The 56,437-nt window shown below is 41.1% G+C and carries 63 protein-coding genes and 12 pseudogenes; 64 read left to right on the plus strand and 11 right to left on the minus strand.

Going from position 1 to position 56,437, the window contains the following annotated elements; genetic code table 11:
* Positions 1-296: 296 nt before the first annotated feature.
* The 26 genes and pseudogenes from JCM19055_RS02275 (at position 297) to JCM19055_RS02365 (ending at position 24,945) form a co-directional block, all read left to right on the plus strand.
* Entirely contained in the window at positions 297-2,489 is a 2,193-nt protein-coding gene (locus tag JCM19055_RS02275) for a DUF2252 family protein (protein ID WP_042358356.1), read from the plus strand.
* A complete protein-coding gene (locus tag JCM19055_RS02280) occupies positions 2,450-3,079 on the plus strand; it encodes an S-layer homology domain-containing protein (RefSeq protein WP_265181744.1) in 630 nt (209 codons plus the stop codon). The genes JCM19055_RS02275 and JCM19055_RS02280 overlap by 40 nt, the downstream gene beginning before the upstream one ends.
* A gap of 17 nt (positions 3,080-3,096) precedes the next feature.
* On the plus strand, positions 3,097-4,602 hold the full coding sequence (locus JCM19055_RS22375) for a hypothetical protein (RefSeq protein WP_052365800.1): 1,506 nt from the start codon (positions 3,097-3,099) through the stop codon (positions 4,600-4,602).
* Positions 4,589-4,795 (plus strand): hypothetical protein, encoded by a 207-nt coding sequence (locus tag JCM19055_RS31070; protein ID WP_370542952.1) that lies wholly within the window; start codon positions 4,589-4,591, stop codon positions 4,793-4,795. The genes JCM19055_RS22375 and JCM19055_RS31070 overlap by 14 nt, the downstream gene beginning before the upstream one ends.
* A complete protein-coding gene (locus JCM19055_RS28065) occupies positions 4,728-4,952 on the plus strand; it encodes a hypothetical protein (RefSeq protein ID WP_265181681.1) in 225 nt (74 codons plus the stop codon). The genes JCM19055_RS31070 and JCM19055_RS28065 overlap by 68 nt, the downstream gene beginning before the upstream one ends.
* Positions 4,942-6,498, plus strand: coding sequence for a polyphosphate kinase 1 (ppk1, locus tag JCM19055_RS02290; protein ID WP_152549705.1), 1,557 nt, complete (start codon positions 4,942-4,944; stop codon positions 6,496-6,498). The genes JCM19055_RS28065 and ppk1 overlap by 11 nt, the downstream gene beginning before the upstream one ends.
* 1 nt (position 6,499) lies before the next feature.
* Positions 6,500-6,703, plus strand: a complete 204-nt coding sequence (locus JCM19055_RS26105; protein ID WP_265181682.1) for a hypothetical protein — start codon at positions 6,500-6,502, stop codon at positions 6,701-6,703.
* A gap of 188 nt (positions 6,704-6,891) precedes the next feature.
* Positions 6,892-7,951 (plus strand): annotated as a pseudogene (locus JCM19055_RS02295) (tartrate dehydrogenase).
* Positions 7,952-7,962: 11 nt separating this feature from the next.
* Positions 7,963-8,610 (plus strand): SDR family NAD(P)-dependent oxidoreductase, encoded by a 648-nt coding sequence (locus JCM19055_RS02300; protein WP_370542953.1) that lies wholly within the window; start codon positions 7,963-7,965, stop codon positions 8,608-8,610.
* Positions 8,564-8,704: an SDR family oxidoreductase gene (locus tag JCM19055_RS31075; RefSeq protein ID WP_370542954.1), complete on the plus strand. Its 141-nt coding sequence runs from the start codon at positions 8,564-8,566 to the stop codon at positions 8,702-8,704. The genes JCM19055_RS02300 and JCM19055_RS31075 overlap by 47 nt, the downstream gene beginning before the upstream one ends.
* A gap of 1 nt (position 8,705) precedes the next feature.
* Positions 8,706-10,130 carry an aldehyde dehydrogenase family protein gene (locus tag JCM19055_RS02305; protein ID WP_042358358.1) on the plus strand — a complete coding sequence of 475 codons (1,425 nt, stop codon included), beginning with the start codon at positions 8,706-8,708 and terminating at the stop codon, positions 10,128-10,130.
* Positions 10,131-10,146: 16 nt separating this feature from the next.
* A pseudogene (locus tag JCM19055_RS02310) lies at positions 10,147-11,087 on the plus strand (bile acid:sodium symporter family protein).
* A gap of 126 nt (positions 11,088-11,213) precedes the next feature.
* Positions 11,214-12,536, plus strand: a complete 1,323-nt coding sequence (locus JCM19055_RS02315; protein ID WP_042358359.1) for a short-chain fatty acid transporter — start codon at positions 11,214-11,216, stop codon at positions 12,534-12,536.
* A 474-nt stretch (positions 12,537-13,010) separates the two neighbouring features.
* Entirely contained in the window at positions 13,011-14,405 is a 1,395-nt protein-coding gene (locus tag JCM19055_RS02320; protein WP_042358360.1) for an MFS transporter, read from the plus strand.
* Positions 14,406-14,415: 10 nt separating this feature from the next.
* A complete protein-coding gene (locus JCM19055_RS02325; protein WP_052365801.1) occupies positions 14,416-16,074 on the plus strand; it encodes an IucA/IucC family siderophore biosynthesis protein in 1,659 nt (552 codons plus the stop codon).
* The gene (locus JCM19055_RS02330) at positions 16,043-17,512 is read left to right on the plus strand and encodes an IucA/IucC family siderophore biosynthesis protein (protein ID WP_052365802.1); all 1,470 of its coding nucleotides are present in this window, start codon (positions 16,043-16,045) and stop codon (positions 17,510-17,512) included. The genes JCM19055_RS02325 and JCM19055_RS02330 overlap by 32 nt, the downstream gene beginning before the upstream one ends.
* Positions 17,513-17,523: 11 nt before the next feature.
* A pseudogene (locus JCM19055_RS22380) lies at positions 17,524-17,838 on the plus strand (ferric iron reductase); the annotation flags it as partial.
* Positions 17,820-18,605 carry an HpcH/HpaI aldolase/citrate lyase family protein gene (locus JCM19055_RS02335; RefSeq protein WP_081833384.1) on the plus strand — a complete coding sequence of 262 codons (786 nt, stop codon included), beginning with the start codon at positions 17,820-17,822 and terminating at the stop codon, positions 18,603-18,605. The pseudogene JCM19055_RS22380 and the gene JCM19055_RS02335, both read left to right, overlap by 19 nt.
* Entirely contained in the window at positions 18,598-19,401 is an 804-nt protein-coding gene (locus tag JCM19055_RS02340) for an alanine racemase (RefSeq protein WP_265181683.1), read from the plus strand. The genes JCM19055_RS02335 and JCM19055_RS02340 overlap by 8 nt, the downstream gene beginning before the upstream one ends.
* 46 nt (positions 19,402-19,447) lie before the next feature.
* Positions 19,448-19,825, plus strand: a complete 378-nt coding sequence (locus JCM19055_RS28070; protein ID WP_265181684.1) for a hypothetical protein — start codon at positions 19,448-19,450, stop codon at positions 19,823-19,825.
* The gene (locus JCM19055_RS02345) at positions 19,826-21,046 is read left to right on the plus strand and encodes an IucA/IucC family protein (RefSeq protein WP_052365804.1); all 1,221 of its coding nucleotides are present in this window, start codon (positions 19,826-19,828) and stop codon (positions 21,044-21,046) included.
* Positions 21,030-21,593: an IucA/IucC family C-terminal-domain containing protein gene (locus tag JCM19055_RS22385; protein WP_052365805.1), complete on the plus strand. Its 564-nt coding sequence runs from the start codon at positions 21,030-21,032 to the stop codon at positions 21,591-21,593. Before JCM19055_RS02345 ends, JCM19055_RS22385 begins: the two co-directional genes overlap by 17 nt.
* A gap of 12 nt (positions 21,594-21,605) precedes the next feature.
* Entirely contained in the window at positions 21,606-22,208 is a 603-nt protein-coding gene (locus JCM19055_RS02350) for an RraA family protein (protein ID WP_042358361.1), read from the plus strand.
* Between the two features lie 254 nt (positions 22,209-22,462).
* A pseudogene (locus JCM19055_RS02355) lies at positions 22,463-23,229 on the plus strand (ABC transporter ATP-binding protein).
* Between the two features lie 11 nt (positions 23,230-23,240).
* Positions 23,241-24,125: an ABC transporter substrate-binding protein gene (locus JCM19055_RS02360; RefSeq protein WP_265181685.1), complete on the plus strand. Its 885-nt coding sequence runs from the start codon at positions 23,241-23,243 to the stop codon at positions 24,123-24,125.
* 68 nt (positions 24,126-24,193) lie between these two features.
* Positions 24,194-24,945, plus strand: a pseudogene (locus tag JCM19055_RS02365) (ABC transporter permease).
* Positions 24,946-24,993: 48 nt separating this feature from the next.
* On the opposite strand, the gene JCM19055_RS02370 reads toward JCM19055_RS02365, so the two are convergent.
* On the minus strand, positions 24,994-25,383 hold the full coding sequence (locus JCM19055_RS02370) for a helix-turn-helix domain-containing protein (protein ID WP_042358362.1): 390 nt from the start codon (positions 25,381-25,383) through the stop codon (positions 24,994-24,996).
* A gap of 109 nt (positions 25,384-25,492) precedes the next feature.
* Here JCM19055_RS02370 and JCM19055_RS02375 point away from each other — a divergent pair, with 109 nt between their 5' ends.
* From JCM19055_RS02375 to JCM19055_RS02460, 22 genes and pseudogenes are all read left to right on the plus strand, one after another.
* On the plus strand, positions 25,493-26,008 hold the full coding sequence (locus JCM19055_RS02375; RefSeq protein ID WP_042358363.1) for a DUF4242 domain-containing protein: 516 nt from the start codon (positions 25,493-25,495) through the stop codon (positions 26,006-26,008).
* 18 nt (positions 26,009-26,026) lie between these two features.
* Entirely contained in the window at positions 26,027-26,284 is a 258-nt protein-coding gene (locus tag JCM19055_RS28075) for a hypothetical protein (protein WP_052365806.1), read from the plus strand.
* A gap of 28 nt (positions 26,285-26,312) precedes the next feature.
* Positions 26,313-26,552: an acyl-CoA/acyl-ACP dehydrogenase gene (locus tag JCM19055_RS28080; protein ID WP_052365807.1), complete on the plus strand. Its 240-nt coding sequence runs from the start codon at positions 26,313-26,315 to the stop codon at positions 26,550-26,552.
* A 65-nt stretch (positions 26,553-26,617) separates the two neighbouring features.
* Positions 26,618-27,085, plus strand: coding sequence for a hypothetical protein (locus JCM19055_RS28085; RefSeq protein WP_265181686.1), 468 nt, complete (start codon positions 26,618-26,620; stop codon positions 27,083-27,085).
* Positions 27,086-27,312: 227 nt separating this feature from the next.
* Positions 27,313-29,118 (plus strand): transcription antiterminator, encoded by a 1,806-nt coding sequence (locus JCM19055_RS22405; RefSeq protein ID WP_052365809.1) that lies wholly within the window; start codon positions 27,313-27,315, stop codon positions 29,116-29,118.
* Positions 29,069-29,395, plus strand: coding sequence for a PTS sugar transporter subunit IIA (locus JCM19055_RS02385; RefSeq protein ID WP_052365810.1), 327 nt, complete (start codon positions 29,069-29,071; stop codon positions 29,393-29,395). Before JCM19055_RS22405 ends, JCM19055_RS02385 begins: the two co-directional genes overlap by 50 nt.
* A 1-nt stretch (position 29,396) precedes the next feature.
* Complete coding sequence (locus tag JCM19055_RS02390; protein ID WP_042358364.1) at positions 29,397-29,663, plus strand: PTS sugar transporter subunit IIB; 267 nt, start codon at positions 29,397-29,399, stop codon at positions 29,661-29,663.
* A gap of 19 nt (positions 29,664-29,682) precedes the next feature.
* A pseudogene (locus tag JCM19055_RS02395) lies at positions 29,683-31,033 on the plus strand (PTS ascorbate transporter subunit IIC).
* A 110-nt stretch (positions 31,034-31,143) separates the two neighbouring features.
* Positions 31,144-31,515, plus strand: coding sequence for a metalloregulator ArsR/SmtB family transcription factor (locus tag JCM19055_RS02400; RefSeq protein ID WP_042358365.1), 372 nt, complete (start codon positions 31,144-31,146; stop codon positions 31,513-31,515).
* Positions 31,516-31,698: 183 nt separating this feature from the next.
* Complete coding sequence (locus tag JCM19055_RS26920) at positions 31,699-31,866, plus strand: hypothetical protein (RefSeq protein ID WP_193745268.1); 168 nt, start codon at positions 31,699-31,701, stop codon at positions 31,864-31,866.
* Complete coding sequence (locus JCM19055_RS02405) at positions 31,850-32,296, plus strand: SCO family protein (protein WP_052365811.1); 447 nt, start codon at positions 31,850-31,852, stop codon at positions 32,294-32,296. Before JCM19055_RS26920 ends, JCM19055_RS02405 begins: the two co-directional genes overlap by 17 nt.
* 30 nt (positions 32,297-32,326) lie before the next feature.
* Positions 32,327-32,971 carry a thioredoxin domain-containing protein gene (locus JCM19055_RS02410; protein WP_042358366.1) on the plus strand — a complete coding sequence of 215 codons (645 nt, stop codon included), beginning with the start codon at positions 32,327-32,329 and terminating at the stop codon, positions 32,969-32,971.
* A gap of 161 nt (positions 32,972-33,132) precedes the next feature.
* Entirely contained in the window at positions 33,133-33,555 is a 423-nt protein-coding gene (locus JCM19055_RS02415) for a disulfide oxidoreductase (protein WP_152549707.1), read from the plus strand.
* A gap of 220 nt (positions 33,556-33,775) precedes the next feature.
* Positions 33,776-35,902 (plus strand): annotated as a pseudogene (locus JCM19055_RS02425) (heavy metal translocating P-type ATPase).
* Positions 35,903-36,072: 170 nt separating this feature from the next.
* Positions 36,073-36,636, plus strand: a complete 564-nt coding sequence (resA, locus tag JCM19055_RS02430; RefSeq protein WP_265181687.1) for a thiol-disulfide oxidoreductase ResA — start codon at positions 36,073-36,075, stop codon at positions 36,634-36,636.
* A gap of 56 nt (positions 36,637-36,692) precedes the next feature.
* Positions 36,693-37,079, plus strand: a complete 387-nt coding sequence (locus tag JCM19055_RS28090; RefSeq protein WP_042358543.1) for a response regulator transcription factor — start codon at positions 36,693-36,695, stop codon at positions 37,077-37,079.
* A 17-nt stretch (positions 37,080-37,096) separates the two neighbouring features.
* Complete coding sequence (locus tag JCM19055_RS28095; RefSeq protein ID WP_042358368.1) at positions 37,097-37,387, plus strand: winged helix-turn-helix domain-containing protein; 291 nt, start codon at positions 37,097-37,099, stop codon at positions 37,385-37,387.
* Positions 37,384-37,902 carry a hypothetical protein gene (locus JCM19055_RS22415; protein WP_052365812.1) on the plus strand — a complete coding sequence of 173 codons (519 nt, stop codon included), beginning with the start codon at positions 37,384-37,386 and terminating at the stop codon, positions 37,900-37,902. Before JCM19055_RS28095 ends, JCM19055_RS22415 begins: the two co-directional genes overlap by 4 nt.
* A complete protein-coding gene (locus tag JCM19055_RS02445) occupies positions 37,835-38,746 on the plus strand; it encodes a cell wall metabolism sensor histidine kinase WalK (RefSeq protein WP_081833386.1) in 912 nt (303 codons plus the stop codon). Before JCM19055_RS22415 ends, JCM19055_RS02445 begins: the two co-directional genes overlap by 68 nt.
* A complete protein-coding gene (locus JCM19055_RS02450) occupies positions 38,743-38,976 on the plus strand; it encodes a hypothetical protein (RefSeq protein ID WP_042358369.1) in 234 nt (77 codons plus the stop codon). Before JCM19055_RS02445 ends, JCM19055_RS02450 begins: the two co-directional genes overlap by 4 nt.
* A 124-nt stretch (positions 38,977-39,100) precedes the next feature.
* Positions 39,101-39,568, plus strand: a complete 468-nt coding sequence (locus JCM19055_RS31080; protein WP_370542955.1) for a cytochrome c biogenesis CcdA family protein — start codon at positions 39,101-39,103, stop codon at positions 39,566-39,568.
* A gap of 236 nt (positions 39,569-39,804) precedes the next feature.
* Positions 39,805-40,188, plus strand: a complete 384-nt coding sequence (locus JCM19055_RS02460) for a FixH family protein (protein ID WP_152549708.1) — start codon at positions 39,805-39,807, stop codon at positions 40,186-40,188.
* 34 nt (positions 40,189-40,222) lie between these two features.
* Here JCM19055_RS02460 and JCM19055_RS02465 read toward each other — a convergent pair whose 3' ends face one another.
* Both JCM19055_RS02465 and JCM19055_RS02470 read right to left on the minus strand, forming a co-directional pair.
* Positions 40,223-40,534, minus strand: coding sequence for a multidrug efflux SMR transporter (locus JCM19055_RS02465; protein ID WP_042358371.1), 312 nt, complete (start codon positions 40,532-40,534; stop codon positions 40,223-40,225).
* Positions 40,516-40,867, minus strand: a pseudogene (locus JCM19055_RS02470) (multidrug efflux SMR transporter). Before JCM19055_RS02470 ends, JCM19055_RS02465 begins: the two are co-directional and overlap by 19 nt.
* 162 nt (positions 40,868-41,029) lie before the next feature.
* Here JCM19055_RS02470 and JCM19055_RS22420 point away from each other — a divergent pair.
* The 5 genes and pseudogenes from JCM19055_RS22420 to JCM19055_RS28110 all read left to right on the plus strand — a co-directional run.
* Positions 41,030-41,569, plus strand: a complete 540-nt coding sequence (locus tag JCM19055_RS22420) for a TetR/AcrR family transcriptional regulator (protein ID WP_052365814.1) — start codon at positions 41,030-41,032, stop codon at positions 41,567-41,569.
* 524 nt (positions 41,570-42,093) lie between these two features.
* Positions 42,094-42,303, plus strand: a complete 210-nt coding sequence (locus tag JCM19055_RS28100; RefSeq protein ID WP_265181688.1) for a hypothetical protein — start codon at positions 42,094-42,096, stop codon at positions 42,301-42,303.
* 197 nt (positions 42,304-42,500) lie between these two features.
* Positions 42,501-42,746: a helix-turn-helix transcriptional regulator gene (locus tag JCM19055_RS02485; protein WP_370542956.1), complete on the plus strand. Its 246-nt coding sequence runs from the start codon at positions 42,501-42,503 to the stop codon at positions 42,744-42,746.
* Between the two features lie 553 nt (positions 42,747-43,299).
* The gene (locus JCM19055_RS28105; RefSeq protein WP_265181689.1) at positions 43,300-43,470 is read left to right on the plus strand and encodes a hypothetical protein; all 171 of its coding nucleotides are present in this window, start codon (positions 43,300-43,302) and stop codon (positions 43,468-43,470) included.
* Between the two features lie 44 nt (positions 43,471-43,514).
* Positions 43,515-43,646 (plus strand): annotated as a pseudogene (locus tag JCM19055_RS28110) (hypothetical protein); the annotation flags it as partial.
* A gap of 95 nt (positions 43,647-43,741) precedes the next feature.
* On the opposite strand, the pseudogene JCM19055_RS25075 reads toward JCM19055_RS28110, so the two are convergent.
* A pseudogene (locus JCM19055_RS25075) lies at positions 43,742-43,973 on the minus strand (hypothetical protein).
* 351 nt (positions 43,974-44,324) lie between these two features.
* On the opposite strand from JCM19055_RS25075, the gene JCM19055_RS28115 reads away from it, so the two are divergent.
* The 6 genes and pseudogenes from JCM19055_RS28115 to JCM19055_RS02515 all read left to right on the plus strand — a co-directional run bounded on the left by JCM19055_RS28115 (position 44,325) and on the right by JCM19055_RS02515 (position 47,196).
* Entirely contained in the window at positions 44,325-44,459 is a 135-nt protein-coding gene (locus JCM19055_RS28115) for a hypothetical protein (protein WP_265181690.1), read from the plus strand.
* A 91-nt stretch (positions 44,460-44,550) separates the two neighbouring features.
* Positions 44,551-44,985, plus strand: coding sequence for a hypothetical protein (locus tag JCM19055_RS02505; protein WP_265181691.1), 435 nt, complete (start codon positions 44,551-44,553; stop codon positions 44,983-44,985).
* A 464-nt stretch (positions 44,986-45,449) separates the two neighbouring features.
* Positions 45,450-45,755 carry an MFS transporter gene (locus JCM19055_RS28120; RefSeq protein WP_265181692.1) on the plus strand — a complete coding sequence of 102 codons (306 nt, stop codon included), beginning with the start codon at positions 45,450-45,452 and terminating at the stop codon, positions 45,753-45,755.
* The gene (locus JCM19055_RS28125; protein WP_265181693.1) at positions 45,691-46,281 is read left to right on the plus strand and encodes an MFS transporter; all 591 of its coding nucleotides are present in this window, start codon (positions 45,691-45,693) and stop codon (positions 46,279-46,281) included. Before JCM19055_RS28120 ends, JCM19055_RS28125 begins: the two co-directional genes overlap by 65 nt.
* Positions 46,257-46,661 (plus strand): hypothetical protein, encoded by a 405-nt coding sequence (locus JCM19055_RS28130; RefSeq protein ID WP_265181694.1) that lies wholly within the window; start codon positions 46,257-46,259, stop codon positions 46,659-46,661. Before JCM19055_RS28125 ends, JCM19055_RS28130 begins: the two co-directional genes overlap by 25 nt.
* A 60-nt stretch (positions 46,662-46,721) precedes the next feature.
* A pseudogene (locus tag JCM19055_RS02515) lies at positions 46,722-47,196 on the plus strand (GNAT family N-acetyltransferase).
* A gap of 1,081 nt (positions 47,197-48,277) precedes the next feature.
* Here JCM19055_RS02515 and JCM19055_RS02525 read toward each other — a convergent pair.
* From JCM19055_RS02525 to JCM19055_RS02535, 3 genes and pseudogenes are all read right to left on the minus strand, one after another.
* Positions 48,278-48,973: a sensor histidine kinase KdpD gene (locus JCM19055_RS02525; protein WP_042358376.1), complete on the minus strand. Its 696-nt coding sequence runs from the start codon at positions 48,971-48,973 to the stop codon at positions 48,278-48,280.
* Positions 48,930-49,985, minus strand: coding sequence for a hypothetical protein (locus JCM19055_RS02530; protein ID WP_042358377.1), 1,056 nt, complete (start codon positions 49,983-49,985; stop codon positions 48,930-48,932). The genes JCM19055_RS02525 and JCM19055_RS02530 overlap by 44 nt, the downstream gene beginning before the upstream one ends.
* Positions 49,982-50,687, minus strand: a pseudogene (locus tag JCM19055_RS02535) (response regulator transcription factor). Before JCM19055_RS02535 ends, JCM19055_RS02530 begins: the two are co-directional and overlap by 4 nt.
* 167 nt (positions 50,688-50,854) lie before the next feature.
* Between JCM19055_RS02535 and sppA the strand changes: the two are divergent.
* The 5 genes from sppA (at position 50,855) to JCM19055_RS02560 (ending at position 54,128) form a co-directional block, all read left to right on the plus strand.
* The gene (gene sppA, locus JCM19055_RS02540) at positions 50,855-51,826 is read left to right on the plus strand and encodes a signal peptide peptidase SppA (RefSeq protein ID WP_042358378.1); all 972 of its coding nucleotides are present in this window, start codon (positions 50,855-50,857) and stop codon (positions 51,824-51,826) included.
* A gap of 11 nt (positions 51,827-51,837) precedes the next feature.
* On the plus strand, positions 51,838-52,260 hold the full coding sequence (locus JCM19055_RS02545; RefSeq protein ID WP_042358380.1) for an RDD family protein: 423 nt from the start codon (positions 51,838-51,840) through the stop codon (positions 52,258-52,260).
* Positions 52,261-52,435: 175 nt separating this feature from the next.
* Positions 52,436-53,074: a hypothetical protein gene (locus JCM19055_RS02550; RefSeq protein ID WP_042358381.1), complete on the plus strand. Its 639-nt coding sequence runs from the start codon at positions 52,436-52,438 to the stop codon at positions 53,072-53,074.
* A 1-nt stretch (position 53,075) separates the two neighbouring features.
* Entirely contained in the window at positions 53,076-53,675 is a 600-nt protein-coding gene (locus tag JCM19055_RS02555) for a hypothetical protein (protein WP_265181695.1), read from the plus strand.
* Between the two features lie 147 nt (positions 53,676-53,822).
* Positions 53,823-54,128 (plus strand): hypothetical protein, encoded by a 306-nt coding sequence (locus JCM19055_RS02560; RefSeq protein WP_265181696.1) that lies wholly within the window; start codon positions 53,823-53,825, stop codon positions 54,126-54,128.
* Between the two features lie 60 nt (positions 54,129-54,188).
* Here the strand turns inward: JCM19055_RS02560 and JCM19055_RS02565 are convergent, their stop codons facing one another.
* The 4 genes from JCM19055_RS02565 to JCM19055_RS02585 form a co-directional block, all read right to left on the minus strand.
* Positions 54,189-54,581 carry a hypothetical protein gene (locus JCM19055_RS02565; protein ID WP_042358384.1) on the minus strand — a complete coding sequence of 131 codons (393 nt, stop codon included), beginning with the start codon at positions 54,579-54,581 and terminating at the stop codon, positions 54,189-54,191.
* 359 nt (positions 54,582-54,940) lie between these two features.
* The gene (locus JCM19055_RS02575; protein WP_042358387.1) at positions 54,941-55,243 is read right to left on the minus strand and encodes a hypothetical protein; all 303 of its coding nucleotides are present in this window, start codon (positions 55,241-55,243) and stop codon (positions 54,941-54,943) included.
* Positions 55,244-55,377: 134 nt separating this feature from the next.
* Positions 55,378-55,869, minus strand: coding sequence for a hypothetical protein (locus JCM19055_RS02580; protein ID WP_042358388.1), 492 nt, complete (start codon positions 55,867-55,869; stop codon positions 55,378-55,380).
* A gap of 111 nt (positions 55,870-55,980) precedes the next feature.
* Entirely contained in the window at positions 55,981-56,292 is a 312-nt protein-coding gene (locus JCM19055_RS02585) for a hypothetical protein (RefSeq protein WP_042358389.1), read from the minus strand.
* Between the last annotated feature and the right edge of the window lie 145 nt (positions 56,293-56,437).

Raw genomic sequence — 56,437 nt, forward strand, 5'->3', positions numbered from 1 at the left:
CTCCTCCGCGGCATAGAAAACACGGTGATTGCGAAGCAGGAGCCGATGTTGCCCTTGTGCCAGGGGTGCAAGCATCCGCCTGCAGTGGAAATCATAGCTCTAGTATAGTTTATTAAAAAGAACGTACGCTCGAATTTCGAGCGTACGTTCTTTAATTAGAGACTTTTTCAGTGGTCTCTCCCAAACAAGACGCTTTTTTAAGATTGTATAGAGAGTTTGTTAATTTTTCCGAATACGGCAATTCAATCGCTACAATGAAGAGGAGGAGGGGAAGAGAATGAAAAAAATACATAGGAATGGCAAGCGTGTTTCTGTTGGTCGGATTGTCGACGACAGACCTTGCTGATGCAGAGGAATTAAACTTGAAAGAAGCAATACCTGATGAGGCGTTGCGGGATGCGATTAAAGCTTCATTAGAGACAGAAGAGAGTATCATCGATGAAGCAACGCTAGAACAGCTTGTCGAATTGGATGGTGCCCGAGGCCAAGGAATTGCTGATTTAACTGGGCTGGAGTACTTTACGAACCTAGAAGACATTGAGCTACGCTCCAACGAGATTACGGACCTTGGTCCACTGCAACAGTTAGACAACCTTGAAAGCATTGACCTTAGGCAGAATCATATTCGTGATCTTGCTGCACTTGAAGGGCTTACAGGCTTGTTGAACCTAGATCTTCGAGGGAACGCGGTCTCTGATTTATCAGCACTAAAATCACTCGTTCATCTAGAAACACTCGATCTTAGACAGAATCAAATCACGTCGATTGAACCGTTAGCGGGTCTATATCACTTAGAAGAGCTAAATCTTCGTGAAAATAGTGTTCATAATCTACAACCACTCCAGCAATTGGTTGAATTAAAAGAGTTGAATTTACATACGAACCGGGTAAATGACTTAAACCCAATCTCAAATTTAGAAAAATTAGAAGTGTTAACGCTCCGACGTAACCAAGTAACCGATCTCTCTCCACTTCAGTCATTGCTAAACTTAAATGACATGAATTTACGTGACAACGACATTGATAGTCTAGAGCCGTTAGCGTCCCTACCTAGACTCACCGAGCGTTTGCACGTAAGGGGGAATGATCGATTAACCGACTATTCACCTGTGGAATCGTATTATGCCAACATTAAAGACGTTGATTTTATCTTGCGACCGCTCATGCCATTTCCATTAGAGCGCTTCGACACGCAAACGAGTGCTGAACGACAACGATCCATTTACGAATCACTCGTTCGTAACAACAGCCATTTTAAAGATGAGTCGATTTTTGAACAGAAGTTTCAAACGATGAATACAGGCATGTTTTCTTTTTTCCGAGGCTCTTCTCACTTGTATGCCGATGATGCGTTACGAGGGAATATGGGAGTTCCTGATGCGTGGCTTAAAGATGATGTGAACACGTGGATTACGGGTGACTTCCATGTAGAGAACATTGGTTTTTATGGAAATGGGAGTGGTGAACCTGTTTTTGATTTTAACGATTTCGATGAAGTGGTTTATGCACCGTTTTACTATGATCTCATTCGTTATGGTTCAAGCTTAATAAAGTTAAATGATATCGCACCCGGCTTACAGTTGAGCGATGATGAGATCAGTGAAGTCATTACTGAATTTGTAACAACCTATACGAATCACCTTCAAAAAGTGGCAGACGGTGAGATTGAACCGAAACAATTTTCATTCACGCCAGAGCATACAGAAGGATTTGTGAAGGAAACGGCTGAAGAGTTACAGTCCATTTCGCAATTGGACGAGCTGAATACGTGGACGACAATGATCGGTGAACAAAGACGCTTTGAGGAAGACAACCCCCGTTTAGCCGCAGCTTCTGAAGCAGAGAAAACAATGATCAACACGTATTGGCAAAACTATGTGGATGCACAAACAAACGTATATGATTTAGATGAGAAGCACTTTGAGATAAAAGACATCGTTCGTAGAACGAATGCAGGCCTTGGTAGTCTTGGATACGATCGTTACTACGTGTTAATTGAAGATGCGAGTGACAGTGAAGATGACGATATTATTTTGGATGTGAAGGCTCAAACAAAAGCACCTTTTGAAGAAGAAGCGTCAATGCAAACCCCTCATGCAGAGCGTACGATCACGGGTGCAAAAGCTTTGTTACCAGACAACCATAGTCCATATTGGGGAATGTTGGACACTGAAGAGCAATCGTATTCAGTACGTGAGCGCTCTCGTTATAAAGAAGAATTTGGTGAGGCATCGTTCGAGTCAAAAGAGCAGTTAGAAAGTGTCGTGCGACATAGTGCACAAGCAGCTGCGATTGCCCACAGTCGCGCCAATCCGACATTTGCTGAAAACGCATCCCGCGCGATTCAAAGTTGGGAAGACTTTGAAGGTACCTTAACAGAGATTTCTGTTCAGTATTATGGTCAAGTGATTCATGATTATAACGTGTTCAGCGCGCAATATACGAATGGATTTTTTTTGCTGGAAATCCGTATGTTCCAACGTTATTAGACTATGAACTTCGTGCAAATTATCAAGACGTTTCTGAAACACATTATGCAATCGACGAAATCAATGCGATGTACGCACTTGAGATCATGACAGGAAACAGCTCAGGACAATTTATGCCTGCACGTCATACGACGAGAACACATTATACCGTGATGCTCGTTCGAGCATTTGGATTAAACGGTGATGAGGCATCGTTTGACCAAGCACTTTCCTTTGCCGATGTTGATGAAGATACGTGGTATGTGAATGAACTGTCTGCAGCGTTAAAACACGGACTGATTCAAGGATACAGCGATGGGACATTCCGAGGGGAGCAATCGATCAGTCGCATCCATAGCATTCGAATTCTAGGAAGAATGCTTGAGCATACGTTTAATATGGATCCTGAACAATTCGATGAGGCACCTTTTACAGATCTTGACAATATCGATGAAGAGACGCAATCTTATGTAAATGCTCTTTATCACATGAATGTTTACCAAGGAAGAGACGGTGTACTCTCACCTAGTGAGCGCTCTTCTCGTGCACAAACTGCGGTTGTATTCTATCGTCTATTAAATGAGATGCAATCGCTACAAACTACACGCTAGTTAGGGGCGAACGGCAATTGGATGCAGCGATCATTACGATCAGTTCTCAAATCATGACGTTAAAAATCTATGAAAGTAAGACAAGAATGGTTGAGGAGACGTTGCAATTCCGTGTCTCGATTGGACATGATATTTATCATGCTGGATTAATTGAATTAACGACATTAAAAGAGATGTGCCGAGGGCTAGAAGGCTTTCGGCTCAAGCTCGAAGAATTTGCGATTAAAGAGGCGCTCGTTTTTGCTACAGCGTCAATTCGTGAAGCGGAGAACGCGTTGTATGTAAAAGATTATGTGTACAACAGAACCGGATTTTCTTGGTATTGGTTAGACAATGCGGAGGAGAGACAATACCATCAGTTAGCAGTAGCTGACCATGTCCCTGATTATCAAAAACGGCTTAGAGAAGGCGCATTGCTCGTTGATATTGGAAGCGGCAGTATCCAATTGACGATGTATCAACAAGAAAAGCTCCTATTCTCCCAACATGTGAAGCTTGGTCCTCTTCGAATTCAAGAAGTCGTGACCCGTATGGAGAATCAAATTGATCGCCATCAAGATTTGATTGAAGATTACATTTTGAGCAAAATTGAAAGTTTGCAACCGATCATTGAGTCTACTAAAGAATTAAAGCATTTAATCGTATTTGGCACAGATTTGAAGGCATTTAACCAATTGTTCCAGGCGTACGATCAATTAACCGTTGATCATTTTCATGAAGTCTATATACAGTTACATGAGAAAGAACCGCGAGCGTTTGCGACGGAGTTCCAAGTATCAAGAGTCGAGTATTTGCAACTTCTGCCGTCCGTAATTATTTTGAAGCTCATGTTGCAGTGGACAAATGCTTCACAGTTGCATCGTTCGGAGTCAGATTTGTGTGACGGATTAATTGCTGCACAAAATGAGCGAGCACTACTGGCATTTGAGCAAGACTTAATGACGGCGGTCTGGCGTATTGCCGAACGTTTTCAATGCTCGAAGTTGAACAATGATGCTGTGCTAATGTATGCAACGCGTGTGTTTGATCAGACAGAGGATATCCACAATCTCTCAAACCGCGAACGTTTATTGCTACAGATAGCCTGCATTCTACGAAACATCGGGAACTTAGTTTCTATGAATCACCATTATCTTCACTCGTACTATCTGATTAACGAAATGGAAGTCATCGGACTGTCAAACAGAGAGAAACAAATCATTGCCCATTGTGTTCGTTATCATAGCAGTTTGACCCCATTAAATGACACGTTACATTTTCAAACGTTACCTGAACAACAAGCGGTCATCATCGGTAAGCTAACGGCAATTCTGCGAATTGCCGATGCGTTAGATGATAGTCGACAACAGAAGATTTCCCGTGTGAACGTCACCATTGAAAAGCAGAACGTTCATCTCGATCTCTATTCGAATGATGAAATCACGCTAGAAAGTTGGGTTTTATCGAATAAAGCCTCGTATTTTGAATGTGTATTCGGTATGAATTTTACGTTTAAGGAGATTCGAAGCAATGTTCTTGCATAATAAGTACATCAATCGGGAGTTTAGTTGGTTGGCCTTTAATGAACGGGTGTTAGATGAGGCGAGAGATCGATCCAATCCATTGATGGAGCGTTTGAAGTTTTTATCGATTACTGGGAGTAATCTTGATGAGTTTTTTTATGGTGCGCGTTGCAACGTTGCACCATCAAATGCAAATGTCAATTTCAGATGTTGATATTGCAGGTATGACCGCGACTCAGCAAATCGAAGGCATTTATGATTGGACACAACAAATGGTCCGCAAGCAGTACAATACGTATTCCTACATGTTACTGCCTGCTTTAAAAAAGCTAGGCGTAACTTTTTTTATCCATCTCGGCGATGTCTCCTGAACAGCAGAAGAAGCTTCATCTCTATTTCAAAAAGGAGATCTTCCCAGTGTTGACGCCACTCGCTGTTGATTCATCACGGCCGTTTCCTTTCGTGTCTAATCAATCCATTCATATCGCGGTTCGACTTCAAAAGAAGGACGATCCAACGAGTCCAGTAAAGTTTGCGACAATCGAAGTTCCTTCTGTACTGAGTCGAATCGTCCAAATACCTTACAATGAGGCGCGGGAATGGGTGTTGCTTGAAGATGTGATTCAATTTTTCATGTCTGATCTGTTCCAAGGATACCGCATCATTGAAAGTTGTTGCTATCGTGTTATTCGCGATATGGACATCGAGGTCGAAGAAGGCGATGCAATTAATTTATTGAATGAAATGAAAAAGCAACTTCGCATTCGAGAGCGAGGCGAAGTGCTTCGGCTAGACGTAGAAGGGTCCATTTCTAAAGAGATGCATCATGAGCTAACACATTCGTTCTCAATTGCTGACAACATGATTTTCATACTGCGTGGTCCCGTTGACCTGACGTTTGTACCTAAGCTTGCCCCATTATTGCCCGAAGATGGATCGTTGTATTACAAAGAGTACGTCCCGTATCTCGATGCAGCTCTCGACGATGGAGAGATTTTCGAACAGCTTAAAGAGGCGGATTACTTGTTGCATCATCCTTACGAATCGTTTAAGCCGATCTTAAACTTATTGCAACAAGCAACAGACGATGACGCTGTGCTTGCAATTAAAATGACGTTATATCGGGTTTCTGGCAATTCGCCGGTCATTCGCCAACTTGAACAAGCAGCAAAACGGGGAAAACAAGTGACGGTACTTCTGGAATTAAAAGCTCGGTTTGATGAAGAGAATAACATCCTTTGGGCAAGGCAATTGGAGAAGGCTGGTTGTCATGTGATTTACGGCGTCTTAGGGTTGAAAACCCATGCGAAGCTATTGCTCGTAGTGCGTCGTGAAAGTGATGGCATTCGCCGGTACGTGCATTTAGGTACTGGGAATTATAATGATCAAACGGCGAAACTTTACACTGATTTTGGACTGATGACGTCGAATCGGCAATTAGGCTTTGACGTTTCCGCGTTGTTTAATATGTTATCTGGCTTTGCTGAGCCTACACTCTTTAACAAACTCATCACAGCGCCTTACTCGTTACGCAATCAAGTGCTTGAGTTTATCAACGTTGCCATAGAAGATCAGAAGCTCGGGAAAAAGGCGTCGATTGTAATGAAATTAAATTCCTTATCTGATCAGGCAATTATTGATGCGTTGTACAAAGCATCAGCAGCAGGGGTTACGATCCGTTTACTGATCAGAGGCATCTGTTGCCTTCGTCCGAACGTGGATGGCTTGAGTGAGAACATCGAAGTTCAATCCATCGTTGGACGTTATTTGGAGCACACGAGAATGTTTTTGTTCACGAGAGAAGACGGAACAAACGTGTATCTATCAAGCGCTGACCTTATGGTTAGAAATTTAGATGCTCGTGTGGAAACGATGTTCCCTATTGACGACAACGCTGCAAAAAAACCGGATCGTTGAAATGTTCGAGAAGATGTGGCTAGATAATGTAAAAACGAGGATCTTACAAGAAGATGGCAGTTATAAGCGAGTAGATAAGCGGGGAAAGAAGCGGTTAGACGCACAAGCGCACTTTCAAACAGAAGCCGAAGACAAACGCTCGCAGCAACGAAACGAAGAACGGCCCATGTATCCGTTGCGTCCGCTTGATCGCAATACGCAGTAATATATTCACCTTTAGAAGCGCTCCTTACGGGGCGTTTTTTGATGTGGATGTACAGATAAATACGTAATGAAGTATAAAATTCACTATTTTATAAAAATATTAGAGGATCTACGATCTAGATCATGAATTAGGTAAAGGAAAGATTTTTTTTACAAACTACAAAAGTGCTTACAGATGAGGTGGGTAATGTGAAGAAGTTCGATGTAGCTTGCATGCCAGGAGATGGTATTGGGGTCGAAGTCGTACCAGAAGCAATGCGAGTGTTGGAAGCTGTGGCAAAGATTCATGGAGGGCTCACGTTTTCTTTCGATACATTTGATTGGAACTGTGATTACTACGTTCAACATGGACGAATGATGCCAGAAGATGGGCTCGATCGATTGAGTCAATATGATAGTGTCTTTCTCGGTGCTATTGGAGACGTTACGAAAGTGCCGGATCACATATCCGTTTGGGAGTCGATCTTGACGATTCGCCGGGAATTTGAACAAGCCTTAAACATCCGACCTGCGAAGATCATTCAAGGAGTTCATTCACCACTCGTTAATCCGAAAGAATTTGATTTAATCGTTGTTCGGGAAAACAGTGAGGGAGAGTACAGCACAGTTGGCGGAAAGATGTATAGAGGTAAAGATGAAATCGCTGTTCAGAACAACTTCTTCTCACGCCGAGCGATGAGTGAAGCGATGCACTACGCTTTTGACCTTGCAAAAAAACGAAAGGGTCACGTGACAAGTGCAACGAAGTCCAATGGAATTTACCATTCGATGCCGTTTTGGGATGAAGTGTTTCAAGAAGTTTCAACAGATTATCCACATATTTCGACGGATTCACAACATATCGACGCGCTTGTGGCGTTTTTTTGTAACGGACCCGTCACGATTTGATGTGATTGTAGCCTCGAATTTGTTTGGGGATATTCTAACAGATCTCGGAGCGGGGATTATGGGAAGTGTCGGAATTGCACCAGCGGCAAACATTAATCTTAATGGAAAGTATCCGTCAATGTTTGAGCCTGTTCATGGTTCAGCGCCTGGTATTGCTGGAAAAGGGATTGCTAACCCAATTGGTCAAATTTGGACTGCTAAATTGATGCTCGATCATTTCGGAGAAACGGAACTCGGGGACCTTGTCATGGATGCGATCGAGAAGGTCATTCAATCAAGACGCACGACCAAAGACATCGGTGGAACGTTGTCTACAAAGGAAGTCACAGACGAAATACTATCAGAATTAAACAACTATTAGGGGGCAGTCCTATGAAATTAAAGAATAAAGTCATGATCGTTACTGGAGCAAATGGGGGAATGGGGAGGCAACTAGTTGAGGATAGCTTAGCTGAAGGTGCGATTGTTGCGGGCTTTGATTTAGCAGAAAATGCCCCGAACTCAAATGATCGTTATTTCTATCAACGTGTCGACCTTAGTGTGGAAGAAGACGTGAATCGTGCGTTTTCAGAAGTGATGACGCGTTTCGATCAAGTCGATGCGCTCGTCAATTTAGCTGGAATTGCTCAATCAGCAACACCGCTTGAAGACGTAACATTAGATGATTGGGAAAGAATTCATAAAATCAATTCAACATCTGTTTTCTTGACGTGTAAAGCGGCAAGCCGTGTGATGAAGAAAGCGGGAAGTGGTTCGATTGTGAATGTGGCATCCGTCTCGACTGTAAGGCCACGTCCTGGTTTGAATGCATACATTGCATCGAAAGGGGCTGTTGTCTCATTCACTGAAGCGATTGCGATTGAGCTAGCCGAACACGGAATAAGAGCAAATGTTTTGCACCCAGGACCTGCTGATACAGCGATGATTAGTCAATTTGCTGGTGTTGATCAGAAAATTGATGAAGTCAAAGAGAATGTCTTCAAAAAAAAGCGTCCCGCTCGGACGGCTCATCCGACCTGAAGATATTAGCACAGGCATCATTTATTTATGTAGTGATGATGCGAGTATGGTTACGGGTACGACATTACGAATTGACGGGGGAAGGGGGCTGTAATATGCAAAAGCCAATGTATATCAATGGCGGTTGGGAAAAGCGGGATGAGGAGCTCATCGTTTTAGATCCTGCGACGAGAGATGTGCATTATTCGGTTCCTAAAGCGAGTGTTCAAGACGTCAATGAGGCTGTAGAGGCGGCACATCACACGTTTCATTCCTCGACGTGGCGCTCATTTAAACCGCACGAACGAGGCTATTGTCTACATAAGGTGGCGGCTGACTTACGGGAGCGTCTTGATGAATTCGCTATGGCTGAAACGTTAGACGTCGGTAAACCACTCAAACAAAGTGAAGCAGATGTCGAAGCGGCCGCCCGTTATTTCGAGTATTATGCAGCGATGGCTGATAAAGTGCTCGGTGAAACGATTCCAGTTGAACCGGGGATTTTGGATTATACCGTACGAGAACCGCTCGGCGTTACGGCTCATATTATCCCTTGGAACTATCCGATTCAAATTACAGCGAGAAGTGTTGCCGCAGCCATTGCAATAGGGAATACGACGGTCGTTAAGCCAGCAGAACAAACACCGAGTACGGCACTTTTGTTAGCAGAGAGCATGGAGAAAGCAGGGATTCCTACAGGAGTTTATCACGTAGTGACGGGTACAGGCCAAGAAGCCGGACAGGCGTTAGCAAGTCATCCGCTCGTGCGCCATATTGCCTTTACCGGTTCAGTGAAGACTGGAAGTACGATCATGCAAACCGCTGCGAAGCAAATTACACAAGTCACGCCCGAGTTAGGTGGAAAGTCACCGCAAATTGTCTTTCGTGATTGTCACTTCGAGCAAGCGGTACAAACGGTCACGAATGCCATTACGCAAAACGCTGGGCAAACGTGTTCGGCAGGTTCGCGGTTAATTATTGAGGCATCGTTAGAAGAACGATTTGTTGAAGCGTTAAAGACAAGCTTTGAAAAGCTGAGCATCGGGCCTGGCATGGACAATCATCAGCTCGGACCGATCATTACCGATGCGCAAGTTGAACAGATTGACGGATATGTGAAACAAGCCAAAGCAGATGGTGCGACGATCGTTACGGGTGGAATGAAGCAAGATAACTATTATTATCGACCAACAATCATTACGAACATCGATGCAAGTCATCCCATCGCGCAAGAAGAAGTCTTCGGGCCTGTCATTACTGTTCATCCATTCACGACCGAAGAAGAAGCCATTTCCCTCGCGAACGGAACGGATTATGGTCTCGTTACAGGGATTTGGACGAATGATATAGGACGAGCCCACCGCATTGCAGAAGCCGCGGAATCAGGCCAAGTGTTTATAAATAACTATGGTGCTGGTGGGGGAATCCAAATGCCTTTTGGTGGCTATAAACGAAGTGGTTATGGTAGAGAGAAAGGCTTGGAAGCATTGCAAAATTACACGCAGCTTAAAAACGTTGCAGTGTCGTATCGTCAATCTTAAGAATTGAGGTGTGGGTATGAGCGGTGTCCAAAAATACTTTGCTTTTATCGTTGTCGGTTTCAGTGTCATTGCGTTACTATACCCGCCACTGTTTAGCTGGTTAAGCCCATACATCCCATATTTATTAGGGGTCGTCATGTTGGCAATGGGGTTAACAATTAAACTTCGAGATTTCACGATCGTCTTTAAGCGACCACTTCCAATGCTTATTGGGGGTGTTGGGCAATTCCTCATTATGCCGTTGATTGCGTTTGGGATTGCGATTCTTTTACAGTTGCCTCCAGAATTAGCGGCAGGACTTATTTTGGTCGGTGCCTGTCCGGGTGGTACCTCATCCAATGTAATGGTTTATCTAGCAAGAGGAGATGTCGCATTATCGGTTGCGATGACAACAGTGTCAACAGTCATTGCACCGATTATGACGCCTTTAATGATTCTGCTGCTGGCAAATCAGTGGATGCCAATTGATGCAGGTCTATGCTTTTGTCAATCGTCCAGGTGATTATCGTTCCTGTTAGTCTTGGAATTCTCATCAACTATATTTTCCCTAAGATTGCAAGTGTTGGACGGACAGCACTTCCGAACATTTCGATCTTTGCGATTGTGCTGATTGTGAGCGCCATCGTAGCTGTAAATCAAGAGAACTTAATAACGGTTGGGTTACTTCTATTCGTAGCGGTTATTCTTCATAACGGTTTGGGGTTGTTTGTCGGTTATATCGTTGCCAAATGGTGTGGACTTAACGAAGAGCAACGACGTACGATCGCATTTGAAGTTGGGATACAGAATTCTGGGCTTGGTGGAACACTAGCAACCTTACATTTCAGCCCATTGGCGGCTTTGCCAAGTGCGATTTTCTCAGTTTGGCAAATTATCTCGGGACCGATTCTCGTCTCGTTTTGGAATCGCGGGAAGAAAGGAAGAGGTCAGTTAAGTTCTAAAAAGCGTATTGTCTAAATGTATCATCAAAACGCGAGTCGAAAAATTTAGGGCTCGCGTTTTGTTATGGAGCCAGTTGTTCTTTCTATTTCAATACCATAATGATAAGATTATTCAAAATAATAAGAAGGGAATGGCGGAATAATGTTTACTGCGCTTACAAGGTTCTCAGACAGGCTCGTACAACGGTATTTGCCGGATGCATTTATTTTCGCATTAGTTTTAACATTGATCGTTTTTCTATTAGGAATCTTCATTACACCGAACAATCCTGTACAGATGGTTCAGCTCTGGGGTGATGGTTTTTGGGGTTTACTTGAATTTACGATGCAAATGTCACTTATCGTTGTAACCGGTTACATATTAGCGAACACGAGTATCGTCAAATCAATTCTTGCTCGTTTAGCCCTTTTTGCTAATACCCCAGGACAAGCGATCATGCTCGTTACATTTGTTGCGTGTATCGCTTGTTTAATCAATTACGGGTTCGGTCTCGTAATCGGGGCATTGTTTGCAAAGCATGTTGTACAACAAGTACCTACGGTGAACTTTCGCTTGCTCGTCGCGTCTGCATATAGTGGCATGATCGTATGGCATGGTGGCTTGTCTGGATCAATTCCATTAACAATTGCAACTCCCGGACACTTCTTGGAAGATACGATGGGAACGATTGCGATTCAGGATACATTGCTTGCTCCATTTAATATCTTTATCGTCGTTGTTCTTGTCATTATGTTGCCATTAATGAATCGTTTGCTCATGAGAGCTGCTGACAGTACAACAAAAATTGAACCGATCGTAATTCAAGAAGAAGCAGCGGTGAAGGAGGAACCGTCGGAGAATCTCACACCGGCAGATCGCTTGGAAAACAGTCAAATCATTTCGATTGTTATTGGTGGTTTAGGACTTATATTTGTAGTCATACATTTTATTAATAATGGATTAGATCTGAATATTAACATCGTGAACTTTGCGTTCTTGTTTCTCGGTATTCTCTTCCATCGGACACCAAGAAGGTTTTTGAAGACTGTGTCTGAAGCAGTCAAAAATGCAGGAGGAATCATCATACAGTTCCCTTTCTATGCGGGAATTATGGGAATGATGGTAGGATCCGGTTTAAGTGAAATGATGTCGGTTATGTTTATAGCGATATCTACTGAGTTTACCTTTCCGCTGTTTACGTTCATTTCCGCTGGTATTGTGAATTTCTTCGTTCCTTCGGGTGGTGGTCAATGGGCGGTTCAAGGTCCAATTATGATGAGTGCTGCCTATGAAATAGGAGCGGAACCTGCTCGTGTGGCGATGGCAGTCGCTTGGGGAGATGCATGGACAAACATGATTCAGCCGTTTTGGACGTTGCCGCTTCTTGCAATCGCTGGATTAAAAGTTCGTGACATTATGGGATTCTGCGTCATTATTCTTCTCTGGACGTTTTTCCCGATTGCTATTGGGTTGCTTTTGATTTAACTTACTATTGATTTGTAGTAACTTAAACCACATTCTCTCCACTAGTTCTTACCTCAAATTAATCAATCACGTAAAAATAGACGAATGCTTAAGCTGGCCTGTTTAGGACTAGCTCAAGCATTCGTTTTGCTAGTTTTATGACCTCGATCTTCGTCCCTTATCCCCTGCAATATCAATTCCTTTGGCACATTCTCACTCTCTAAGTCTTATCCTCTTAAAACATAACACCTTTCACTCCTATAGATCATTATCCTATTTGAATTATGGCGCAAAAGATCGATTTTCAATGGACGATAGATGTATGAAGTACGGTGTCATTTCAGTTTTCTATGCCAGAACTCATAACTGGAAATTGAATCCAAAAGACTAATTGACAGTGATTATCATTCTCAATTAAAGTGAGAGTAGATGAAAACAAGGAGGCGATGATCGTTAGAACGGTTAAATACGATTTCTCAAAAAGACAATAACAAGATGTTGCACAACAAAGAGAAACCAACGTATATAGTCGTTGCCGCCATCATTGGTACAGGATTTGCCTTAGTTGTTACCAATAGTGCATTTAATGTACTTATTCCAGGTTTATCGAACTTGTATAAGATAAAGACATCGGAAGCAAGCTGGTTAATTACGATCTACTTGTTAGCGATGACGGTAACGATGCCAATTGCTGCGTACCTATCAAGAGTTTGGGGGAGGAAGCGATTATTCACTAGTGGAGCTCTCATTTTGTTTGCATCCTCAATATATGGCGCTTTATTCTATGATTCTTTTATTACGATTGCCTTCGTCAGATTGTTGCATGGCGTAGCGGCAGGAATTATGATTCCCCTTTCGCTCGTCTTGCTGTTCTCTCTTTACCCGCAATCCTTTCACGGGAGGATTTCAGGACTGTGGGGGCTCGTACTAACAGCAGCACCTGCAATCGGACCATTCTTAGGCGGAGTACTAATGGATTTGGGTAAGTTCCACTATTTATTCTGGTTCATGGTTCCTTTTGCACTATTTGTAAGTTTCATAGGTGTCTTGAAACTACCAGAGCAACGAGCAGTACCAAGGAAAAAGACGAGTCCATATACAATTGGCGTGTTCGCCTGTTCGTTGCTATGTATCTGTTTAGGATTACAGCTGATGGGCACGACAAACCTTACGTATTGGTTGCCCTATCTTTTCTTAATTCTAGGAATTGGTCTACTGTATCTATTTTTAAGAAATCAGAGAAATGCTTCTGAACCTATGATTGCCTTGCACTTGTTTCAGAATCGTCTATACACAGCGTCGGTCGTCATTGTGACCGTGCAACATTCAGTCATGTTTGGTGTATTAATTCTATTTCCCCTCATGATGCAAGATGTATTTTCTTACAGTGCAAGTGTTACTGGTGCACTGTACATCCCTGCTGCAATCTTTGCGAGTCTGTTTGCTTGGTATGGAGGACGAAAAATCGATCAACAATCGACATCTTTTGTCAAAATAGGCATTCTACTAACCGCACTTTCTATCCTACTTCTAGCGTTCGTTCCAATCCATGCATCTTTACTTGTATTGATTGTCATTATGGCTATTCGGGGGATGGGAATGGGCCTATCGAACTCGCCCGTCGTAACGATTGGTCTGCATGCACTTGAAGAGAAAGATTGGCATGATGGATCGGCGTTATCCAACACGTTAAAGCGGCTTTCATCGATGGTAATGGTCATATTCATAACGATGTACTTTGATTTAAGGTGGACTGCCCTTGAGGCAACAGTGACCGTGACAGAGGCTAAATGGCAAGCACTTCAAGAGCTTTGGCTGTTACTCGGATTTCTAATGATCGTGACGTTACCGTTAACTAAAGTTATTAAAAATCGAACGAAAACTAGGTGAGGAGATAACGATGAATCGTAATCCATGGACGTATGCAGATGAACATACGTGTAAGACATTGCTTAATTGTTACCTAAGAGAATGTGAAGGCACGTTCATTTATAAAGAAGAGGATCACTCCTATGAAATTCCATTTCCATCTAGTCGAGCAACAATCACTGGGAAACTAACGTATTACTCGGCAATGGGAGAACATGAATATCAGAGCTACTTCATCAGACAACAACGAATCGATTATATGGATATCGCTTCTTTAATCGTAAAAGAATTAGAATCAAGCCATTCGACACTCTCACAAACTGAGAAAATGATATTCCAAAAAAAAGTAAGCAATAGCTTTCATAAACTCCACATTTTCCTTAGTCAAATGAACGATCGACCGGTACGTGACTACATTAGCTCAGAACAATCTCTCATTCACGGTCATCCATTTCATCCTTTTCCGAAAAACCGCGAAGGGTTTTACGCCGATGAGATTAACCGCTACAGTCCAGAATGTCATACAGCGTTTCAGCTTGGTTATGTGGCAGTGAAAGAAGAAGCCTATGTAGAAAAGTGGGTACACGAAAGGATTCAATTTCCAGAACAGTTGATGGTAGAGGTGAAACGACGCTTAGGTGATGACGATGAGTGCTACCGGCTGTTGCCGATGCATCCATGGCAGTATGAACACGTTCAACGTGTACCTGAGATTAAAGCGGCAATAGTTAAGGGTACGCTACGATTTCTAGGGAAGTTCGGGCCGATGGCACATCCTACATCTTCAGTTCGAACAGTGTATGTGCCTGAGATGACGTGCAATTTGAAATTGCCGTTAGATGTGCAAATTACGAATTTGAAACGTAACAACACTGTGGAGCAGATGAGGCGAACACTTCAAGCAACGAAGTATTTAATCGACAATGAGTGTTTCTCGAACGAACCGTATACGCAAATTTCATATGAAACAGCGACAGCATCCTGTCACTTTAATGATGAAAAGTTAAAATCATTGTTCACGTATGCATACCGACCCGTAAACTTTGATACGAGTCGGACAGTAATAGCATCCAGCTTAGTGGAGTGGAACCCGTCGACGGACTGTTACCAATTGGAACAAGTTGTCGGGCGAAAGGATATTGAAGAATGGTTTGAACGGTATTTAGAGATTTCATTAGTGCCCATTGTTCGCTTAGTTGAGGATCAGGGTGTGCACTTTGAAGCCCATTTGCAAAATTGTCTTGTCACATTGGACGAGGGGCTGCCAATTCAATTCATCATTCGCGACCTTGAAGGGGTTAGTGTTGAGCGGGACAAAGCAACAAACGATGATGACGATATTGAGCATTCTTATTTGTTTTATTCGACCCAAGCAGCAAGGGAGAGAACGATTTATTATTTCTTCGTTAACCATCTAGGATCTTTAATACATGTTATTGCGCAACTGTGTAACGTGTCCGAGCAGAAGATTTGGCAACGGGTCGATGACGTGTTGGAAAGAGAATATGTGCAGACGAACAATCAATTTGTAAAAGAGATCCGTGAATCAGAATCATTTATTGCGAAGACGAACATGGTTAGCTGTTTATTGAGTAAAGGAGAAACGCCATCATTTGTGCGTGTCAACAATGTGATGCACGCCACACGGAGGGATTTAGATGTACCAAAACAACCTGTTGAAATCCAATAACCGTAACCTTCCAGAAGAAGTAAGAGACCGAATCATGCGCCAAACGTTAGAAGCTCTATTGTTTGAAGGGATTTTATCGTATGCGCATACGGATGGCGATTGGGCTGTTTACGGAGAAAACGAAGAAGAGTCGAAGGTCATCTATACGTTTAAGGCTACCAAGAAGCATTCCTTTCACCGGATTAAAATCGACCCTTACTCGATTAAACGCAACGACGGACCGTGTGAGAATTTGTTTGAGTTTCTTGAAGAGTTGTTGCTAAATCAATTCCATGAGAACCAAGCGTTGCCATTCATCCGGGAGTTGCTTGAAACGTATGCAAAGGATGCACAAGCGTTACGAGTACAGCAAGAACCTCAACGAGTAAATTCACTTTCCTTTGATGATATTGAAAGTCTTCTTATCGAAGGGCATCCGTATCATCCGAGTTATAAATCACGAATGGGGTTTTCATTAGAAGATAATGAACGTTACGGGCCCGAATTTCATCAATCGATTTTCCCGTATTGGCTTGCAGTACACCATGATAACGTTAAAGCAACGAAGCTCGCTACAGTTGAGTGGCAAGAACTTTTGGATGAGCACCTTCCTATAGAGGACCAGCAGCAATTTATAAAGCAAATCGAAGATTCAGGACAAGCACCTGAAGAGATGTATTGGATTCCTGTCCATCCGTGGCAATGGGAGAACGATTTACAACCAAAGTTTCTTCAAGCGATGGAAAATTATAGCGTCGTGTTATTAGGTCGTTCATCGGTTCCTTACCAAGCCCAACAATCCCTACGTTCGTTAACGAATAGTAATTATTCTGAGTCGACGTATCTAAAACTTCCATTAAACATCACCAATACTTCATCCAGCCGAATATTAGCGAGCCACACCATCCAAAACGCCGCAAAGATTAGTGAATGGCTGCATTCCATCATTGATGAGGACACGTACTTTGAAGATGATTCATTCAACATTTTGCGTGAGGTCGCAGGGACTGCTTTCGAATATACAAAAGCGACTCAACTTGAACAAAAGCAACTATACGGGAACTTAGGTGTGATCTATCGAGAAAATATAAACAGCTATGTGAATGAGAATGAACGCGCATTACCATTAAATGCGGTCACTCACATTCAGAAGAATGGGGTGCCGATCATTCAAGCATTTATTGATCAATATGGAGCGAAAAGGTGGCTGAACCGACTAATAGAGGTCGTCTCGAAACCATTAATGCATTTGCTTTATAAGCATGGCATTGCGCTCGAGTCTCATGCCCAGAACTTGATCGTCATAATAGAAGATGGCTGGCCAAAGCGAGTCGTTGCGAAAGATTTGCATGACGGGGTTCGTTTTGTTCCAAACTCCCGTTTTAGTCCGAAGAATCGACCTGAGCTAATTTCTGAGCCTGAAGCTCATAAAAAAAAGTTAACCGTTATTCATTCCTAGAAGCTGATGCATTTTCCGATGTACGAGATTATTTCTACGATGCGTTTTACTTTATCTGCATGACAGAAATCGCGTTCTTCTTTGAACGGTATGAGATTGGTGAAGAAGCGTTTTGGAAGATGTGTACGGACGCCATTCTAGACTATCAACAGGAAGTGAATCTCGACCAAGAACGCTGTGAAGCCTTCGACCTCTTCGGCGAAGACATTAACATTGAACAAATGACAAAGCGTCGTTTGTTTGGAGATGGTCAATTGTACTTTGCAAGGGTAGAGAATCCACTTCTAACAGCAAGGAGGCGGGTAGAGTGCGAACCAATCTCTTAAAGCAGAAGATTGCCCGTAACGAAAAGGTGTTTGGCATGTTCGTGTCTACCCCGCACCCTACGATGGTTGAGTTGCTCGGCTATGCAGAATTTGATTTTGTCATTATTGATCATGAGCATGCTTCAAGTAGCAAAGAAATGATCGAGAACATGATTCGTGCTGCAGAGGTGACAGGAACGACTCCTCTCGTTCGCTTAGCCGAAGTCAACCGTCAAGATATTTTGAAAGTACTAGATGCGGGTGCGGCGGGGATCGTCATTGCAAATGTAAAGACACAAGAAGAGATCGAACAAGCGGCTCAACATACGTTCTATCACCCTAAGGGAATGAGAAGTCTGAATAGTGGTCGCCCTGGTCAGTTCGGCAAGCAATCTTTAACGGAATATATTGCAACAGCCAATGAAGAACTGATGCTCATACCGATGATTGAAAGTATCGAAGGCATTGAGCAGAGAGATGCGATTGTAGCGTGCTCATCTATTGATTTTGTGTTAGAAGGTACGGCTGATCTATCCCAATCGTTACACGTACCGTGGCAGCTTGATCATCCAGATGTAGAAGATCATGTAGAGCAACTTTTTGAATCTACGAAACGAGCAAACATTCCTTATGCGATCGTTTCCAGAAATGAAGCCCAACATCAGCAGTGGAGTGAAAAAGGTGTATCGATCTTCGTTCTTGGAGATGAACGAGGAAATGCTTTTCGAGCCTATCAAGCAAAACTGAACCACTATCGTTCGTTAGCGAGGGAAGAATCCAATGAATAGGGAAATCCAGCAGTTAGTTACACAGTATAGAGAAGCGTGTCATCAACCATTGTGTGCGTACGTCTATGATCTTGATAGGTTAGCACAAGAAGCTCGAAACATGGTCAAGCTGTTGCCAAAAGATACAAATCTATTCTATGCGATTAAGGCCAACCCTGATGAACGAATCCTTGGGGCGTTGTTGCCTTATGTGTCAGGATTTGAGGTCGCTTCAATTGGTGAATTAAAGAAAGTTCGAAACGTCTCATCAGACGTTCCCGTTCTCTTTGGCGGTCCGAGTAAGAAGGAATACGAATTGCGAGGGGCGTTACGTGCGGGAGTGACGTACATTCATATTGAGAGTACGTTGGAGTTACAACGGTTATTGCTGATCGCCAATGAATTACAGACCTCAGCGCAAGTTCTATTGAGAATTAACTTGAAATATGATGACCTCCCAACGACGAACGTAACGATGGCAGGTGAACCGTCTCCTTTTGGGATGGAAGAAGAAGAAATTGAACGTGCGTTACATTTAGTCTCGCAACAAGAGTTGGTTCAAATATGTGGCTTTCACTTTCACTCGATATCGAATAATCTGCGTGAAGATTTGCACGTAGCGATGATTGAGCATTATGTAGATAAAGTGGAAGAGTGGCAATCCGTGTATGGGCTTGATGTTAACGTTCTTAATTGTGGAGGTGGATTTGGCGTCTCGTATGATGAGAATCCGAGCTTTGATTGGGAGAAGTTTATCGCGGCTTTAAAGTCTAGTGGTGTTCTCGATCGTGTGAAAGGCAAGCAATTGTTTTTTTGAACCTGGAAGAAGAATCGTAGCCAATAGTGGCTATTATGTTACTGAAGTGAACGACCTAAAACAGTCTCAGCAAGAACACTTCGCCATTCTGCGTGGTGGGACGCACCATCAACGTCTGCCCGCATCTTGGGGACATAATCATCCCTTTAAGATTATCCCAATTGAAGAATGGCCGTACCCGTTCTCGCGCCCGACAGTAACAGAAGAGCGAGTGAACATCGTTGGTGAGCTCTGTTCTCCGAAAGACCGATTGCATTCCCAGGCCGAGGTGACTCAACTTCGGGTCGGAGATTTGGTCGTATTTCTCCAATCAGGAGCTTACAGTTGGACAATTTCCCACCATCAATTTCTAGGGCACGATCAACCGGCATTTCTTTATTATCGTGACAAGCAGTTTCAGTCTATCTCAAGGAGCGATCATTAAATGGCACCTACATTAAACGTTATTAACGCTGAGACATTGATTATTCAGGATTTAATTCAGGCATTAAGAAATGAAGGGTTTTTCCCGTTAGATCAGGAACTTCCTTTGCTACGAGATGCACGTCCAGAAATTCAACGTTTGTTCGGTGTTGAAGAAGAAACCGTTGTATATGAACATGATCTTTGTTTTCTATTAGAAAGACGTGCCGGTAATGAATTGGTCTGGAAACTTGGTAGTCCCATTTATAGACGAGAACAACAAGGTTGGACTTTGTTAAAAACAGCAGCAGAGATTGCACGATCAACCTTCGACATGAATCAGGTTGGTGCAAGGAAGTTAATTGAGAGTATCGAAACGTCAATTCATCAGCTACAGTTAAGCATTGATCATCTTAATAAACAAGAAAACAAAGAACTGAGTCATGCTTACGATTGGTTTATTGAAAGTGAACGAGTAGCATCTTATCGCGATCGTCCCTTTCATCCTACAGCGAAGGCGAAAATCGGCTTCACCGATCAACAGTACAAAGAGTATATGGCAGAATTCGAGTGCGCGATGCAGTTGTATTGGGTCGCAGTGAAAAGAGATGCGATGGTAACGGGCGAGACGTCTTTAACGCCAATAGATGGTCTTCCCCTAGAAGAACAAAAGATGTTAGAAGAAGAATTAGAGAGCAAGGGGCTTACTTCAAAGGACTACACACTCATGCCCGTGCACCCGTGGCAAATGGACGTCATCATGAAATCAACGTTTGAACAAGAAATCAAAGAAGGCGTCATTGTTCTTTTGGAAACGAGAGCTGGAGATTATGTAGCCACGTCGTCCCTTCGTTCATTAGCAACAAAAGAACCGTCACCAATGATGTTGAAATTACCCGTTAGTGTCACATCATTAGGCGCTTCCCGCTATCTACCTGTCGTGAAACTACTAAATGGCGGCTCAGGTGAGCGATTATTAAGGCAAGCAATTGAATGCGATGATGTCCTAAAAGAGAAAGTCTACCTATGTGATGAGCGTCATTGGTGGGGGTATATGCCTGAATCGAAAGGGTGGTTTGATGAACAACCGAGACATCTAGCTGCGCAACAACGATTCTACCCAGAAGAACTAATGAAAGAACCATATCGATTGATCACAATGTCAGCACTTGGTGCTGGGGTTGCAAGTGAAGGCTTCTTGAAACAATTACTAGGTGATCTAGACGTTGAGACGTTTTTTTGATGAGCTTGTTGAATTGTTCTATACCGTGGTCATGCGATTGTTCAAAATTGGTGTCGTTCCAGAGATTCACGGTCAGAACTGTTGTATCGTCGTAAAACATGGTAAGCCCGTTGCTCTCTTATTCCGTGATCACGATTCTGTACGATTGCATCCACCTTATACCGAGCGTTACGGACTTGAAGACCCTAACTATCGAATCAGACCGGGCTATTCAAACAGCTTATACAATAACACGGTCGACGATTTACTATTTTACGTACAAACATTAGGTACTGAAGTTAATATTCGCTCAGTGATTGAGACCTTTGCACAGACGTTTGGGGTCACAGAAGAAGAGCTATGGCTCGTAACGAAACAAAGGTGGCAACAAGCATTAAAGGCAGTTGGTTTCTCGGAATTTGAAGAACAGCGGTTGCATGTAAAGTTATTTGAAGCGGATCATTGGCCTGTAAAACAAATTCTAAAACCGTTGCTTGATGTTGACGGAGTACCAGGAGCAATGCCTCCGGGAAAGGTCAAGGAAACAATCCGTTTAAGCGCATTTTAGGAGGCGTCTAGAATGATTCGAATCGTTGATAAGAAAATGAAATATACGAATGAGACGATGGAATTGATGCAACCATTACACACGTCAACCATTGGTCATTTCACCGATTTTGGATTCGTTAACGATCTTAAGACCACGCACCCTGGTAACAGAATTAGCGGCACAGCCGTCACCGTAAAGCTTTCAAATGGTGACGGGAAACCAATCACAGAAGCGCTAAACGAGACGGAAGCAGGAGATATCCTAATTATTGATACGTCAGGCAACAAAACGCACGCGTGCTGGGGAGAGTTTCGTTCCTTACAAGCATTGGCTGCGAAGGTTTCTGGAGTGATTATTAACGGAGCGATCACCGATCTCGACACGTTATGGCAAGTGAACCTTCCTGTTTATTATGAAACGGTCTCAGCGAAAACGACGAAACCGTTAAATCTAGAAGCAGAGATCCACGGTCTCGTTAGTGTAGGTGGCGTTGTTTTTGAGTCAGGCGATTACGTCATTGCCGATGCGGATGGGATTTATAAATTTAACCCATTGGATTACGAGGAAATTATCGCAAAAGCACAGGAAAAAGAACAGCGAGAAGAAGTCAGAAGACGCACGTTTCAAGTGTGAGCTTCAGATGATCGAGATTCGTCGGACCGAGTCATCTCGTATGTGGCATTTTGAAATTGTATGTTGGGATTTTTAATACTTCCCTTCAATCCTGAAGCAAAAATCAACATACAACGCGAAAGCAGCTGTTTTCTAACAGCTGCTTTTTTAGTGGAAAAATATTGGTTGTTTTTTTGTTACTAAGTATATTAAACTAACTTAAAACATAGTAAACAACTTTGTATTATCAAAATTAACTGGATTTAGGTGATGACATGTCTGCGCTCGTACAAGTGAAAGAGATGAGCAAATCGTTCCATGACAACGAAGTATTGTCAGAGATTTCTTTATCCATAGAAAAGGGTGAATTCGTCTCGATCCTCGGTGAAAGTGGCTGTGGGAAGAGTACGTTACTGAACGTCATTGGGGGATTTGAGGCTCCGACGTCTGGGCATGTACTGATGGATCAAGTTCCTATTGAGAAGCCAACGAGACGTGCAATTATGCTCTTTCAACATTATGGTCTTTTGCCTTGGCGTACTGTGAAGAAGAATGTGGAGTTTGCATTAGAACCGACCATCTCATCTGCAACCGAGCGAACGAAAAGAGCAAATGAATACATTCAATTAGTTGGTCTTGAAGCGGTGCCAATCAGTTTCCTGCGGAATTATCTGGTGGGATGCAGCAACGTGTCGCCATTGCTCGCGCGCTTGCGATTCAACCTGAGCTGATTCTAATGGATGAACCGTTTGCTGCGCTTGATACGTTCAATCGCTATTATCTTCAAGATGAACTTTTACGCATTCAACAACAAGAACAAACGACCGTAGCGCTCGTTACACATGACATTGATGAAGCCGTCTATTTGTCCGATCGTATTATCATTATGGATCGTAATCCAGGGAGAATCAAAAAGACGATCGCCATCACGCTTCCTCGACCGAGAGATCGTAGCCATGGAGATTTTCATTATTTTAGAAAATTGATTTTTGATACGTTTCATTTTGGAAGAAACGAACTTGATTCTGACTATCACATTTAACGTAAGGAGGAATGATGGTGCATCGTCAAGTGAAAGCGATCAGTGCAAGTGTATTACTCATTGCGGCAATGGTGATTACAGGTTGTCAGCAACGAGAGGCGGCAGCTGATTCAACGATTAAAGTCGGGTATTTGCCAATCACTCATGCAGCACCTCTTTACATTGCAAATGAGAACCAAGAACAATTTATGCAAGACGGAGATATTGAATTAATACGTTTTGGTACGTGGATCGATTTAATGGATGCGTTGAACAGCGGCAGAATTGATGGGGCTTCCGTATTGTTTCCTTTAGCTATGAAAGCTCATGAAAAAGGAATTGATATTAAAGCGACCGCACTAGGACATGAAGATGGAAACGCAGTGATTGCTGGTCCGAACATTGAACAAGTAGAAGATCTAAAAGGTGAAACGGTCGCCATCCCTCATACGCTTTCTACTCATAATTTGTTATTAGATGAAATGTTAGAGAACGCTGGCATGAACTACAGTGACGTGAATGTCGTAGAGATGCCACCAGCTGAGATGCCGGCAGCGTTATCAGAAGGAAGAATTGAAAGTTACATTGTTGCAGAACCATTCGGAGCGATTGGCGTGACGTTAGACGTGGGGCATGTGTTGTATCAATCAAATGATCTTTGGCCAGGGTGCCTCTGTTGTGCAATGGTCTTTAGACAAAGTTTCTTGGAAGATCGTCCTGAGTTATCGAAGCAATTTATGGAAGGTTACGCGCATGCTGGAGAGCATGCTGAATATGATCTTGATGCACATATGAACTACTTGAACGTCGATGAAGAGGCGTTATCGCTATCACTAGAGTGGATTTCTTATGAAAATCTGAATATCAATCGTGAAGATTATGAGTATATGAGAGAACGAGTATTGGAATTAGGTTGATGGAAGAGCCACCAACGTACGACGAGTTCGTCGATACGTCATTACTTGAGGAGATCCAAAGGTAGCTTATGAGAAAAATACTAAATGTCATGATTGCGTTCATTGTTCTTATTGTCATTTGGCAATCGGTGATTTGGATTGGCGGGTATGAAGAAGCGCTATTACCTTCGCCACTAAGTGTTGCGAGTGGCATTGTTGAGATGGTCATTACGGGAACGATTTTCGAGCACATCGGTATTAGCTTGTATCGTTTCTTTATGGGTTACGGCTCAGCAGTGATCGTCGCAATCGTCCTTGGTTTAATCTTAGGGCGTTCACCGAAACTATGGGGAGTTGTCGATCCGATTGTTCAAGTCTTGCGCCCTGTGGCACCGGTCGCGTGGACACCTTTTATCGTCTTGTGGTTTGGGATTGGGAATATGCCAGCGATTGTTATTATTTTTATTGCTGCTTTTTTTCCCGGTGTTGCTCGCAACCGTTTCAGCAGTGAAAAAGGTCGATAACACGTACTTGAAATTAGCGGAAAATTTAGAAGTGAAACAACCAGCTTTAATGTACAAAGTCATTCTTCCAGCTGCATTCCCAGGAATTGCGAGCGGATTGCACCTTGCTGTTGGTACGGCTTGGATCTTTCTCGTTGCAGGGGAGATGGTAGGCGCAATCGGGATTGGGCTACCTTATTATTGATGCAAGAAATGCGCTTGATCTTGATTTGGTGTTAGCTGGAATCTTCTTTATTGGCGTTCTTGGGTTATCAATTGATAAGTTACTTGGATTGTTTGAATCATGGGTAGGCAAACAGTGGGGATTTAACCGTTAGGTTTGACGCTCAAACGGGATTACAGATAAATGTTCCTGGGGAATTCTTTCACCTGTTTTTTTGGTCATAATAACCGATCTCCACGTCGTTGCCAGTTTCTGAATTGATGAGGGCTTTATAACACGTATCAAGGTGTTCACGTCCCCATAAAAGAAGGGCATGAAAGACCGGTTCAAAATCTCTACTTTTCTCGGTCAGTGCGTATTGGTAGCGAGGTGGATGCTTACTATAAAGCTCTGAAACGACCATGCCTTGTTGTTCTAAAGCTTTGAGGCGAGTCGATAATAAATTTGCTGAGATGGTCTCCAGATTGTGCTTAATATCATTAAATGTCGTATTGCCGACAAGAATTTCATGAATGATTAAAAGTGTCCAACGATCACCGACGATGTTGAGCGTTTGTGCAATGTTACACGGTAATGGATAGCGTTCTTTCATCACGTTTCCTCCTTTAATATCGTAAGTATAACACAGAGATTACTAAGTTGATTTTTTTAACCTAGTATACTAAAATAACCTAAATAATCAAAAAGGAGTGACGAATACAATGGCATTGTTTTTAGTCGAAGCAACATTAACAGATGCAAGCGAGCAAGCTGCTGTAGAGCGCGCGGTCGATACACTTAAACTTGGGGATGCAACACTTATTGAGGTGCAAGTAGCAAGTGATTATAAGAAAGTGTATGTCATTATTGAAGCCTCAAAGGAAGCGGATGTAAGTCCAGCATTTAGTGAAAGTGTATTTACTGTACAAGAAGTAAAAGAAGTGAGAATTGTAGGTCAGGACTTAGAGGATGTTCGAAAAACGGCAGGCAAAATTAACTATTTGGTTGAATGGAACTTCCCAGCAGATCTTACGATGGAGCAATATTTGGAACGTAAGAAGAAGAATTCTGTACACTACGCAGAAGTGCCTGAAGTTGAATTCCAACGTACGTATGTGTGTGAAGATATGACAAAGTGTCTTTGTTTCTATGATGCTCCTGACGACGATGCGGTTAAACGCGCAAGAGAAGCAGTAAAAGCACCAGTGAGTTCCATTACTAAACTTTCAAGAGACTAGGATTAGGAGGAGAAGTATATGCTTGAACAATGGCTGAAAACAGAGTTAAAACCTCTCGCACAAGAGATTGATTTAGAAGGGTTTTATCCGAAACAAATTTTACAAGGCCTTGGTGAACAAGGGTGCTTCTCCTCTTCGAATCAACAATCGTATTTGCAGTCGGTACAACAAGAAGTGGATACTGTACGTCTTGTATCGAAGTATTGTATGACAACGGGCTTCATTACGTGGTGTCATTTAGCAGCCGTTACGTATGTAAGGCATACAAAAAAATGAATCATTGAAAAAGAGATTGCTGGCTTCCTTGGAAAGTGGAAAGGTCCTCGGGGGAACGGGTCTTTCAAACCCAATGAAAAATTATGCAAACCTTGAGCCACTCCATCTAAAAGCACGAAAGGTCGATGGAGGATATGAAGTAAAAGGGACGCTACCATCCGTGTCGAATCTGGGTGAAGATCACTGGTTCGGGGCGGTTGCTAACGTAGAAAATGAAAATCGTAACGTGATGATTTTGTGGAATGTCGTGGAGAGAGACTCGATCTAAAAGAGAAAAAAAGATTATGTTGGCATTAATGGTAGTGCAACGTATGCTGTTCGTTTTTTTTGGACTTGTTCGTTCCGACAGAGCAAGTATTAGCTGAAGACGCGGATGCGTTCATTAAAACGATTCGTCCCTATTTCCTTGTGTATCAAATTCCCCTCGGTTTTGGTGTCATCGAGGCATCCATTGCTTCAAGCGAAAGTGCGCTAAAGAAGCAAAACGGTTGCAATGCTTATATGGAAGAGCAACCAGATCAAGTTAAACGGGATTTGGCACATCAACAAGAACGACTTGCAGAGCAATTCAAAAACGAGCCCCTCATTTGGGAATCATTGTTGCCGATTCGTAAAGCAAGTGCTGAAGAAGCTGTGAAAGCAGCACACATGACAATGCTTCATGTTGGAGGGCCCGCCTATTTAAGGAAAAGTCATCCGGCAAGACGTCTGAGAGAAGCGTACTTTCTTGTGAACTTAACACCGACAATTCGGCATTTAGATAAGATGATCCAGATCACTTCTAATGAAGCGATAAACTAGGACGTTACCGAGGTCATAGACCTCGGTAATGTCCTTTTTTGTTTTGAGCGGTAGTTGCATAAAGAATGGGTGAAATCTATGATAAAACAATTAAGAGTATAGTTTTGCAAAATTCAAATGTACAGTTATTGCATGTCAAAACCTCTTAACAGCTGGAATAGACTGATATATACTCCGAGTAGGTTATGGAGGAAGTGCAAAATTGTATTGTGCAAGGGGCGTACGCTGTGGTTTTAGATCAACGAAGAATTGCCATATTGTCTTACCTTAGCCGTGCAACAACGACGGTATCCATACCTGAACTAGCAAACGCTTTAGGTGTGTCGAAACGCACACTTTATTATGATTTTAATGAGATTGACCACTGGCTCATGCATCATCACTTATCACCGATTCAAAGGAATTATAACAAAGGCTTATTTCTTGAAACGTTGACAAAGGAACGCTTACCTTCTTTGTTAACACTCAAGAGACAATGGGATTATCGGTTCACTCAGGTGGAGCGACATTACGTAATTAGTGCTTACGTATTGCTTAAAAATGGGTTCGTGTCTTCAAACGAATTGAGTGAACTCGTTCAAGTGAGCCGGGGCACGCTGTTCAAAGATTTAGCAGTCGTTACTGAGAAACTTGACGCGTTTGACGTTTCCTTGAACTACTCGAAACAAAATGGATATGAACTGAAAGGGTCTGACCAATCATTATGGCGTGTGATTCATCAACTCATTCAAATTGTGATTGAAAATGAACATGATGAAGTTATACAAATGTTATTGAATCAGTGTAATCAAGACGTTGATGATGCTGAAGTCATGATTCGAGAAGAGATTGGTAAGCTTGAGCAACAGCTTGACCTTTCATTTAATGAGCAAGTGACGTTGTCTCTCTTGCTACACATACTGATGCTATACAAGCGACCGTTAAATAACCTTTGGGTTGATCGAGAAGAACAAGAAGTGTTGTTGCAATCACAAGCTTTTGGAGCGGTTGATCAACTAAATGAACGCCTATCAAGTAAGGGCTTCAGACGATTTACTCGTCTCGAATGTGTTGTCTTAACGATTAGAATTCTCGGTTCTCGTGTAACCGATGGCTCAGCGTCATTCACTAAAGATGAGCGCTCTGATATTGACGTCGTAACAACGGAGATTATTGAGCAATTCGAGGCTCATAGTGGCGTTCGTTTTCGTGAAAAGGAACGTCTACAAAAGAACCTGGTCGCACACATTAAGCCTGCTTATTATCGACTAAAGTACAACGAGCCGTTAGATCATCGATATTTGCCATTAATTGAGCATCAATTAAAAGAAGTCTACACCCTAACAGAACAAGCGCTAGAACCATTGGAGCGTTATGTGAATCGCACAATTCCGAGTGAAGAAGTTGCACTCATTGCGATGCATTTTGGCGGATGGATCCATCGGAAGGTTGACCGAAGATCGAAAGCGTATCGCGCTGTAGTGGTTTGTGAAAACGGAATCGCAGCATCTTCAATGCTTTTTGCGCAACTAGAAGGGTTATTACCTGACGTTGAGATTCTAGACTTCTTACCCGTTCGTACGTTTTCGGAGTATGAAAAAGACATTGATTTTGCCTTTTCAACAACGTACATCCACGCTTCCATTGTGCCAATTATTTATGTTCCGGCGATACTTGGTGATTCAGAGAAAGCACACGTATTACGAGAGATGCAACGGTTTATGGATCCAGACCGAGTGAAGCAATCAGATTTTGAAAGTGTAATCGGCATCATTGAGCAACATGCAACGATTCATAATCAAGACGCGTTAAGGCGCCAGATTGAACCGTATTTTCGTCCAACAAGATCAAGACTTGAGGTGCACAAACCGATGCTACACGAATTAGTAACCGAAGACATGATTACTGTGAGATCAAGCGTCACGTCATGGCAAGAGTCCATTCAAATTGCCGCCGAACCATTACTAGAGAAAAAAATACATTCATCAAGAGTACATCGATGCAATGATCGCAAATGTCGTGACGAACGGTCCGTACATTGTCATTGCACCTAATATAGCAATGCCTCATGCCCGCCCTGAAGAAGGTGTCGTTCAGCTTGGTATGAGTATCCTAAAAACTGACGAGCCGGTTCACTTCTCAGAAGAAGAAAAGCATGATGCTCGAATTATCATTGTGCTTGCGGCCGTTGATAATGAAACGCACCTTAAAGCACTTTCGCAACTTTCAGAGTTGCTCTCTGAAGAAGAGAATACAAAAGAAATTCTAGCGAGTACGACCACATCAGAAATTGCACACGTGATTCAAAACCATAACAAAGGGGAGTTTTAACATGAAAAAAGTATTAGTAGTTTGTGGAAATGGATTAGGAAGTTCAATGATTGTCGAAATGAATGCCAAAAGCATTCTAAAAGATTTACAAAAGGAAGCCGATGTCTCCCACACGGATTTAACGACGGCTAAGACGGAACAAGCTGACTTGTATATTGGTTCCGATGACATCGTCAACAACTTACAAGACGGTTCACGACATGTCGTTGGGTTGAAGAACTTACTCGACAAAAATGAATTACGAGAAGTGCTTGATCAAAATTTATAAGTAGTGGAGGTCACAGACAATGATTGATTTCATCATGAACGATCTCTTAGGGACACCAGAACTTCTCGTTGGGCTTTTTGCACTGATCGGTTTATTGGCTCAACGAAAAGCGATCGCAGATGTTGTATCAGGTACGTTAAAAACCGTGCTCGGCTTCGTTATTCTAGGGGCCGGTGCGATGGTAATCGTCCAATCCCTTGATCAATTTAGCGCAATGTTTAACCATGCTTTTAATGTAAACGGCGTCATTCCGAATAATGAAGTGATTGTGGCAATTGCACAAGATGCGTTTGGAACAGAAACGGCGATGATCATGCTTTTCGGAATGGTTGCAACATTCTGTTTGCTCGGATTACCCCATTTAAGTATATCTTTTTAACTGGACATCATATTATGTTTATGGCTTGTTTGATTGCGGTAATTTTGACGACAGCAGGAATGGGTGGCGTACCGATGGTGGCCCTCGGTGCCATTATCTTAGGTTCACTAATGGTACTACTTCCAGCGATGCTTCAACCTTATACGAGAGAGATTACAGGGTCCGATGATATTGCGGTCGGTCACTTTGGCTCATTCGGTTACTATGCATCTGCTTCCATTGGAAAGTGGTTTGGTAACAAAGAAAAGACGACCGAAGATATTAAAGTACCAAAGTCACTCGGATTCCTTCGTGATACGACCGTAGCCGTATCGTTAACGATGGTTATTCTCTTCGTAGTTGTCGCCTTCTTTACAGGAAGCACATTTATTGAATCAGAACTAAGTGGCGGTCAAAACTTCCTCGTGTTCTCACTCATGCAAGGACTTACATTTGCTGCAGGTGTGTACATCATCTTAGCCGGGGTTCGCATGTTACTCGGAGAAATTGTACCCGCGTTTAAAGGGATTGCCGATAAAATTGTCCCGAATGCAAAACCAGCACTTGATGCACCAGCCGTATTTCCATTTGCGAATAACGCTGTAATTATCGGTTTCTTGTTCAGCTTCGCGGCAGGTTTGATTAGTATGATGTTCTTGCCACTCTTTGGATTGGCTGTGATCGTACCAGGTCTTGTCCCGCATTTCTTTACAGGTGCAGCAGCCGGCGTATTCGGTAATGCAACGGGCGGTCGAGTGGTGCAATTATTGGTGCCATGGTCAACGGAGTGTTAATCAGCTTCTTACCTGCGTTACTTTTACCAGTACTCGGTGATTTAGGGTTCCAAAGCACGACGTTCGGTGATTCAGATTTCGGTGTCATCGGGATTGCATTAGGGGTACTTAGCCAACAAATTACCTCGACTATTCTCTTTGCACTCGCAATTCTTCTGATCCTTGCAGCCTTTTTCTTCCTCGGGTGGAAAACAAGGAAAGAACCGAGTAAATCATAATCAAAAGCTAGGCCCAGTGCCTAGCTTTTTGTTATGATGAATTGACATGAGCTTATGTTCACCATACACTAATAATCTAATAGTCGTTTGTTTGTGATGGAGGTGGGAAGATGCAAGCACGAGTAACAGAGCCGACTACTTGTGATGTATTTTGTTACGATGAAGAAAAGGTTGAGCGTATATCAAAGGTTGTAGAGAAGCAGTCCTTTTTAAGTGCTGTAGATATTTTTAAAGCACTAGCTGATCAGACGCGTCTGAAAATCGCCTTTACACTTACACAAGAAAACGAATTGTGTGTGTGTGACGTTGCCAATATTATTGGTACAACTAATGCAACGGCGTCTCATCATTTAAGGCATCTTCGGAATTTACGGTTGGCTAAAAGTCGCAAAGAAGGTAAGCTCGTCTTTTATTCGTTAGACGATCCACACGTCACAGCGTTAATTTCTGTTGCGATGCAACATGCTCAAGAAGAGCAGTAACGAGAGGGTTTGGTTTTTATAAGAGAAGGTACCGAATAGGTGCCTTCTTGTTTGTGTTGGTTAAAGATTGTCATCGTTTAGACAATGTTTACTCACACGATCTCCTTTAAACCTTGGTAAACTGGGCGTCGTTTGGTAACTTGTTTGTGGAAACGTATAGAAAGATTAGTGGAGGTGATATGAATGAAGAGTGTTTTAATGACTGCAGGCGTAACGATCGGTTTTATCGTTTTAACAGCGTGTACGCAACAAGATACAACAGCTGTTGAAGGAATAACCGATATAGAAGAAGCGAACTGGGAAGTGGAGCCTTTTGAATATATAGATCACAACAATGAGCTTCGGACTTGAGGATTTAGAAGATGGCTATTGGATCGCGAATTTCATCTTTACACGTTGTCCGACCGTATGCAATACGATGACACCGAATATGGTGAACCTTCAAGATGCAGTTCTTGAAGAAGACATCGATGTTACATTTGTATCGTTCACAGTTGATCCAAACTACGACCAACCTGAGGTGTTACGCGAATATGCATCGAGGTACGGGGTGAACGCTGATTATTGGACATTTCTGACGGGATACGATGATGAAGAGATCCAATCGTTCTCAGAGGGAAGCTTCCGTCAAGAAATGCGTGACGACCCCGAAGGCAATAATATTATTCACGGAGTTAACTTTTTCTTAATCACGGATGAACATGAAATTATTCGACTTTATGATGGTCTGAATACACCTATTGAAGATGTGGTTGCAGACTTACAAGAGATTGGGCTATAAACGGTTGAGAAGTTATGAGGGGAGACAAACATGAAACGTTTAGTGATCACAACGGTAGCTATAGGGGTTGCTGTTATTGCAGCATTCTTTTTTTTGATGCCTGAAGAGGAAAAACAAGTCATAGATGAGATTGATCGCTCAGACCAGCCCTATCTAGGTGATGAGGAAGCACCGGTTTCAATTATCGAGTTTGGCGATTATAAATGTCCGGCATGTAAAGTCTGGGATGAAACAGTTTTTCAACAATTAAAAGGAGATTATATTGAAGGGGGATTAGCGAACTTAACGTTCATTAATACTCCATTTCATGGTGCTGAATCTATACTTGCGAGCTATGCCAGTGAGTCTGTATGGGACAATCATCCAGAAGCCTTTTGGGAGTTTCATGAAGCGCTTTATCATGCACAACCTGAGGCAGCTCACCACGATGAAGAATGGGTAACAATTGAAGAGTTGTTGAGAATTGCCTCTGAAGACGTAGAACAAACCATTGATGTAGAGCAATTGGAAGTTGATATTAGAGAAGGCAACTACGAAGACGAGGTAAATCATGACATAAATCTTGTGAATGAGCACGATGTTCAACTTACGCCTACGATTGTAATAAATGGCGTAATGATTGAAGATCCGTTTGATTATGACAGGATTGTAGAAGAAATAGAAAAGCACCTCTAATTCATGCAAAAGACACCGTACGGTGTCTTTTTGTTATGAAAAACGGAAAGCGATTATAACAGAGCATGATGGTTCAAAAAGGTGTCACCGTTCCTCCTTGGTAGCTACACGTAAAGCGTGTACCGTTTGGAAGTACAACAAATGAAAAGGGGAACGTGTCGGTGAAAAAGATAAGTTCATCAAGTTTACTCATTTATATCGCATGGATTGTTTCAGTCGTTGCAATGTTAGGAAGTTTGTATTTTAGTGAGATTAAAGGATTTGTACCATGTGATATGTGTTGGTATCAAAGAATCGTCATGTATCCATTTGTAATCTTATTGGGCGTTGCCTCTTTTAAAGAAGATCAAAAAATATATGTGTATACATTGCCTTTATCCATACTAGGAACGTGTCTGTCTTTTTACCATTACCTCATGCAAAAAGTACCGAACTTTGCTCCTGTTACTCCATGTTCTGAAGGTGTTCCATGCTCAATGCAATACATTAACTGGTTTGGGTTTATTACGATACCGTTCTTAGCATTTGTGGCGTTTCTGATCATTACGATCTTAATGGTTATGTTACTGAAAAATAGTAGATAGGACGCATTCAACACACGTAATGTTACGTGTGTTTTTTTATAATTAAAAACTGCCAATGATTGAAACAATAATTAAAAACAGATTGACACATTCAAACGGTGGTAATAATATAATAATCAAATGAACGTTTGAATGAATGGTGAGTACGGATGATTTGTTGTGTAGGAATTACTGATGCGTCAATAACGTTTACACACGATTGCAAGACATAGTGGGGGGAATGAAGGTGGATCAAAATCGTAAGCACGTATATCGAGTTGAAGGATTTTCGTGTGCAGGCTGTGCTGGGACTTTTGAAAAGAACGTAAAGCAGATCAAGACTGTACAAGATGCAGAAGTGAATTTTCCAGCAGCGAAGATTACTGTCTATGGCGAAGCTTCGATTCAACAGTTAGAAAAAGCAGGTGCATTTGAAGGTCTGAAAGTGCGTGGAGAAGATGACGAACTACCAGAATCAAAGAAGTCATCTTCTTTCATCCTGAACTATTGGAATGTTTTATTAGGGGTCTTCTTCTTTACGATTGGTGTAAGGAGCGTTGTGACTTTTGGGGAAGAACATCTGGCTTCCGTTCTTTCTTTTTTTGTTAGCCATCATAATTAGTGGGTATTCATTATTCAAAGTTGGTTTTAAGAACTTAATTCATTTTCGTTTTGATATGAAAACATTAATGACTGTAGCGATTATTGGCGCTGCATTGATTGGTGAGTGGGCAGAAGGTGCTCTTGTTGTCCTGCTTTTTGCTGTTAGTGAGCAGTTAGAGCGATTCTCTATGGACAAAGCTCGTCAGAGTATTCGTTCATTAATGGGGATTGCACCGCGAAAAGCATACATTAGGCGGAATCAAGAAGAAATGCTCGTACATGTTAAAGACATTGTTGTTGGCGATACAATGTTAGTGAAACCAGGTGAAAAGTTAGCAATGGATGGCAATGTCATTAAAGGACATTCCTCAATTAACCAAGCAGCGATCACTGGAGAATCACTTCCAGTTGAGAAGCGAGAAGGTGATGCGGTTTATGCAGGTACGTTAAATACCGAAGGCTACTTAGAAGTTGAAGTTTCAAAAGTCGTGAAAGATACCACTTTAGCCAAAATTATTCACCTCGTTGAAGAGGCGCAGGCAAAACGTGCACCTTCACAAAGTTTCATTGATCGATTTGCGAAATATTACACACCAGCAATCATGGTCGTTGCATTGCTCGTCGCCACATTTCCTCCACTCATTCTCGGAGCGAGTTGGGAGATGTGGATTTATCAGGGGTTAGCGGTACTAGTCGTTGGTTGTCCGTGTGCACTTGTCATCTCTACACCGGTTGCGATTGTTACAGCAATCGGAAATGCCGCTAAACAAGGTGTATTAATCAAAGGCGGAGTATATCTTGAAGAAGTTGGCAGATTACAAGCCATTGCATTTGATAAGACAGGAACGTTGACGAATGGACGTCCGGTAGTAACGGATTTTAAAAACTTTACGGATCAATCGGACAGTGATGTGTTAGCTAAGGTTGCGGCAATTGAGCAAAGTCTCAGCATCCACTGGCTGGAGCCATTCTTGCAAAAGCAGCTGAGCAGCAAGTGCCATACAAACAGTTAGAAGTAAATGACTTTCAGGCAATGACGGGTAAAGGTGTTCGAGGAGAGATCGCCGGAGAAGAAATTTGGATTGGAAATCGCCAGCTTTTTGAAGACCTACATGTAGGCATTGCAGACGATGAAATTGAACGTATAGAATGGCTTCAAGAAAAAGGAAATACTGTTATGATTGTCGGTAATAGTCAAAGGACGTTAGCATTGCTCGCTGTCGCCGATCAAGTGAGAGAGAAGAGCATTCATGTTCTTAGTCGTTTGAAAGAGCTAGGGATTCAGCATACGTTCATGCTAACTGGTGACCATCGAGTTACTGCACGCGCAATCGGTCAAGAGCTTGGAGTAGATGAGGTTAAGGCAGAGCTTATGCCAGAAGATAAGCTAACAGCTGTGCAGCAGTTACGTACGTCGTATACACGAGTTGGGATGGTTGGAGACGGTGTCAACGATGCGCCTGCGTTGGCGGCATCGAATGTAGGTTTCGCGATGGGAAGTGCGGGGACAGACACAGCTCTTGAAACGGCTGATGTAGCATTGATGGGCGATGATTTAGATAAGATTCCTTATACAGTCTCATTAAGTAGAAGGGCACTGACGATTATTAAGCAGAATATCGCACTATCGTTAGGGCTTAAAGCGATTGCATTATTATTAGTGATCCCAGGTTGGTTAACGTTATGGATTGCCATACTCGCAGATATGGGGGCAACATTGTTAGTGACCTTGAACAGTTTACGGTTATTAAAAGTTAAGAAATAGAGAAAGAACGGTCATTTACCGTTCTTTCTCTATTTAGACGGTTCATGTCGCTGTGACAAACTGGTCACTCTTTCTCCATAAGAAATTCACAATACTCCTGTATAGTAAGTGATGATTATAATACATAGAAGTTATGGTTAATGTGCGTCACAAAAAAAGGGGTGAACAAGTTGTCAGATCGTGCGAAACGAAAACAGCGACGGCTGATTATGCGTACAACGATTCTATCAATCATTGCCCTAAGCATTGGGTATGTATTTTATACGAATTTCATTCAAGCTGATACGAACCGTGTTGAAGTCGGGGATCGAGCGCCTAACTTTGCATTAATGAATATGGACGGTGAGAAGGTAGAGTTAGACGATTATCGAGGGGAAGGCGTTTTTCTTAACTTTTGGGGGACATATTGTCCACCATGTGAAGAGGAAATGCCTTACATGGAGAATCAATATCAACTGTATGAAGATGAAGATATAGAAATATTAGCGGTCAATGTAGGAGAAAATGAGGTGACCGTTGACCGTTTTGTAAATCGATACCAATTAACTTTTCCAATATTGTTGGACCAAAACCGTGATGTACTAAATGCCTATGGGGTAAATTTATTACCGGCAACATTTCTAATCGATGAGCAAGGGGAAGTCATTAAACGGTACATTGGTGGAATGAGTGAACAGAATGTCATTGATTTTATGGAGCTAATCAACCCTGCGCCTAATGAAGATGGCGGTTAAGGTGTTCAATTGTCCGGTATCGTAAAACAATGATGTGAAAGAGAAGAGGTCTGAGGATGCCCAGGATTCTAATTGTTGATGATGAACAACAAATGAGAGACTTAATCAGCCTATATTTAAAGCATGGAAACTATGATGTTGACCAAGCCTCTTCTGGCTTAGAGGCCATTGATAAAGTACAGATGAATGATTTTGACTTATTAATCGTTGATGTTATGATGCCAGACCTTGACGGCTTCGATGTTTGTGCATTTGTTGCCGAAGCAGGTTACAATACCAAAATCATGATGTTAACCGCTCGTGCAGAAATCGAAGACCGTGTAAAAGGATTGAATTTAGGAGCTGATGATTACCTTACAAAACCGTTTGCTCCGGAAGAGTTTATCGCGCGGGTAAATGCTTTAACACGTAGGATCGTAATGTTGCTTCCCCACACTCGTTAAAAGTCAATGATGAGTTAATGATCTATCCATCAGCGAGAGAAGTTTGGGTGAAGCAACAACGGGTTGAGCTGACTTCAAAAGAATTTGATTTGTTAACGTTGTTCGTTAGAAATACGACGCAAATCTATACAAGGGAACTACTAATGAACCTTCTAGGAAACAATGAAGAGCATTATGAGCGACGCACCATTGATACACACGTTAAGAATATTCGTCTCAAGTTAAGTCAAGCTCTTCTCTCTTTTGATCCCATAAAAACGGTTCGAGGGGTAGGTTATGGATTTAGGCAACCTGGGGCTAAGTCATGAACTCCATTTCATTTAAATTAGGAGCATTAATTCTGTCTCTATTTGTCATTGTATTCATTCCTCTAGGATTTGTTATGGCTCAGATTTTTCAAAGTTATAGTTATGCACATTTAACGGAAGAGACAAATGAATTGGCATTGATGTATGGAAACTATATTGAGCAGTCTGAAAACACTTCAATAGAGCTTTTACTTTCAGTAACTGGAGAAGATACGTCAAGAGAAGTACTAATTTTGAATCGTCATGGAGAGACGTTACATGCTACGAGTGACATAAACCTTTCTCAAGTAATTTCAGGACAAGCCGAAGAACAATGGTTTACTGATAAAGAGACAAACCGACATTATTTTTATGCTACCCAATCCTTTGACACAGTAGATGGACCGATGAATGTTTATGTGCTTACCCCTACAAATATGATGGGTTCAGCATTTACACAATTAAATAGTGCTCTTATTTTTTTCGGGCATAGGTGCATTATTACTTGCGGTTGCTTTTACGTTCATTCTCTCTAGAAAGTTTTCTGAGCCATTGCAAGAGATGGAGCGTGTCTCAAGACAAATGGCTAAAGGCGAATTGAATGTAAGAGTTCCTATAGTAAGTACAGATGAAGTAGGGAATTTAGCAACGTCATTAAATGACTTGGCAGAAGATTTATCGCGGTATCAAACAAATCGGAAAGAGTTTCTTGCCAACATATCGCATGAGTTGCGAACACCTCTTTCTTATTTGAAAGGCTATATCTATGCTTTGAAAACAAAGATGTATGAGACTGAAGAAGAATACGATAAAATGCTGACTATTCTTGATGATGAAACGGAAAGGATGCATCAATTAATTGATGATCTTCATGAATTATCAATGATGGAATCAGCTCAATTTTCTTTAAAGTTGGAGAGAATAGACCCGAATCTAGCTGTTACTCAAGCAGTAGAGAGAATTGAAAGGGAAGCTTTAGCTAAACAATTGTCAGTGACTACATCTTTTTCTAACTCTAGTTGGATTTTGGGAGATTCTGTACGCTTTAACCAAATGATGCTCAATCTCCTTCACAATGCTGTTAGCTATACTCATTCTGGTTCTATTCAAGTGGAAGTAACTGAATCAGATCGGCAAGTCCAAGTCATTGTAACTGATACGGGAATCGGAATTGCTGAAGGAGATTTACCTTTTGTATTCGAACGGTTTTACCGTGCGGAGAAATCACGTAAGAGAAGCTTCGGGGGTTCGGGGCTAGGACTAGCGATTACGAAGCAGCTAACAACATTAATGTCTGGAACGATTACGGTTACTAGTGTCGTCAACGAAGGAACTTGCTTTACTCTAACATTCCCAAAGGCACAGGAGGTTGAAGAATGAAGCGAAAAGAATGGGTGATCTTCATACTCTTGTTGCTTTTAGGCATCCATTTCCTCGCAATGTCGATGTGGATGTTCCAAGGAGAACAAGTACATAGCACATATTTCGATTACTTTATGTCGGTCTGTTTATGGATTTGTTTACCTATGCTTATACTTTTCACAATTTATGCGATTGGAATCGTGATCTATACCGTCATTAAAAGAAGTCGAATTCGAAGTAGGGGATAGCAATGAATGAAGTTTCATTAGGGGTCGCGTTTTTAGCGGGCTTGTTGTCATTTTTTTTCACCGTGTGTGTTTCCGTTGTTACCGGCATACTTGTCGCAATTAACGGGACAAAATGTAAAGGACGGTGCTATTAAAGCAGCTAAAAAAAGTCATTTTGTTCCGCAGCATTGGGTTTGTATTAGGGTTCACAATTGTGTTTATTATGCTAGGGGCATCTTCTACGCTATTAGGCTCGTTGTTTGCACAATATGGTACAGCTTTGCAACAACTCGGTGGTATCGTCGTCATTTTGTTCGGATTGCACATGTCAGGTGTTTTACCGATCACAGTGTTGTTTAGAGAGAAGCGAATTGCAAAACCACCAAAAACCATTTCAAGCTTTACAGGCTCAATAGGTTTTGGTGTGGTGTTCGGCGCAGGATGGACACCTTGTGTTGGCGTTGTTCTCGGATCAATTTTGGCATTGGCTGCAGATAGTGGGACACTTTGGGTCGGCACAAGTATGTTGTTCTTGTATTCTATGGGTCTTGGAATACCATTTATTGCAATATCATTATTCTTTGCGCAATCCTTCAACGTGTCGGGAGATTAAATCGCTATTTACCTACGATTCATAAGATAAGTGGTTGGATGATGATTGTATTAGGTGTGCTTTTGTTTAGCGGTTATTTTGAACGGATTTCAATGTACATGGGACGATTTGTCCCTACGTGGATGATGTAGTGAAACGTGTTCGTCTACTTTACTATTAAGTAACATAGAATAGGAACGATAGTAATAATTGGACGAGTAATTCGTTTAAGGTGTATATGGAGAGGGTGATAACTTTTGAAACGATGGATGAGCTTAGTCGTTTTATTAGTGGTAAGTGGTTGTGGTTCGAATGAAGAAACGCAAGAACTGTCACTGTCTACTGAACCGATTGACGTGGAAATTCAGCCAATCTCAGAGGCAATGGTCGGAGAACAAATCACAATTGAGACGCTCGTAACACAAGGAGATGATCCGGTTGAAGATGCACAAGCTGTAGAGATTGAAATTCGCTTTGAAGGTCAATCGGAAGGGGCACTATTCCCAGCAGAAAATGATGGTAGTGGAATGTATCGTAGTACCCATACTTTTGCAGAAGCAGGTGTTTACGAGATTCAATCCCATGTAACTGCTAGGGGGATGCACGTAATGCCTGTCCAAAAACTACAAGTGGAAGAATAAAGAAGTCGTTCGATTATTTTCGAACGACTTCTTTTTAGGATAAGAGTTTCAATCCAACAGCAGAGCATAGAATAAGCGCAATACAAACGATCCGTTTTACTTCTTTTGACTCTCCGAATAGATACATACCAAGCACGGCTGAACCTGCGGTACCAATCCCGGTCCAAACTCCGTACGCGGTTCCCATTGAAATGTCATTCATTGCATACGTAAGAAGAGAAAAGCTAATCCCGAAGAAGATTACCAAATAAATGATGGCAGACCACTGTTTCATGGCGACTTTCTTCAAGTTAATCACACCAAGTACTTCAAATAACCCCGCAACAATTAAAGCTGTCCAGTACATGGTTCTTCCTCCCTCACATCGCTACTTAATAACTTCAATCCAACAACACCAAGCAGGAGCGTACCGATTAACAAGACTTTCATCCAACTAAACGGTTCATTGAAAAAAAAGCGTCTCGACAACGACTGTACCTGCAGTACCGATCCCTGCAAAGACTGCGTACACCGTACCGATTGGAAGAGTGCGAGTCGCTAAAATGACGAGTGTGAAACTTATGATGATGGCAAAAACGGTCAATGCCCATTGCCAGAATGTTGAAGAATAGTTAAGGCCAGAAACCCAAAAGATTTCAAGTACACCTGCTGCAAGTACCATCAACCAATTTATGTTCATGTTTGGATCGCTCCTTTATAAGTGATGACAGTTCACATTCTATACTAAAAAAATAAAACCGTCCAGTCGGTTTTATTTAATCTCTAGTAAGAATGTTCATTTTGGATGTTCTACTATTGTGCGCTACACTAGTCATAAGAAAAGCCGAAAGGTTTGAGACATATGCGTAATGAAGAGAAAAACACACGAATCTTTGAAGCAACGACAAGAGTTATTAATGAACTAGGAATTAACCAATTTACGTTAGATAAAGTAGCTGAACGCGCAGGAGTAAGTAAAGGGGGCTTGTTGTATCGTTTCCCTTCGAAAGAACGCCTATTAAAAGGATGGAGCCACTATGTACTAGCATTATTTACAACGCTCGTTGAAGAGGAGGAAGAGAAGTCCAATTCCTTTGCAACGGCTTATTTACAAGCAACGTTACGGAGCTTAGAAAGTGCGGAGATGAAGACATTCATGACAGTTTCTGGTTATCAAGCTGAGGAACAGTTCTATGAAGGATGGAAAGAGTTCTACGCGCAAACGATCGTGAAGATGCAAGAAGAGACCAGTCCTGAATTAGCATCGATCATACAGCTAACGTGTGACGGGCTTTGGTTACAAGACGCCTTTCAGTTTGAATCATCGTCCCGAGCACAAGCCAAGAAACTGGTTTCTTATTTACAAAAGCTTGCAACAAGTGATTCGGGTTCGCCGAAATGAATAGTGGAATGCAGTTAGACCTAGAAGATTAAATGGGAACGTCTTATAGGATCTCTAAAGTATTAGAAGCCTCGAATTTTAACACACTAGAAAAGTGTTCGATTCGAGGTTTTTTTCTGAGAACACCGATCATCAATTATCGGGCCATTTAATTGAACAACGACTGGTTATGATAATTACTCATAATTTTTATATAGTGTAAAATTAATATGGTAAAAGGATTTTGATATTTCGATGGATGGAATTTGCAATACACTTTAAAATTAAAGGAATTGGTATATTAATGAAAATCATAAGAGGTAAGCGAAGCTTTGATCTAGATTCGTTCTTAGAGAAACCCTTGTTTGCTCATCTTGCAACTACTTCAGAGGAGGGAGCCCGTGATTCTCCAGTCTGGTTTCTTTGGCAAGACAACTGTCTGTGGATCATAGGAACACCGGAAGATACATTTCCATCCAGGATAGAAAAAAAGCAAGAACTGTGCTATAGGTATTGTAGATTTTGATGTTGCATCAGGGAAGGTCTTGCATGCAGGATTTAGAGGAACTGCGACAATCGAGTCTTTCAACACTGATTTGGCAAAACAGTTATTTACGAAATATTTAGGTGAGGATGAAGAGGTTTGGGATACTCGATTCAGCACCCAAAATCACGAAAATGTATTTGTGCGCTTTATGCCAGATACTGTAGTTGTGAGAGATCAATCGTATACGAATAAAGATGAGAGGTCATAAAATAAACTCTTGAACAATCGGGCGCAATCCTGCAATAAGGATTGCGCTTATCTTTGTGAAGGGACATTTAATTGAAGAAAGTAATACTTTAAAACCACTGACAGGGGAGGTATTAAAGTATATATATGTAAAACAAACTTTACATAAAGTGAAAAATAAATTACAATAAGTAAAGAATACTTTACTTATTGGGGGAGATGAATACATTAATGGGAGAAAAAGGTGGGAACTTAACCAATCGAATTACAGTTTTAAGAGCTGAATTCAAAATGACACAAAAAGATTTAGCTGAAAGGGCAGGAGTAAGTAGACAGACAATAATTTCGATTGAGAAGGGTAAATATACCCCATCTTTAACACTAGCATTTGAAATAGCAGATGTTTTTGGGGTAGAAATAAATGATGTTTTTCAATACACCAAATTTACAGAGGAGAGATTATGATGGAAACGTTAATAAGCATTACAAATGGATTAACTGCATTTGCTTTGTTTGCTTTTGTAATACTAATAATTCTTATGAAAAAAAGAAGGTAAAGATGAAAGAGCTCAATATTTGGGCTATAAACTCTTTAGTTTCTTATTTACATTTTTAATGGGAGGATTAGCTCTAATTATCTTTATAACAGGGTGGGCACCTATGGATTATATGTTACTAAGAGTTTGTATTACTACTTTGATGTCACTTAATATATTCATTGGTTTGGGTTATTGGATATATATTAGTAAGAAAATATAGTTAATCAGGTAAGCTTGTTTGGCTAAAGGGCGCAATCCTGGAATAAAGATTGCGGTTATTTTTTTTGGCATTTTAATTAAAAACTGATGCGTAGATCATATGTTTAAGGAAGGATGCATTTGTTCACTTGTAAATATAAACTTTCTATGAATAAAAACTGACAAAACTATGAAGTGCCTATGTAAGATGAAATACACATGTTATATTGTGTGTGGAGAAATCATAAGTAATGATTAGTTTTAAGGAGAGTGGACTTTCTATGAATAAATTATTATTGGTTCTTGGTAGTAGTTCAATGTTGCTACTTGCTGCTTGTGGCGGTGGCGAAGAAGAAGGAACGGATGAAGAAGCTGCAACAGATGAAGGCCAAGTATTTACTTTAGAAGAACTTGAAGAATATGATGGTCAAGATGGAACGATGCTTATGTAGCTGTTGACGGCGTTGTTTACGATGTTACAGGTGTTGACGCATGGGAAGGTGGAGAGCACGCTCCTGCTGGTGGATTAGAAGCTGGTGGTGACCGTACAGAAGAAATTGAAGCAGCTCCACATGGAACTGACGTATTAGAAGACTTACCAACTGTAGGTACTCTTGAAGAACAATAAGAATTAGTTACGAAGTGTAACCCTTTGGATCAATTGATTCCAAAGGGTTTTTTTATTTCTAGAAGTTCATTTCTAAGTACACTTGATACTAGCAATTATCCAAAATAACTATTAAATGACCAGACGATCAGCGCCATACTCACAATTCCCCAAACTGTGGCACTCAAGATCCACCAAAGGATAGAACGTGTTTTTAATGAATGTTGATCGTCTTCCTTATTCGCAGTTATAAAAGCAAGATTATTTTCCATACCTTTTTTTCATAGAAAGAAGAACAAAAAATCCAATTAGGATAAAACCAATTGTTATCCAGAGTAAAATGTCGATTTTTTTATACCTCCCTTCTTATTTTATTCGTTTAATAACTCTGTCTGTTTATTTTCTTCAAGTTAACATGAAAAGTTAGTTGCTGGAAGTCTTATATTAATGAAGGAAGACGATTGTGACCAAGCCGAGTGTCCAACAAGTGGTTCAAAATGAATCGAAAAAAAATTGAAATTTTGAAGTATTCATTTTGACTTTCGCTTACGCATAGTTTATTATTACGTTATACGATATAACGTTTGACGTAATAAAACAAGGAGTGAAAAGATGGTCAAAAAAAAGGAAAGTTTTCAGAACCATCATTGTTAATATTGATAAGCCTTGCAGAAAAAAAGCCGTCATGGATATGCAATTATGGAAGATATTCAATCGAATTATGATATTAATCTAGGACCAGGTACGTTATATGGAGCAATCACACGCTTAGAAAAGGCAGGGTATATACGTGTTCTCGAATCAGAAGATCGTAAAAAAAACCTTACAAATTAACAAAAGAGGGTAGTGAGTATTTAACTCAACAAATAGAAGAACTTCAAAAAAATCGCTACGCTCGGTTCAAAAAGGCTCGGCTTAATATGAAATGGTTTATCTACTTTACCCTAAAATTTGGAGAAAAAGATACGGTAAGGAGTTAGAGCAAGTTCTAGAGCAAACAGGGCTCTCTGTTAAGGTTATGGTTGATCTGTTATTGGGCATTTTAGATGCTTGGCAGATTGAACTAAGTGAAAGAAAAATTTATGGTTTCCGAATGGATCGGTTATTGGTTCTCATAAGCTTGCTAAATGTACTTTTAATCGTACAATTAATTTCATTAAGGGAGGTTATCATGTTGGAACAAATAGCCTTAATTATTGCAATGTTATCATTTTTTCTAGCGGTTTGTATTTTAATCGTTAATATGTTTAAGGTTGGAATTGCAAAAGGGTTTTCATTAAATACAAGGTTAGGAAAACTCTCGATTGGGTTCATGGGCTCCTATGCGCTATTTTTTTGTGTCATTTTTAGTGTTAGCTAACTAATTAGAGTGTATTGATTCTGCATGAAGGATTGCAGAGCTTTATAAGTGTAAAGGACGCAAGTAAGGTATAACAATCTACTTGCGTCCTTTAATTGATTATTGGACGAGCAGATGAATGTTTTTATACAGTTTGCTATCGTGAACTACATGTGTTAAGTTATTCGAGATCATTGTAAAAGTGAGGTGTGTGCATGTTACTGAGCGTTCAAAACTAATAACAGTAATTGAAAAGGGTAATTAAAAAATTCCGTTAAATACGGAAGTTTATTTCGCATGCGAAATTTTAAGACCCTTGCATTTATTAGTAGAGAACATCAGACAACATCGCCTTACTGTTCAAAATTAGAACGTTAAGTCCATGCTGTGTTCAAGTGTGGGCTTTTTTTATATGTATTTACGAACAATAATAGATTGCACTGGATGTTCTCTGACTCATGTTAATTTGATAAGGAGAATAGAGTATGGAACAAAATTATACAAAGTCATTATTTAGAAATCGAACGTTTGTCTTACTGCTTTTTGCTGGTTTCTTTACAATTGCTAGCTATAGCATGTTTATTACGACAACGACCTGGTATGTCGTTACGGACTTAGGATCGGCTAGTAACTTAGGGGTAATCTTGATTGCAGCAACCCTCCCACGTTTAATCATGATGGTTTTTGGAGGCGTATTGGCGGATACCTTCAAAAAAAACAACGGTTATGTTCTCGACCAATCTAGCACAAGTCATTATTCTAGCAATTATTTATTATTTTGTTGCCTTTGATGACATGACTTTTCTATTATTGCTTGTTTTAACAGTTTTCTTCGGTACAATTGATGCGTTCTTTGGACCCGTAAAAACGTCAATGATTCCAAAAATCGTTACAAAAGACCAAATGCAAAAAGCTAATCCCCTTTTCCAAGGTTTTGATCAAGTGTCATTTATTATGGGGCCACTTCTCGCTGGAGTATTTATGGAATTTGGGAATGTTTCAACGAGTTATTTCGTCGCAACCGTTTTAGTTCTCCTTTCAACAGTGCTCGTTTTCCCACCATTTATAAAAGAAGCACCGGTTGAGGCTAAACTACACCATACGCCTATTCTTGATCTAAAGGAAGGCTTGCTTTATGTATTGAAATCAAAGTATTTGATAACGGGTATTACTATTTTAATTTCGTATAACTTCCTTGTGATGGGAGCGATCATTGTCTCGATTCCGCTTGTTGTTGATTTGTATGGGGGGACACCGATTCATTTAAGCTATTTAGAAGTTCAGGGATTGGCATGGTCATTGGTTCTACGATTGTAGGGTTTGTTCAATTAAAAAATAGAGGGAAAACCTCGATTTATGGGTTGTTAGGGGCAGCTGTTGTGTTAGTTGTATTCAGTCAACTAACAGATTTATTTTGGCTAACACTTGTCGTTTTCTTCATCGGTTTAGCGATGCCAATTGTTACGATTCCGTTCTTCACTTCGGCTCAAGAGACGACAGATCCAAAATTAATCGGGCGTGTGATGAGCCTCATTTATTTAGCAATGAATGGATTTGACCCCATTGCATATGGCGTTATTCCGTCACTCATTGAAGGAGGAATAGCGATTCAACATGTGTTGCTAAGCTTTGCGTTGTTAGCTGTTCTTATTGGCCTAATCGTTTTAATTAAAGGGAAGAATTATCAGCGCATCTAATTTATAGGTGACTGCCTTTATTGGCAGTTACCTATATAACCGATCTGGAGTGATAGTTAAATGAAAATAATAAGGTATAAAGAAAACGATGCGAAAGAGATTGTTTCATTATTTTACGATACCATTCACTCCGTGAATTCAAGGGATTATTCTCAAAGAGCAGTAGATGCGTGGGCACCAAAAGATGAAAAGGAATCTAAAGTGAAAACTTGGAAGGAATCCTTGAATCAAAACATCACCTATGTTGCAAAGATTGATGAAAGAATCGTTGGTTTTGGTGATCTAACTTATAGTGGCTATTTAGATCGCCTTTTTGTTCATAAGAATTATCAAAGACAAGGCATAGCCACAGCGATCGTTGAACTGCTTGAATCTGAGGCAATGCGGTTAAATCTTGTAGCAGTTCATACAGAAGCAAGCATAACTGCTAAGCCTTTTTTTTGAGCAACGAGGTTACAACGTTATGTGTGAACAAACGGTTGAACGAAAGGGCGTCAACTTGATTAATTACAAGATGGTTAAAAGAATAAAATGACAAATTTTGAATAAATGGCATTGATGGAGAAGTGTTGTTTCATTGTGTAGTGTATAGCTATTTTGATTTTGATTTGTACTTTTCTTTTAAGAATAGTCCTATTGCGAAACCAACCATGATTGCGAATCCTGAAAGTAAAATGGCTGATGATGGTCTGCCAGTTACAGATGGAGAATCAAATTCATTTGCAAAATAAAAACCAAGAGTCAATAACGCAGTGCCCGCACAGAATAGAGATAATTTTTTTGATATATTTCTTGAAATTCAATTGATTTCCCCCTTCTTCTTAAGAAATACCACGAAGTTCTCTACCTATAATGGATAGGGCTACTGATTTATTCATATAACCTGTCGCGGTTAACACAATTCGTCCATGATCGAAACATGGCATTTCTTATTGAGTGATTATCTTTGAGAATGACCAGGTTCTAGAAAATCAAATGTGAAACGGAATAGAGAATATGAAGGAATGGAGTTTACTTACTTCTTTCTTTTACTGCTGACACCTTCAATTATTTAAAGTTAATAAGTAATTGCAGCAAGAAAATTAACCTTCTATACTATTATAGAATTAATGCATCGAATGGAATTTTAAATGAAAAAGTAAAATGTGACTAATCACCACAATTGGTTCTTGCATTCTACTGAGTGTGATTTTATCAATTCCTGCTTTTTTTCTCTTATCATGATGAACATGTATACAGTAGTTTTACTGATTATTTCTTCATAGTAAGTGTCTATGCAATGGTCATGTATTTAGTTATCGGGATACCTTTGTCGTATATCGCAGATCGGTTTCGGTATAAGCAGGCTGCTTACTTAATAATGGGGGCAATTATTGGGCTAATTATAGTAGTGGTAGTGAATGTAGGGGGAGAACCAATATCAGTTCAAGTTTCATTCTTTATCTATAGTTTACTAGCCTCTTGGGTCTTTTATATCGTTCAGGAAGCTTTGAATCGTCCTATATTCAAAAGGGATACATAGCTTACGGGTAGAGGCGGATTGTACCGTTTGGGTAGTGAAATGAGTAACCAAAAGCGAAGCATCTAGTCTAGACACTCCGCTTTCAAGGTGTACATCACTTATTTTCAATACTTGGACCGACTGGCAAAACGAGCGAGACGGTCGTGCCTGCATCGAGTTCGCTGCTCACATCAATGGAACCGCCGTGGTGTTGGACGAGCTCTTTTGTAATTGTCATTCCGAGCCCGCTACCGACGGAGCGTTCTTGTGAAGACTTGCCACGATAGTAACGGTCAAACAGTCGCTTAAGTGTTTCTTGACTCATGCCCTGCCCATTGTCAGCGACTTGCACGGTAAAGGTGTCGTCTCCATTCATAGAAGCACGAATCCAAATGTTCGTATCTTGATCGTTATGCTTTAATGCGTTGTCGATTAGATTCTCAATCATCCGACCGAACCATTTTGGATCAACATACGCCTTTTCAACAGATGAATCAATCTGTAACTGGATGGAACGATCATCATGTTGGAAAGCTTCAATGCTCTTTATGAGCAATTCAGCTACATCGACGTTTTCTTTTTGTAAAGTCATCGCGTGGCTTTCGAGGCGATACGTTAAACTTAAGTCGTCAATCAGCTTCGCCATGAAGTTCGATCGTTCAGTGAGTACTTTTCCGATTTCTTGTGTTTCGTGGCTTTCCCAATCATAGTGTTCGTTGGCGAGCATAATTGAGTAACCTTGGATCGAAGCGAGTGGTGTTTTCATGTCATGTGATAGACCTGCAATCCATGCTTCGCGACTTGCTTCCAATGCTTCTCGCTTTTCTTTGTTGACTCGAAGTTGATTCGATAAATTGGACAGTGATTGATACAACTCTTGATAGAGGTGATAAGGACGTTTCCATCGTCCTTTTTTTTGTTTTTCCGAATGTTTTCGGTTCTTGGAAGTTCCCGTCTTCAAGCTGTTCAAGCCAATCTACTGCACCGTTGATCGGCTTTGTGAATGTACGTGTAAACCAAAGAATCGAGACAATAAACGATAGAATAGCTAGAGCTAAGATCGATAAAGCAATCCACGTTAATGTTGTGCCAACTTCATTTAATGGAAGAAAAGGAAGTTCTGGAATGGGAGAATAAACGACGTACGTGAGACCATCTGCTTCCCCGATTTGAACATAAGCATCAACACGCTCTGGTTGTGCTTGATGTAAGAGCACCTCTCCCATACTTGGATTTCTTAACGAATGAGGCGCTTGCAACTGTTGAATCAATTCGTCGCCATCAAACACATATCCCCAAGCGGAATGATCATTAAATCGCTGCAAAACCTCCGTTGTTGTGCCCTCTGCTTGCAATTGTCCGAGAAGCTCATCGGTGATCCTCTCTTCTCCGTAGATGAGTAAATACGTTTCATCGGTCTCTTCGAAAAGCGTCGTGTACACATGGTGTGATTCAATCGTCCTTGCGTCAATTAAGGTCGTAAGCTCTTGCATGCTGTACGAATCTGAAAAGCCTGAGCCGTTCGGATAGGAATCGAGCACGGCACCATCTTCACTAACAATTTGGAACCAACCATTTCGAGCATCAGCTTCTTGTTGTAAGTTATCACTGATCGCCAGTTCTCCTTCAAATGCATAGTCCGTTGCCACTGAGAAGGCAAGACTGTCGAGCCCCGCTTCGTAGAAGTTTGTTCTCCGTTCTTGCGTCTCAAGATAAAATCCAAAAATCAGAATAAATGTCATGAGCAAAAGAGCAGTAACAAAAAGAACTAATGAATATTGGAAAGTGAACCTGCGCCATAATCGGAATCGAAACCCTTTCATGATGGCTCCTGATCAGGGACAAACCGATAGCCAAGACCTCGTACTGTCTCAATATAGGTTGGGCGGCTAGGGTCGGCTTCGATTTTCTCGCGCACCCGACGAATGTGTACCGTTACTGTATGGGCATCAAAGGACAGTGGGTCCTCCCAAACGTGTTCGTACAACTGTTCTTTATGAAACACCTGGTTTGGATGTTTGCAAAAGAATAACACCAATTGAAAGACGAGTGCGGGACACTGCACACGTTCACCTAATACGGTTAATGTGCCTTCTCGCTCATCGATGGTAAAGCGCTGATACGTAAACCGACGTTTCTCTTGTTGGACGACAGGTGTATGACGAGCGATTCGGGCACGAATGCGGGCTACAATTTCTAACGGGTTAAACGGTTTTGTAATGTAATCATCACCTCCGATTGCAAATCCTGATAATTTATCAAAGTCGGTGTCTTTTGCACTAACAAAAAAAGATCGTTGCTGACGTAAGGTGGCGAATTTGGCGACATATTGAAAAGCCATCGCCATCTGGCAACATAACATCTAACAAAATAAAATCGTATGTATAGGTTTGGCATAACTCTAGTGCTCTTCGTTGTGTTTCTGCGCTGTCTACCATATGAAATCCTTCTTTGTTCAGCACCTTTTGGAGCATCATGCGAATGGAAGGATCGTCTTCTACAAGTAAAATGCGTGGTTCAGTCATCTGTATCGCTCCTTTACGATGGTACAACTAGTGTATCATCACAACATTACGAGAAGATCAACGCATTAGATAAAAGTTGAGCTCGTTGTGATTTCTACGTTTCCTTCATGTGAACTTCAATGATTACGATAGATGTAGAAGCGAATTGAAGAGAGGGATAAAATACGATGAATACAAAACGATGGATTGCCAGTGCAATCGCTGCTGTAATTGTAATTATTGCGATACCGATTCAAATTGTAACCGCGGTACTAACCGCAGAAGGATCGGAATGGTTGTCTTTTGATCAAATGTACAATAAAGAGGTTATGAAGAACGGTTCGAACGGAGAAATTGTTGTACTGGAACTTGATGGTGTCATTGAAGATACGGGAGGTAACAATGGGTTCTTCTCAGTTGGGTACCATCATCGCCAGTTTCTTGAGATGTTAGAAGATGCGATGGAAGATCCGCTTGTTGATGGTATTGTAATTACGGTCAATACACCTGGTGGAAGTGTCGTTGCTAGCAATGCAATTTATGAACAAGTGGTTCGATCTAAAGAAGAGTTTGATACTCCGGTCTATGTGTCGATGGGGGAGATGGCTGCATCAGGAGGATACTATATTGCTGCTGGAGCGGACTACATTATGGCACACCCTGCAACATTGACAGGTTCAATTGGCACTGTCATGAGTGCAGGCCTCAACTTCGCTGACTTAGCCGAAGAATGGGGCATTTCTGAAACGAGTGTGTCATCAGGTGAATACAAACAAATGGGGTCACCATTTCAGACGTTAAGCGAAGAGGAAGAAGCGTTACTCCAAGAGATTTCAGATGACATGTACGAGGATTTTACAGCAGTGGTTGCAGAAGGAAGAGGATTTAGTGATGAAGAGATTGATACACTCGCTCAAGGTCAATTGTTCACAGGCAATCAAGCGTTAGAGAATGGTCTTGTTGATGAGCTAGGGGATCTAAGAGATGCGGTATCACATATGGAACTTATGCTTGATTTGGATGCAACGGTCACCCATTATACGAGTGGATCGACTGTAGGCTCGATGTGGAATGTTGTTGCACCGATGGCGTCAAAAGACCCTGTTTCTACGATCCTAGAAGAGAGTAGAGCAACAAGAATGCTCTATCTACATCAGTAGGAGGCTAAGTTATGAGAACCTATGCAGGGTTTTGGCTACGGTTATGGGCATATTTAATTGACCTTCTAGTGGTCGTGTCGATAAGTTCAATCATCATTCACCCTCTGTTTGCTTTCCTGTTCACTACCGAACCAGCGATTGGCGTGTTTACGATTCAGGGAATGCTTCTTGCCTTAAGTTACTATGTATATTTTGTCGTCATGACAAAAGTTTGGCAGCAGACGCTTGGCAAGATGGTGTTCGGTTTAAAAGTGGAACGTATCGATGAGCAACGACTCGTTTGGAAAGACGTCTTCGTACGTGAAGTAGCAGGAAGAATTATTCATCGCGTATTATGGATCACAAACATCCTCTACATCGTCGTGGCAGTACACCCAGAAAAAGCCGGGATCCATGATCTCTTATCTGATACGAGAGTTGTACTTGAACGTTAACCCTCTAAAAAGGCCAATCTTCGTATGAAGATTGCTTTTAGTTTGGTTCGCCTACAACTTGAATCACTAGCATGGGAAAATTGTCTTTTTATTCCAAATTATATTTATATTCCTTCGTCTTTAGAGTACACTTAATCTATATGCGATTATACATCTTAATTAAGGGAGAAAAAGCATGAAAAAGTTCGCTTTTGTAACATCGATTTCGATCGGTTTCTTTGCGATGATCGTCCTTATTTGGAATCTCGATTTCCATCAGTCTACTGACGGGGCGGAAGTTAAGGGTCAAGATGAGGAACTGGAGAGTCAGATTGATGAGAAAGAAGATCGTTTAAACTACTTATCTGACGTTCATCAGATGCACCATTCGATTGTGCGATCGGTGCAAGCAGGTCATGGATTGATGAATGGGTATGCGATGTATGGTTGGGAAGATGAGAATTACAACCTAGAGAATTTCAAAGTTTCTGAAGCGAGAAGAGTAGCATTATTAGAGGAAGCGATTGAGCATAGTGAAGAAGAGCACGTGACAAAAGATTTGATAACGATTTTAGAGAAATTTAACGAGTTAATTGCTGATCTCGATCATAGTGAAAAGAGGCTGATCCACGTCAGAGAATTGCAGTCGTTGTACCGGGATTTGGATTACTATTTGCTAAATAATACGTACTACGAACCTAGAAATGTTAGTTCAACTTCTGAACAGTACGAGGACGAAAGAGTAGTTGCTGATGAGGACACTCTCATTGCACTAGATTCACAGTTTGATGATGGTGATTATGAAGAATTTGCAATGTTTTTTTCGTTCATATGAGTTGCCAGATGAAGGACGTCTCTCAAGTGAGGAAGCAGAAAGCCATTTTTCGAACTTTCAAGGTCATTTAGGTTGGGAATACAATGAGGATTACGTGTTCTATGAGAATTATTTAGTATTCGAAAAAGAATCCAAGCTTCCAGTAGCGGGGCTAAATCGTATGGATCCCATCACTTCTGAAATGATTGTTCCATACGGTACTCAAGGAGTTTCTTTCGTTAGAGAGGAATTAATGAGGTTAGGAGAAGCTTATCCTTCTCCTAATGGGGAACGTCATGAAAACATCGTGCCTTTGCGTGACGAAGATCGTACGTATTTGGATGATATTCAATACCTCGTTGCTTATAAAAATGGTAACGAAGATGAAGCAATTCAAAAAGGCTGGGGTGGAACTCAGTTGTTGTTGACCCACACACCGCAACTACTTTCAGAATTAGAACTGTATGTTCATGAACATGAGCAGCTTACGTTATGGTTTCAAGAAACGAGAGAATACCTTCAAGCCGCAGACGCTATAGGCTACGACGATTATGAAGAAGCGTATACCTACATTGAAGCTGCTTTTAGGAATATTGAACGAATGAATCAGATTGCGCTTTGATTGATTTAGTGTGAACGAGTGAGAGTATGACCATACGATGCACGATAACGGCGATCATCGCTAGTCGTTATCGTGTGTTTGTTTACGTTACGAACGATAAAAAAGTAGGTGACCGCTGACAAAACGACCAGTGCAATTAATGCCCGAATGCATGTAGTCAATAAAACGCGAGAAGGAGAGATTATTATTTCAGAGGATCCGACTCACGAGAAAATGAAGAAAAAGTTATTCTTTCAATATGTGCTCTTTTTGCCTTTTGTCATTAGTGCAGTATCCGTGGTTCATTCATTGGTAAATGAAAGTCGCTCCGAACTCATCGTGTATAGTGTTTTGTCATTTCCTGTTTTGGCAGGTTTAGCATTCGTTTTATTTCATTATTTTCAAGATTTGTTAATTGAAATAGAACAAAAGCGCTTAGGCAAGAAAAAGAACAGCAACAAAAATGAGTTATAGTTCTTTTACGATTGTTTGTTTGTTTGTTGGTGCCACCCTCGCGGTCATCATTCTTTTAAGCTAAACTTCCTCCACTTCAACAACAAAATCCTCAAGATGTTCATTTCCATCATCGTCCTGCCAAGCGATGTAGAATTGATAGCAGTCTTCCAGTTCAATGTCATGATATTGATGTGCCTTTGGTGTTGGATTATTACCAGGGCTAGAGGATTGTAGCCGCCCATTCATCTCAATTTCATAACCCATTAAACGATCGGTATCTTCTTTAAAGCGTATCTCCATCGTGTAAGTTCTCTCGTCTGACGCTTCATGTTCTGTAATAAGCTCTGCTTCCCAAGTCGAAGAAGAGCCATGTCCTTGAACGATTGGCAATTCTTCATCTTTATGATGCGTTGAGGAACATGCCATAACGAACGTAACGATAACGAACAGAGATATTATCTTGTAGAACATCGTAATCACTTCCTACGAAGGTAATTAAACTCAGGCATAGTAGCTGACTCTGAAATCGGCCAGCTTGTTATTCATCAGAGATGGTGATTCTACACTTTTCCCTTGTTAAAAAAAACCTCCACCAAATTGCTACTGCGATGATTGCAATAAGAATGATCATTAATCGGTTGTTAGCACGGTTAAAACTCATGGGTGGTAATTCGCCATTCATGATCCAGTACCCTAAAACCCAGACGATGAGCATTCCTAAAAATACGAAAGCTCTTATAGGTAAACGAGGTTTATTTCTGCTTTCTGAGTTGTTAGAATGCAGCATAAAAATACTCCTTGTTTTGTTATTCGTTAGTCATTGCAGTGATTTATTTCCTTATGTGATACGACTTAATTTCCTTTACGACACCTTTATTTGAAGCGCTTGTAAATGTAAAAACATCACAAAAGTAAAGGATATGGTTATTAGAAAAATGAACAACGCCATCAACAGATGCGAACTTTCCGTGTGTAATCACTGATGCAATGGTTAGATCACGTATAGGTTGATGAGTCGCCTCGACATTTTGTTTAATCTCTTCTATGCCAGTTAATTCTTCATTCGTAGCAAATTTCATCCATTCAGCGGTAGGATGTAAGTATTCTTGAATCGTAAGAGAATCATTTGCCATAAAGGCCAACGTTAGATCGATGATTACTTTTTTTTCGTGGAGCGTTGTCACAACCAGTTGGTAACGTAAGATTGATGTCTTTGAAGTTTTCCATATTGATCTCTCTCCTTGTTAATGAAGGTTCATAACTTTATTTAACTATGATGTACTTGAATGACTAAATCAATGAGTTCATCCACTTCCAGTTTATAATCCCCAAGTCCGTCAGTATCTCTCAACATATACGTAAACGTTGCCACATAATTATCCTTCTCTGCCCAATAGATGGACTGAGTCTGAGTGCCTTCTAAATAATATAAAATCGTACCATTATCAAGTTGGAAAATTTCATCGTAACGATCATTATGAGGTAAGGTGTCGTGCACAAATGTTTCATTTGTTTGATGTTGGCTTAGTATGTACTTTAAAAATTGTCCTGTTTCATCATTATCATAAGATGTAATGTATTGGTGAATTCCATCTACATGTTGGATATCGATGATGGTTTGTTTCTGGTCAACTTCAAATGGTAAAGCGGTAGGAATTTCAAAATCGTGCATGATGGAAATGTTTGTTATATCTTCTTGTGCTTGCATACACCCCCCGAGTAATAGTGTTGATGCAATAAAGAGTAGCCTTTTTTTCATCCGAAATTCTCCTTAGATTAATAAAAACACTACACATTTTACCACTGAAGTTCGTGATTCTAAACCCTCATGTAGCTATAGCGCTAGTGCACTGACGTTTAATCTTCGTCGTTAAACTAAAATTAGAAATCGAATCGTAACGAAGACAAAAGCACTTATCAGCAATGTATAAAGAACAATTCGTCCGATCCTTTGGAAGCGTGTAGGGTTTTGTTCTTTTTCTTGGACGGCTAATTCGGGTTTGAAAATACTCATTAATGAGCTTGCAATGAAAAAGCCAATCGTCATCCCGATGCCTGCAGATAGCGGTGGCCATCCCACCTCAATCATTGCTCTAAATAAATAAGCGGCAATGCCTGTAGTGATGGGAAAACCGAGTAACATCCACCATTTTCTTTTGGTCGGTATGTCAGAAAAGCGCAATGGAAACACCTCAAAATTATTGGTTTCGTTCAGTTGTCATTACAGTTTCTTCTACCCTTGAGTAGTGTGAATAAACAACGTTAATTCGACATGTAGAGTTATGGGCGATAACGACATCAGTAAGGAAAGTACCGTGAGTTAAGTA

The organism is Geomicrobium sp. JCM 19055 (assembly GCF_000698185.1).
Classification (GTDB): domain Bacteria; phylum Bacillota; class Bacilli; order Bacillales; family Marinococcaceae; genus Geomicrobium_A; species Geomicrobium_A sediminis.

What these genes read in the sequence shown, in the direction of transcription:
- JCM19055_RS22420 (WP_052365814.1), top strand. Translation starts at nt 41,030, where the DNA reads ATGCGTAATGAAGAGAAAAACACACGAATCTTTGAAGCAACGACAAGA.
- JCM19055_RS02340 (WP_265181683.1), top strand. Translation starts at nt 18,598, where the DNA reads ATGAATAGGGAAATCCAGCAGTTAGTTACACAGTATAGAGAAGCGTGT.
- JCM19055_RS02375 (WP_042358363.1), top strand. Translation starts at nt 25,493, where the DNA reads ATGGCATTGTTTTTAGTCGAAGCAACATTAACAGATGCAAGCGAGCAA.
- JCM19055_RS02275 (WP_042358356.1), top strand. Translation starts at nt 297, where the DNA reads ATGGCAAGCGTGTTTCTGTTGGTCGGATTGTCGACGACAGACCTTGCT.
- JCM19055_RS02410 (WP_042358366.1), top strand. Translation starts at nt 32,327, where the DNA reads ATGAAACGTTTAGTGATCACAACGGTAGCTATAGGGGTTGCTGTTATT.
- JCM19055_RS02465 (WP_042358371.1), bottom strand. Translation starts at nt 40,534, where the DNA reads ATGTACTGGACAGCTTTAATTGTTGCGGGGTTATTTGAAGTACTTGGT.
- JCM19055_RS28095 (WP_042358368.1), top strand. Translation starts at nt 37,097, where the DNA reads ATGATCTATCCATCAGCGAGAGAAGTTTGGGTGAAGCAACAACGGGTT.
- JCM19055_RS02560 (WP_265181696.1), top strand. Translation starts at nt 53,823, where the DNA reads ATGCATGTAGTCAATAAAACGCGAGAAGGAGAGATTATTATTTCAGAG.
- JCM19055_RS22415 (WP_052365812.1), top strand. Translation starts at nt 37,384, where the DNA reads ATGAACTCCATTTCATTTAAATTAGGAGCATTAATTCTGTCTCTATTT.
- JCM19055_RS26920 (WP_193745268.1), top strand. Translation starts at nt 31,699, where the DNA reads ATGAAGAGTGTTTTAATGACTGCAGGCGTAACGATCGGTTTTATCGTT.
- JCM19055_RS02300 (WP_370542953.1), top strand. Translation starts at nt 7,963, where the DNA reads ATGAAATTAAAGAATAAAGTCATGATCGTTACTGGAGCAAATGGGGGA.
- JCM19055_RS02485 (WP_370542956.1), top strand. Translation starts at nt 42,501, where the DNA reads ATGAATACATTAATGGGAGAAAAAGGTGGGAACTTAACCAATCGAATT.
- JCM19055_RS28115 (WP_265181690.1), top strand. Translation starts at nt 44,325, where the DNA reads ATGGAAGATATTCAATCGAATTATGATATTAATCTAGGACCAGGTACG.
- JCM19055_RS02305 (WP_042358358.1), top strand. Translation starts at nt 8,706, where the DNA reads ATGCAAAAGCCAATGTATATCAATGGCGGTTGGGAAAAGCGGGATGAG.
- sppA (WP_042358378.1), top strand. Translation starts at nt 50,855, where the DNA reads ATGAATACAAAACGATGGATTGCCAGTGCAATCGCTGCTGTAATTGTA.
- JCM19055_RS02330 (WP_052365802.1), top strand. Translation starts at nt 16,043, where the DNA reads ATGTACCAAAACAACCTGTTGAAATCCAATAACCGTAACCTTCCAGAA.
- JCM19055_RS02370 (WP_042358362.1), bottom strand. Translation starts at nt 25,383, where the DNA reads ATGAAAGAACGCTATCCATTACCGTGTAACATTGCACAAACGCTCAAC.
- JCM19055_RS02550 (WP_042358381.1), top strand. Translation starts at nt 52,436, where the DNA reads ATGAAAAAGTTCGCTTTTGTAACATCGATTTCGATCGGTTTCTTTGCG.
- JCM19055_RS02345 (WP_052365804.1), top strand. Translation starts at nt 19,826, where the DNA reads ATGGCACCTACATTAAACGTTATTAACGCTGAGACATTGATTATTCAG.
- JCM19055_RS28105 (WP_265181689.1), top strand. Translation starts at nt 43,300, where the DNA reads ATGAATAAATTATTATTGGTTCTTGGTAGTAGTTCAATGTTGCTACTT.
- JCM19055_RS28090 (WP_042358543.1), top strand. Translation starts at nt 36,693, where the DNA reads ATGCCCAGGATTCTAATTGTTGATGATGAACAACAAATGAGAGACTTA.
- JCM19055_RS28120 (WP_265181692.1), top strand. Translation starts at nt 45,450, where the DNA reads ATGGAACAAAATTATACAAAGTCATTATTTAGAAATCGAACGTTTGTC.
- JCM19055_RS02575 (WP_042358387.1), bottom strand. Translation starts at nt 55,243, where the DNA reads ATGGCAAATGATTCTCTTACGATTCAAGAATACTTACATCCTACCGCT.
- JCM19055_RS02385 (WP_052365810.1), top strand. Translation starts at nt 29,069, where the DNA reads ATGATCGCAAATGTCGTGACGAACGGTCCGTACATTGTCATTGCACCT.
- JCM19055_RS02320 (WP_042358360.1), top strand. Translation starts at nt 13,011, where the DNA reads ATGTTGCACAACAAAGAGAAACCAACGTATATAGTCGTTGCCGCCATC.
- JCM19055_RS02400 (WP_042358365.1), top strand. Translation starts at nt 31,144, where the DNA reads ATGCAAGCACGAGTAACAGAGCCGACTACTTGTGATGTATTTTGTTAC.
- JCM19055_RS02390 (WP_042358364.1), top strand. Translation starts at nt 29,397, where the DNA reads ATGAAAAAAGTATTAGTAGTTTGTGGAAATGGATTAGGAAGTTCAATG.
- JCM19055_RS31075 (WP_370542954.1), top strand. Translation starts at nt 8,564, where the DNA reads ATGTCTTCAAAAAAAAGCGTCCCGCTCGGACGGCTCATCCGACCTGAA.
- JCM19055_RS02315 (WP_042358359.1), top strand. Translation starts at nt 11,214, where the DNA reads ATGTTTACTGCGCTTACAAGGTTCTCAGACAGGCTCGTACAACGGTAT.
- JCM19055_RS26105 (WP_265181682.1), top strand. Translation starts at nt 6,500, where the DNA reads ATGTTCGAGAAGATGTGGCTAGATAATGTAAAAACGAGGATCTTACAA.
- JCM19055_RS02505 (WP_265181691.1), top strand. Translation starts at nt 44,551, where the DNA reads ATGGTTTATCTACTTTACCCTAAAATTTGGAGAAAAAGATACGGTAAG.
- JCM19055_RS28065 (WP_265181681.1), top strand. Translation starts at nt 4,728, where the DNA reads ATGAGTTTTTTTATGGTGCGCGTTGCAACGTTGCACCATCAAATGCAA.
- JCM19055_RS02545 (WP_042358380.1), top strand. Translation starts at nt 51,838, where the DNA reads ATGAGAACCTATGCAGGGTTTTGGCTACGGTTATGGGCATATTTAATT.
- JCM19055_RS02580 (WP_042358388.1), bottom strand. Translation starts at nt 55,869, where the DNA reads ATGAAAAAAAGGCTACTCTTTATTGCATCAACACTATTACTCGGGGGG.
- ppk1 (WP_152549705.1), top strand. Translation starts at nt 4,942, where the DNA reads ATGTCTCCTGAACAGCAGAAGAAGCTTCATCTCTATTTCAAAAAGGAG.
- JCM19055_RS02325 (WP_052365801.1), top strand. Translation starts at nt 14,416, where the DNA reads ATGAATCGTAATCCATGGACGTATGCAGATGAACATACGTGTAAGACA.
- JCM19055_RS02405 (WP_052365811.1), top strand. Translation starts at nt 31,850, where the DNA reads ATGAGCTTCGGACTTGAGGATTTAGAAGATGGCTATTGGATCGCGAAT.
- JCM19055_RS02360 (WP_265181685.1), top strand. Translation starts at nt 23,241, where the DNA reads ATGATGGTGCATCGTCAAGTGAAAGCGATCAGTGCAAGTGTATTACTC.
- JCM19055_RS28075 (WP_052365806.1), top strand. Translation starts at nt 26,027, where the DNA reads ATGCTTGAACAATGGCTGAAAACAGAGTTAAAACCTCTCGCACAAGAG.
- JCM19055_RS28130 (WP_265181694.1), top strand. Translation starts at nt 46,257, where the DNA reads ATGGTCATTGGTTCTACGATTGTAGGGTTTGTTCAATTAAAAAATAGA.
- JCM19055_RS02530 (WP_042358377.1), bottom strand. Translation starts at nt 49,985, where the DNA reads ATGAAAGGGTTTCGATTCCGATTATGGCGCAGGTTCACTTTCCAATAT.
- JCM19055_RS02450 (WP_042358369.1), top strand. Translation starts at nt 38,743, where the DNA reads ATGAAGCGAAAAGAATGGGTGATCTTCATACTCTTGTTGCTTTTAGGC.
- JCM19055_RS02350 (WP_042358361.1), top strand. Translation starts at nt 21,606, where the DNA reads ATGATTCGAATCGTTGATAAGAAAATGAAATATACGAATGAGACGATG.
- JCM19055_RS28125 (WP_265181693.1), top strand. Translation starts at nt 45,691, where the DNA reads ATGTTCTCGACCAATCTAGCACAAGTCATTATTCTAGCAATTATTTAT.
- JCM19055_RS02565 (WP_042358384.1), bottom strand. Translation starts at nt 54,581, where the DNA reads ATGTTCTACAAGATAATATCTCTGTTCGTTATCGTTACGTTCGTTATG.
- JCM19055_RS31070 (WP_370542952.1), top strand. Translation starts at nt 4,589, where the DNA reads ATGTTCTTGCATAATAAGTACATCAATCGGGAGTTTAGTTGGTTGGCC.